This window comes from Pseudomonas sp. GL-R-26, from assembly GCF_019947365.1.
Classification (GTDB): domain Bacteria; phylum Pseudomonadota; class Gammaproteobacteria; order Pseudomonadales; family Pseudomonadaceae; genus Aquipseudomonas.
The window spans coordinates 1-56,443 of the sequence record NZ_JAGYGI010000024.1 but is presented as its reverse complement, the minus strand read 5'-3'; the positions used below and the strand labels follow the sequence as shown (position 1 = coordinate 56,443).

Below are 56,443 nucleotides of genomic sequence, written 5' to 3'. Positions count from 1 at the left end.
TGTTGTCGCTGAAGCAATCCTGTTCGTCTTCCGGGGAGTTGGCTTCCAGGGAAACCTTCATGCGCTCGCCCGCCAGTTCGCCCAGGGACAGACTACCCATGCCGAACAGCATTTTGCGCAGGCCGGATTCAGCCGGTTCTGCTTCCAGGGTAGCGCGGTAGTTGTCGGCCACGTTCGGCTTCCAGTTACCGACCATTTCTTCCAGGTCGCTGACCAGCAGCTGAGTCACGGACTTCAGGTAGGCACGACGACGATCGTTGTGACCGCCGGTAGCGCCTTTGCCTTCCAGGTAGTCCGAAGCCGGACGGTTGCCAGCACCTGGGCCGGTACCGTTCAGGTCCTGGCCCCAGAGCAGGAATTCGATGGCGTGGTAGCCGGTGGCGACGTTGGCCTCGGAACCGCCCAGCTCGTTCAGGCTGGCGAGTTTTTCCGGGGTGATGTCTTTGACATCGACCTTGTCTTCGCCGATCTGGACTTCGGTGTTGGCGATGATGTTGGCAGTGGCACCCGGGTTGCCCAGGGCGTGTTCGTAGGATTTGTCGACATAGTCGATCAGGCCTTCGTCCAGCGGCCAGGAGTTCAGCTGACCTTCCCAGTCGTCAACGATGGTGTTGCCGAAGCGGAACACTTCACTCTGCAGGTAAGGTACGCGAGCGGCAACCCAGGCAGCCTTGGCGGCTTTCAGGGTGTCGGCGTTCGGCTTGGCGAGGAAGGCGTCGACGGCGGTTTGCAGGGTCTTCGCGGTGGATTCGGCATCGCTGTAGACGGCGAACACGATGTCGGCGTAATGGGCGACAACGGCTTTGGCAGCGGCTTCGTCGACTTTACCGGCAGCGGCAGGCACAGCGGCTGGAGCAGCCGGGGCAGCCGCAGTGCTGGCAGCTGGCGCGGCAGCTTTTTCTTGGTCTTTACCTTCGCCGCAACCGGCGAGGGAAATAGCGATGGCCAACAGACTGGCGGTAGCCAGAGGCATACGAATCATGGCGAACATCCTGCTTCGATAGAGGTGGAGTCGTGCAATGCACACGCAAAACTGCGACATAATGCAAATCTTTCGCATTATGTGTAAAGGGTTGTACCTGTAAATATTTCTTATTCAGCGAATGGTTTGCTGCAAATCAAGGGATCGCTCGAGCGGCTGAACGCCGCCGTGCGGTTCTTGACGATTCAGAGGATGGCCGCATTACTGCGTTGGGCCTGCTTGAGGTAAACGCCCAGCTCCCGTGCCGGCAAAGGCTTGCTGTAGTGATAGCCCTGACCTTCGTGGCAGCCTTCGGAAATGATGTAGGCCTCTTGCTCGGCGGTTTCCACACCTTCGGCAATCACCTGCATGCCCAGGCTCTTGCCCAGTTGGATGATGGCGCGAACGATGGTCGCATCGTCGTCGTCATCGAGCAGGTCCTGTACGAAGCTCTTGTCGATCTTGATCTTGTCCAGCGGCAGGCTCTTGAGATAGCTCAAGGACGAATAGCCGGTTCCGAAGTCGTCGATGGCGATCAGCGCGCCGGAGCGGCGCAGGCTGAGCAAGTGCTGGGCCGCGGTGCTGATGTCTTCCATCAGGCCGGTTTCGGTGACTTCCAGCTCCAGGCTGCGCGGTGGCAGGCGGTACATCTGCAGCAGATTGTTGACCACCCGTGGCAGTTCGGCGTGGTGCAATTGAACCGTAGACAGGTTCACCGCCATGCGCAGGTCGGAGAAGCCCTGGTCGTGCCACTCGCGCAGTTGTTTGCAGGCCTGGTCCAGCACCCATTCGCCGATGGCAATGATGGTACCGTTCTGTTCGGCCAGCGGGATGAACAGGTCCGGCGGCACCAGACCGTGCTCGGGGTGTTGCCAGCGAATCAGGGCTTCGACGCCCACCACGCGGTTGTCGCGATAGCTGATCTGCGGTTGGTAGACGAGGTAGAACTGATTGCGGATCAACGCATCGCGCAGGTCTTTTTCCAGCTCGCGGCGGCGACGCATTTCGGTGTCGACGCTGGCGATATAGAACTGATAGCGGTTGCGCGAACGGGTCTTGGCCAGCGTCATGGTCTGCTCGGCCTTCTGCAGCAATTTCTCGGTGCTGTTGCCATCCTCGGGGAACAGGGTGATGCCGATGGTGGCGCGCAGGCGTATCTCCTGATGGTCGAGGGCAAACGCCGCTTCCAGGTCATCGAGAATGCTTTGCGCCAGCTCGGCGGCTTCGTAGGGCTGCTCGATATCGGCCTGGACCAGGGCGAACTGGTCGCCACCGAGGCGGGCGAGGGCGCCGAGGCGACCGCTATGACCGCGTAGGCGATCGGCCAGGGCCAGTAGCAACTGGTCGCCGGTCTGGTAGCTGAACTGCTCGTTGATGCCCTTGAAGTCATCGAGACCGACACACAGCACCGCGACCCGGCGCTGTAACTTGCCGGCGTCGATTAGGATCTTGTCCAGTTGCTGCTGCAATTGCTGCCGGTTCGGCAGCCCCGTCAGGAAATCGTACTGGGACATGCGCACCAGGCTGTTTTCCGCTTCGTGGCGCAGATGGGTATTGCGTTCGATGGATTCGAGCAACTGGTTGGCGGTGTTGATCCAGATGCCCAGTTCGTTGTTCTCGTGCCCCTTGAGCAGCGGGATCTTGTGCTCGCTGGGACGATCCGGATTGATTTCCGTGAGGTGCTCGATGATCCGCGACAGCGGCTTGGTCAGCAGCCAGTGGTAGACCAGATACAACACCAGCCCCATGGCGAGTGCGCGCAGGACGCCCGAGATGAAGATGATCACCGAGCTGACAATGAATCCTTGGCCGTAGTTGGCGGTATCGAGAGTGATGCTCAGGTCGCCGTAATACTCGCTGTAGGGCCCGCGGCCGACCAGCTGGGTGGTGAAGGTGCGTTCCTTGCCAAGAATCAGGTCGGTCAGCCAGCGACTGTTGGAGTGCTGCAATTCGCGGGTTTTTTGCGCGAGCATGGCTTCGTTGGGATGGCCGATGGAGGCCTGGCGTACGGCTTCGTCCTGAAACAGGCCTTCGATCACCTGCATGCCCATTTCCCGGTCCAGGCTATAGACGGCCTGGGTCGAAGGGTCGCGAAACATGTCGAGGATGCGTTCGGCATCGCTGGCGACGGCCTGGCGTGTTTTATAGGCATCGAACACAATCTGCGCGCAGCTCAAGACCACGCCGACGATCAATGCCGACAGGAGTACGACCCGGAGCAACTTCACCGACAAGCTGTTCTTGAGTTCCAGCTTCAAAGGGTTATTCCTTGTTCCGTGCGGGTAGCATCAAGTTGCCATGAGTATTGGCAATCCCGTGATGGCAGTCAAAGGGACAATCATCCTCGGGGGATTTTGCCTGCTGCTTGGCCGATTTGCAGTTGTCCTGGCGAGTTAGCCTATTAGTACTGTGTCGGTTGTCGAGTCCTTCAACTTGAGGGGCGGGGGTGGAGATATTTTCCTTTTGTTGATGTTAGTCGTCCGCGGCGGGGGAGCAAGGGCCGCAAGGCTTGTTTCATCGTCGGAAAATGCCTTGGATTCGGTAGGTTGTTTTGGAATTTCAACGGAGAGGGACATATCCATTTCTTCGGTAACGGCGGCTTATGGTTCCGCTCTTACAGCGGGTCACTTTTGGCAAACGCCCCAAAAGTAACCAAAAGGTCTCGCCCCTTACGTACGGCCCCTCGCTAAGGCTCGGGGTTCCTTCGCTGCGGTATTCATCCGGGGGCATTGCCCTCCGGTCGGCTTCGCTTCGACCTTTATGCAATGAGTTCGACTGCGTCGAACGGCGCTGCGCGCCAATCCCCGGATGAACACCTCCGCTCAGCCTGCCGAGGGGGCGGGTGGATCAAGATCAAGAGCTGCAGGCGAGCTAACGCTCGGCCTGATGAGTGGTGAGAAGCGTGGGTGTACGCTGGTCTGCCTTTGCTTTTCTGTGGGAGCGAGCTTGCTCGCGATGGCGGCCTGACAGCCGACCAATCTCCCACGCCTCTAAGCTGATCGTTCCCACGCTCCCGCGTGGGAATGCTGCCAGAGACGCTCCGCGTTACGTTTTTGCGAGTTAGAGCGGTGTAGGAAAGCGCCAGAAGTTTCCCACGCAGTTTTCAGGTTGCCCGTCGGAAGCGGACTCAATAGCCTTTGGCTGTCGCTGAAAACTCAGCGATCGGGTGTGAGAACCCGGCTACTTATGGTCATCCAGAACCTGTGCACGCATAATCGCCGCCAGCTAGTCCGCTGTCTGTAAATGCGTCATGGCGGCTGTGTGCGGGCAGACTTAGGTCTGGTCCGGGTGTCCATACCGGTTTCTCACCTCGCACATAGCTGCCACCTCTTCACCGCGTGAGAAACGGCTAGTGGTGGCCCCAGCGCTAGAGGAATGGTTTTATGGACAAATTAATCCCCGATCCCCCCTACAACACCACCAAACCCTACACCCCCAACACCATGTTCATGATCGTCCCGGATATGGATACCGAATCCCTGCTGGCCCACGCTTGTGAGTCATTGGCTTCGGCCAACGTCATGGCGAGTGATTTCGCCCGAAAACGAGAAAAGCCCTGCAAGCGTAAACCTGCAGGGCTTCTCGGTCAGGCTGACCATCTCATTAAACCCGGCTAAAAAGCCGGGTTCTTTTGACTGGCGTCGAGCTTAAGCGGTGAAGGTTTTGCCTTCGAACTGCTCAGCCACGAACTTCCAGTTGACCAGGTTCCAGAACGCTTCGACATACTTTGGACGCAGGTTGCGGTAGTCGATGTAGTAAGCGTGTTCCCAGACGTCGCAGGTCAGCAGCGGGGTGTCGCCGTTGGTCAGCGGGTTGCCGGCGCCGATGGTGCTGGCCAGGGCCAGGGAACCGTCAGCCTTCTTCACCAGCCAGCCCCAACCGGAACCGAAGGTGCCGATGGAAGTCTTGCTGAACTCTTCCTTGAACTTGTCGAACGAACCGAAAGCCGCGTTGATGGCTTCAGCCAGAGCGCCGGTTGGTTGACCGCCGGCGTTTGGCGCCAGGCAGTTCCAGTAGAAAGTGTGGTTCCAGACCTGAGCGGCGTTGTTGAAGATACCGCCCGAGGAAGTCTTGACGATTTCTTCCAGGGTCTTGCCTTCGAACTCGGTGCCTGGCACCAGGTTGTTCAGGTTCACGACGTAGGTGTTGTGGTGCTTGTCGTGGTGGAACTCCAGTGTTTCCTTGGAGATGTGCGGCTGCAGGGCATCGTGTGCGTACGGCAGTGGCGGCAATTCGAAAGCCATGATGATTCTCCTAATCAGGTCAGTTGCGGTGAGCGCAAGGCCGATCACGGGCGGCCAGACAAGCGCCGGGGAGTTTGTACTCTTTGCGGCGCAGGGAGTCGGATCATAGCACCGGGGGGGCGGCATAACCACGCAACAACTGTGTGGAATAGAGGTTCCGCGAATCAGCTGGTCGCGATCAACTGCAGCGCTACGGCAAACATCATCATAGCCACCAACAGATCGAGTATTCGCCAGGTGCTGGGCCGGGCGAGCCACGGTGCCAGCCATGCCGCACCGAGCGCCAGGGTGAAGAACCACAGCAGCGAGGCACTGGCCGCGCCGACGACATAAGCGCCGGGCTCGGTTTGTTGTGCGCCCAGGGAGCCGATCAGCAAAACGGTGTCCAGATAGACATGCGGATTGAGCAAGGTCACCGCCAGCGCGCTGAGCATGACCGCCCGCAGCGAGCGTACGGTTTGGCCTTCGCCTTGCTCAAGGCTCTGTTTCGAAAAGGCGCGGCGCAGTGCCTGGCTGCCGTACCACAACAGGAACGCTGCGCCGCCCCAACGGGCGATGGCCAACAGCGTCGGATTCTGCGCCAGCACCGTCGCCAGGCCGAATACCCCGGCGGCCACCAACAGGGCGTCGCAGGCCACGCAGAGCGCCGCCACCGGCAGGTGATGTTCACGCCGCAGGCTTTGCGCCAGGACAAACGCATTCTGGGTGCCGATCGCCATGATCAGGCCGAAGGCCACGAGCAGCCCGTTCACATAACTTTGCCACATGATTTTTTACTCCGCGTTGGCTGCCAGATCCCGCAGCACTAGCAGGGCTCGGTCGGCGTCGGCCTGGCCGACAAACAAATGGTCGTGGTAGTAGCCGGCAATCACGTTGCAGCTGATTCCTGCCTGGCCAAGCGCCGTGGCGAATGCAGCGGTCAGGCCGACCGCTTCGAGGGCCGAATGTACGTTCAAGGTGATCCAGGCGGCGATGTAGTCGAAGCTGAATCCGGCTTTTTCGGCGTGGGAACGCTCGAGAATCACGGTCAGGCCTTCCTGCTCGCGGAAGCTGCCGACAATCTCCAGATCCTTGGGCAACTTGCCGTCGCGCAAGGTGCAGAACACGTATTCGCCGGCGTTGAGTTGCGGGCTCATGCTGCGCAGCAGCGTTGCCAATGAAGTTTCGCCAGCCATGTGGATGATCCTTGTTCAAGAGTTCTTGCTGGTCATTGTCCTTGTGAAGGCTGTATAAGAAAAACCAATCTTGCTGATCGCTCATTAGGAAAACTGATGTTCGACTATAAATTGCTTTCTGCCCTGGCCGCCGTGGTCGAACAGGCTGGTTTTGAACGGGCGGCCCAAGTGCTGGGCTTGTCGCAATCGGCGATATCCCAGCGCATCAAGTTGCTGGAAGCGCGGGTTGGCCAGCCGGTGCTGGTGCGGGCCACGCCGCCAACGCCGACGGAAATCGGTCGACGGTTGCTCAACCACGTGCAGCAGGTGCGATTGCTTGAACGGGATTTGCAAAGCCTGGTGCCGGCGCTGGATGAAGAGGGCCTGCCGGAACGCCTGCGGATCGCCCTGAACGCCGACAGCCTGGCCACCTGGTGGGCGCAGGCGGTGGGCGAGTTTTGCGCCGAACAGCATCTGCTGATGGATCTGGTGGTCGAAGACCAGACCGTCGGCCTCAAGCGCATGCGCGCCGGTGAAGTGGCGGCCTGCGTTTGCGCCAGCGAGCGGCCGGTGGCAGGTGCGCGCAGCGTGTTGCTGGGGGCCATGCGTTACCGTGCGCTGGCCAGCCCTGCGTTCATTGCCCGGCATTTTCCGCAAGGCGTACGCGCCGATCAGTTGGCCCGAACCCCGGCGCTGGTGTTTGGCCCGGACGATTTCCTGCAGCATCGCTACCTCGCGTCCCTCGGCGTCGAGGGTGGATTCGAACACCATTTGTGCCCGTCCTCCGAAGGTTTCATTCGTCTGACGGAGGCCGGGCTGGGCTGGGGTCTGGTTCCGGAACTGCAGGTGCGCGAGCAACTGGAAAGGGGGGTATTGCAGGAGCTGCTGCCAGATAAGCCGATCGATGTGCCTCTGTACTGGCATCATTGGCGTAATGGCGGCCAGTTGCTGGGGCTGCTCACCGATCAATTAGTCAGCGCATCGAAGCAATGGCTGGTGCCTTGGAAGCAGCCTTAAGCGTCAAGCTGCAAGCTGCAAGTGAAGCGCTTGCGGACCGTTTTTAACTTGCAGCTTGCAGCTTGAAGCTCGTGGCTGCATTTGTTGGAGCAATTCATGAAGATTCTGGTTACCGGCGCAAGCGGCTTCATCGGCGGGCGCTTTGCGCGTTTTGCCCTGGAGCAGGGCCTGGACGTGCGGGTCAACGGTCGCCGGGCCGAGAGCGTGGAGCATCTGGTACGCCGGGGAGCCGAGTTCATCCAGGGTGACTTGAGCGACCCGGAACTGGCGCGCGAGCTGTGCTCGGACGTCGAGGCCGTGGTGCATTGCGCCGGTGCCGTCGGTTTGTGGGGCCGCTATCAGGACTTCCAGCAGGGCAACGTCCAGGTCACCGAGAACGTGGTCGAAGCCTGCCTGAAGCAACGGGTTCGGCGGCTGGTGCATTTGTCGTCGCCGTCGATCTACTTCGATGGTCGCGATCATCTGGGCCTGACTGAAGAACAGGTGCCCAAACACTTTAAGCACCCTTACGCCGCCACCAAGTACCTGGCCGAACAAAAAGTCTTCGGTGCCCAGGAGTTCGGTCTCGAAACCTTGGCCCTGCGCCCGCGTTTCGTCACTGGGGCCGGAGACATGAGCATCTTCCCGCGTCTGCTGAACATGCAGCGCAAGGGACGCCTGGCAATCATCGGCAACGGTCTGAACAAAGTTGATTTCACCAGCGTGCAAAATCTTAACGAGGCGTTGCTCAGCAGTTTGCTGGCCAGCGGTTCCGCGTTGGGCAAGGCCTACAACATCAGCAACGGCACGCCGATTCCCCTGTGGGACGTGGTTAATTACGTCATGCGCAACATGGAAGTCCCACAGGTCACCCGCTACCGTTCCTACGGCCTGGCCTACAGCATGGCGGCGCTCAACGAGGGCGTGTGCAAGTTGTGGCCGGGGCGCCCCGAGCCGACGCTGTCGCGTCTGGGCATGCAGGTCATGAACAAAAATTTCACCCTGGACATCAGCCGCGCCCGGCATTATCTGGATTACGATCCCAAGGTCAGTCTCTGGACGGCGCTCGATGAATTCTGTGGCTGGTGGAAGGCCCAGGCTGTTCGCTGACGCTCGAACAACGATCCCTGACTGAACCGGATTCGGGCTTGGGGGTCAATGGTTGCGGCTGTGGGGTTTATACTGCGCGGCATTAAGCCACTATGTGATTCACTAAGGTTGATTCAATGTCCATGCGAAACGATGCCAACGACGACTTCGATGATGTACCGAGCCTGCGTGCAGACGTTCTCGATGACGACTTTGCGCCCACCGCCCGCACGGTCGTGCATTCGCGCACGGCGCCGGTGGTGAAGGTCAAGGCGGCGAGTACCGGTGCCTTGTGGGCGTTGGTCGGGGCGTTGTTCTTTGCGTTCGCGGGCCTGGCCTGGTGGAGTTTTCAGCAGATCTCCCTGATGGAACAGCAACTGGTGGCGACCCAGGAAAGCTTCGCGCGAATCAGTGAGGAAGCGGCAGGGCGCCTGCAGGATATTTCCGGCAAGGTTGTTGCCAGCCAGACCAGTGTCAACACCGACAGCGAGGCCTTGAAGCTGCAAATCCGCCAGCTGGAAAGCAAGCTCCAGGACCAGAACGCCCAGCAGCAAGGTGTTGCCGGCCAGGCCTCGGACCTGGACAAGCGACTGGCACAAATGACCGCGCAAACCACCGAACTGGACAAGCGCCTGGTGCAATTGACTGCCCAGGACACCGAACATCAGACGGCCAATACGCAGTTGCAGGCCCAGGTCAAAGCCTTGAGTGCTGAACTGGCCGCCCTGAAAAGTGCCCCGTCGGACTCGGAAAAATTCGATGCACAGTTGAAAAACCTGGGCGCCGATGTTGCCGCACTGAAGAAGCAAGGCAATCCGAGCGCTGCCATCGAGCGTCTTGAACAAGACATGATCGTGCTCAAGAGCGTGCAGGACAACCGTCCGGCGGTCACACAGGGCTCGACCAACACGGCCGAGTTCGATGCCTTCCGCAGCCAGGTCACCCGCAACATCAATACCCTTCAGGCGCAGATCCAGAACCTTCAACAGCAACTGCGCGCCCGACAGTAATTGTCTGCTCCAGAAGCATTTGTGGCGAGGGAGCTTGCTGTGGCGAGGGGGCTTGCCCCCGTTCGGCTGCGTAGCAGTCGTAAATCCGGTAGCGCATTTAATCTGTTGAATCGCGGTGAATGGATTCCGGGTGGCTTCGCCACCCAACGGGGGCAAGCCCCCTCGCCACAAAAATCTATGACCACGTTCTGGCGAATATTCGTACATATCCCCATCCCGTCTACGCTCTTGAAACACCATCAGGAACGAGGGATGCGCAATGGGGTTTCTGCATAGGTTCACCTTGCTGTGCGGCATGTTTTTGTTGTGCCTGGGCCAGGCGCAAGCCGCCGGGACGGAAAAGGACGACAGCAAGGCGGCCATTGCCCTGCTGGAAAAAGCCCTGGCTTACTACCACCAGAATGGCGACAAGGCCCTGGCGGCGTTCAGTCGCCAGGGTGAGTTTGTCGACAAGGACCGTTATGTCTTCGTGCTCGACACCAAGGGCGTGATGCTCGCCAGTGGTGGGCCGTCGTCGGCGCTGATTGGCCGGGACGTTTCGGAAGTGCTTGGGCCGGATTTGCAGAAAACCTTCAAGGACGCCCTGAAAGTGCCGGAAGGCAATGGCATTCAGCAGGCTGAATATCGCTGGCAGAACTGGAATGACGGCAAGGTTGAGCGCAAGCACGTCTACTACCAGCGCATCGGCCAGCGGATTCTGGCGGTCGGTTATTACCTTCCACGGGCCTCCGCCGAACAGGCCATGGCCTTGCTGAACAAAGCGGCCACCGATCTGGCCAAGGACGAAAAGGGCACCCTGACGGCGATCAACGCCCTCAAGGGCGGCTACCTGCAGGATGATCTGTACGTATTTGTCGTCGACCTGGACACCCAGCGTTACGTGGCTCACGGCACCAACCTGCGGTTGATCAATACCGACTTCAGCAAGATCGTGGACCCGGAAGGCAAACCGGTGGGCGAGCCGATTCTGGCGTTGATGGCCAAGCAGGATGATGGCGAATACGAGTACCGCTGGAAAAACCCGGTGACTGGCAAGGTCGAGAACAAGCACGCCTACCTGAAGAAGGTCGGGCATTTTCTGGTGGCGGTCGGGTATTACAGCCCTTGATTATATGGTTTCAATGAGGACGCCATCGCGGGCAAGTCGGATCGCCGCACCGCCGCTCCCACAGGTTTGAGTGTTGACCACAGATTTTGTGAACGACATCAATACTTGTGGGAGCGGGCTTGCCCGCGATGCAGGCGCCTCGGTCTATCTATCGAACCTTGTCCTCACGCCCACGCAACAACATGTTCGGCATGGCAATCGCCGCCGCCAGCCCCAGCAATGAAACAGCCGCGCTGACCGTCAGCAAATGCCGGAACGTCAGCAACAATTCGGCACGCAAGGCGTTCTGCGCATCACCCGGCGCGGCATTCAAACCGTCCAGCAACACATTCCCCGAACTGCCTTCGGCAATCAGCGACGAGTCGGCCAGGTGCGCAAAACTCGAGTCCTGCAACAACGCCAACAGCAGCGCCGACATCAACGCCACACCCACGGCACCACCCAGCGAACGGAACAGATTGGTGGTGCTGGTGGCGACACCGATATCCCGCTGGTCCACCGAGTTCTGCGTGCCGACCAATGACGTGGGGAACTGCATGCCGGAGGCAATCCCGCAGAGCAGCATGAACAGACTGCTCACGACGAACGCCTGGGGCGGGCTGAACGCCATGCCGATAATCGAGGCAGGCATCAGCGCCGCACCGCTAAGGATCATCGGTTTGTAGCGCCCGGTCACCGAGGTGCGGCGGCCGGCGAAATACGCGCCGATCGGCAAGCCCATGGCCAGGGGCAGCAGATGCAGGGCGGCGCTGTCGGCACCGGCGCCGGTGACGCTCTGAAAGCGCAGCGGCATCAATACGATCAGCGAGATGGCCTGGAAACTGGTGAAGAAAATCGTGCACCAGCACAGGATCGCGTTGCGGTTGGCGAACAGATGCATGGGCAACAACGGCTCCCGTGCCCGCCGCTCGTGGGCGACGAACAGCCCCAGCACCAGCACCGCACTAGCCAGCAGCGCCAGTACTTCGGCGCTGCGCCACGAATGGCCCTGACCGACCTGGGTGATGCCCAGCAACAATGCCGTGAGCCCGATGATCATCAGCATGGTGCCCAGGTAATCGATGATCGGTTTGCGTTGCGGAATCGGCAGGCCCACTAGCGTGCGATGGGCCACCAGCCAGGCACCCAGGCCCAGCGGCAGGTTGATCAGGAACACCCAGCGCCAGGACAGGTATTCGGTCATGTAGCCGCCAAGCACCGGGCCGGCGACGCTGGCCACGGCATACATACTGCTGAAATAGCCCTGGTAACGACCGCGCTCCCGTGGCGGCACGATGTCCCCGATGATCGCCTGGCTCACCGAAATCATCCCGCCGGCCCCGATGCCCTGGAGGATCCGCGCCAACACCAGTTGCTCCATGCTCTGGGCCATGCCGCAGAACACCGACGCCAGGGTGAACAGGCCCATGCCGAACAGCATCAGCTTGCGCCGCCCGTACAGATCGCCCAGTTTTCCGTAGATCGGCACCGCCACGGTCATGGCCACCATGTAGCCGGAAATCACCCAGGCGAGCAGGCTGACGTCCTTGAATTGCGCGGAAATGGCTGGCATCGAAACAGCGACGATGGTCTGGTCCAGCGCGCCGAGAAAGATCGCCAGCATCAGGGCGATCAGCACGCTGCGGATGGCGGGTTTGGGCGTTTCAGGCTGGTGGAGATTGGTCACGGGAAAACCTGCGGGCGGTGATTGACCCGCACGAGGCAAGGCGAGCGGGAATGCTCGCCAGTGTAAGTCGGTAGGAGGCTATTCGATAGCCTCATAAGGAAGACCGACGTAGTTTTCTGCAATGGTTTTTCGACCCGCTTCGGAGCCGACAAAATACTCCAGCTCCGACTCGGCAATGCGCTGGCTAAAGGCATCGTGGTCATCGAAACGGTGCAGCATCGAGGTCATCCACCAGGAAAACCGCTCGGCCTTCCACACCCGGCGCAGGCAGATTTCCGAGTATTTCTCCAGCAGATCAAGGCGATCGTCGCGGTAAACCTTGAGCAGGATGTTGAACAGCGTGCTGACGTCACTGGCCGCCAAATTCAGGCCCTTGGCGCCGGTGGGCGGGACAATGTGCGCGGCGTCACCGACCAGGAACATGCGCCCGTACTGCATGGGTTCGACGACGAAGCTGCGTAGCGGCGCGATGCTTTTTTCGATGGACGGGCCGGTCACCAGTTTGTCTGCCAACTGTTGTGGCAGGCGCGACTTGAGTTCGTCCCAGAAGCGTTGATCCGACCAGTTATCCACATGATCGCTGGCGGGCACTTGCAGGTAATAACGGGTGCGCGTCGGCGAGCGCATGCTGCACAGGGCAAAACCGCGCTCGTGGCGGGCGTAGACCAGCTCTTCGTGGGCCGGCGGGGTGTCGGCCAGGATCCCGAGCCAGCCGAACGGATAGATCCGTTCGAAGACTTTCAGGCTGTCGGCTGGAATCGATTGCCGTGCCACTCCATGGAAGCCGTCGCAACCGGCGATGTAGTCACAATCGAGACGATACAGTTCGCCGTCTTTCTCAAAAGTGACAAACGCTTCGTCGGTTTTCATGCCATGGGGAACGACGTTGTCGGCTTGATAAATCGTCTGCGCGCCGGCCTCCCGACGAGCGGCCATCAGGTCGCGGGTGACTTCGGTCTGGCCGTAGATCATCACGGTCTTGCCACCCGTCAGGGCGTGCAGATCGATGTGTACCTGGCGTCCGTCGAGGGCCAGTTCGAAGCCGCCATGGACCAGTCCCTCGGCGTCCATGCGCTGACTCACACCGGCCTGACGCAACAGCTCTACCATGCCTTGTTCAAGCACGCCGGCGCGGATTCGGCCGAGCACATAGTCCGGGGCCTGACGTTCGAGAATAAGGGTGTCGATGCCGGCGTTGTGCAGCAATTGGCCGAGCAACAAGCCAGAAGGGCCTGCACCAATGATGGCGATTTGGGTTTTCAGCGTTTTCATTGTTCTTATGACTCGCAAGCTTCACGCGACCAGGGCCGGTGAATTATTTTTATGGATCGAGTGCTTGCATTTTTCCCTTGCGAGTCTGTCAATTGAAGGTGAAAACTGAGCCGATAGCTGTACATTCTGCCAATCGGTGCGATTATCGCCCGTCATCTACTCCGAGGCCTGGATTGAAGTGATGAACAAGCCTGACCTGCCTTCGATTCCGGTGTTCAAGCTCTACGGTGAAAGCCTGGATTGGCCGACCCCGGACTTGCTGCACTGTGAAACCATTTCCAAACGCAGTCGCGAACATCATTGGGAAATCAAACCTCACCGCCACGCTGATTTGTGCCAGTTGCTCTTCGTGTTCAAAGGTCAGGCCGAGCTTGAAATCGAAGGCAAGCGTACGCAACTGGTGGAACCGGCCATCCAGATCCTGCCACCGCTGTCGGTGCACGGCTTTCGCTTTTCCGAGGACGTGGAAGGGTTTGTCGTGACCCTGGCCGCGCCGCTGATCGCCCACCTGCAGATGCAGTTGGGGCAATCGGTCAATGCCCTGGCCCAGTCCGAAAGCTACCCGGCAGGCAAGGACGCCGAGTACCTCAACAGCCTGTTCAGCGCCTTGCAGAACGAATACACCAGCCATCAACCGGCGCGGGAAATGCTCATGCATTCGCTGGTCAGTGTGATCGTGGTGTGGGTCAGTCGCCAGGTGATCCAGCGCCGCACCGCCATGGCGCGACCGCAGCGGGCCCGGGAATACCTCAACGGGTTTATTCAGCTGGTGGAAGAGACCTATCGCCAGCACGTCAAGGTCGAGGACCTGGCGCACCGACTGGGGATTTCCGTGTCCCACCTCAACGGCACCTGCCGTGAGCTGGCGGGGCAACCGGCGTTGCAGATCATGCACGAACGGCAATTGCTGGAGGCCAAGCGTTTGCTGACCTACACCAGCATGACCATTTATGAAATGTCCGACGTGTTGGGGTTTTCCGATCCGACCAACTTCACGCGCCTGTTCCGGCGTCGTGTGGGGATTTCGCCCAAGGCGTTTCGCGACCGCTTGAAGGCCGATCAGGACAACGAAGCCTGACCCCCTTCGTTAGCGGAGGGCGTTGAGGGTGGCGTTGTGGGGGATACAGCGCTCGAAGTTGCAGCTCGCGTATTCACGGGGCAGGTTGCGCAGTTGCTCGACGCGCCAGGCCGCAGCTCCGTATAGCCCGAGCGTGACCGCACAGGTGATGAAAATCGCGAGGTATCTTCTTGTTTTGATGTTCATGGCGTTGACCTCTGAACGAATACCTTTCGGTATTACTTTGAGCATAGGTCAGCGCGGGTGAGTTACCAGCAAAGCACGTTATGGATGTACCGCGACATTCAGAACCCTGATACCTCCCACAGGGTTTCCATTCACAACCCGATATCCCACTCCGGTTCTTCGGGAAACCTCACCACCAGAAAATCCAGCAAGCTGCGCAACGCCGCCGGCATGTGTTTGCGCGAGGCATATACCGCATACACGTTCATTTGCCGGGGTTCGGCCGTCGGCAGCAGGCGAATCAATTCGCCGCTGTGGATGTACACGCCGGCCTGGTACGTGGGCAGCATCGCCACCCCGGCGCCGGCGATCGTTGCACGCAGCAGCGTGCTGGCCTCGTTGGCGCTGATGTTGCCCTGCACCGGTACTGAAACCTGCTCGCCGTCCTGCTCGAAATGCCACAGGCTTTTGCCGAAGTAGGAGTGGGTCAGGCAATTGTGCTGGCTCAGGTCCTCGACCCGTTGCGGCGCCGGATGCTCGCGCAAGTAAGCGGGGGACGCGCAGATCACCGAGCGGCAAACCGTCAGGCGGCGGGCAATCAGGTTCGGGTCCAGGTCGTTGCTGGTGCGGATCGCCAGGTCGATGCGCTCATCCACCAGGTTCACGGTGCGGTCGAGCATCTGCATGTCGATGCTGACGCCGGGGTAGCGTCGGACATACGCAGCCATGGCATCGGCCAGTTGCGCCTGGCCGAAGGAGGTGCTGACGCTTATCCGCAGCAGGCCGCGCGGTGCGTCATCCGGTTCGCTGACGGCGGCCTGCATGTCGGTGGACAAGTCGAGCATCTGCCGACAGCGGGGCAGGATCTCGGTGCCGGCGGCGGTCAGGCTCAACTTGCGCGTGGTGCGATGCATCAGGCGCGCGCCGACCCAGTCTTCCAGTTCCGCCAGATACCGCGATACCACCGGCCGCGACAGCTCCAGATGATCGGCGGCGGCCGACTGGCTGCCGAGGTCGACCACCGTGACGAACACGCGCATTGCTTGTAGACGATCCATGATTTGCCCGCTTTCAGAAACAAACTATGTTCAAGCATCGCATTTTTTGTACTGACTCAGGCAACTAAGCTCTGTTCCATCGCCAAGCAAGGCATTTGGACAACGGAGCAACAGATGATCGGTTTCACCACTTTAAAGCGCATTGTGCTGGCGGTCGCCGCCCTCGGTTTCTCCGCCCATGCAGCCGCCTCGACCCTGACGCTGGATGTCTACAATCCCGGCGAAAAAGCCATCTTCCCAGTGACCTCGGTACTGGTCAGCGGCGAGAAAGAAGCGATCCTGGTGGATGCGCAATTCGGCAAATCCCAGGCCGAACAGGTGGTGGAAAAAATCCGCGCCAGCGGCAAGCAACTGACCACCATCTACATCAGCCATGGCGATCCGGATTACTACTTCGGCCTCGACACCCTGACGGCTGCGTTCCCCAAGGCCAAAGTCCTCGCCTCACAGCCGACCGTCGACCACATCAAACGAACCGTCGACGGCAAACTGGCGTTCTGGGGCCCGAAAATGGGCACCGACGTGCCGGCCAAAACCATTGTGCCGGGTGTGCTCAAGGGCGACAGCCTGATCCTTGAAGGGCAGAAGTTGCAGGTAGTTGGTCTTGAGGGCCCGCAGCCGGATCGCAGCTTTGTGTGGATTCCGTCGATCAAGGCGGTAGTCGGTGGTGTCGTGGTGGCGCAAAACATTCACGTGTGGATGGCTGACACGCAAACGCAACAGTCCCATGCCGATTGGTTGGCTACGCTGCATTCCATTGAAACCCTGAAACCGCAGATGGTGGTGCCGGGTCATTACCTCGGCGAGAGCGATCGCTCCCTGGCCGCCGTGCAGTTCACCGCCGCTTACATCAAGGCCTTCGACGAGGAAACCGCCAAGGCCAAGGATTCTGCCGCGCTGATCGCGGCGATGAAGAAACGCTTTCCGACCCTGGGTGATGAAAGCTCCCTGGAACTGAGCGCCAAGGTCGCCAAGGGCGAGATGAAGTGGTAACCGGAAGTACATGAAGCCGAAGCAACTTTTGAGATGAAAGTGATTACCTGTGGCGAGGGGGCTTGCCCCCGTTGGAGTGCGAAGCGCTCCCCTGCATTCTTCAGCTACACCGCATGCAGTAGGTTTTACGACTGCTACGCAGCCGAACGGGGGCAAGCCCCCTCGCCACAAAGGTTACATCGATCGCACAAGTTACAAGTCAACCCACTGGAGAACGTCATGAGCAAAATCGCAATCATCGGTGCCACCGGTCGTGCCGGTAGCCAACTGCTGGAAGAAGCCCTGCGTCGCGGTCACAGCGTTACCGCCATTGCCCGCGATACATCGAAAATAGATCCGCGTGAAGGTGTGGTCAGCAAGGCCGTCGATGCCCTTGATGCCGCTGCGTTGCAAGCTGCAATTGCGGGCCATGACGTGGTTATCAGCGCGGCGCATTTCGCCACGCTGCCTGCCAGCGCAGTCGTAGGCCCGGTGAAAAAAGCCGGGGTCAAACGTCTGCTGGTGGTGGGCGGGGCGGGTTCGCTGCTATTGCCCGATGATACTCGAGTGATCGATAGCGAAGGTTTCCCTGAGGCTTACAAGGCAGAGGCCAGCGCCGGTGCAGAATTCCTCGCAAGCTTGCGTGAAGAGCGGGATCTGGACTGGACCTTCCTGTCGCCATCGGCCGAATTTGTCGAGGGCGAGCGCACGGGGAAATTCCGCCTCGGTCAGGATGATTTGCTGGTAAGCAGCGAAGGGCGCAGCTGGATTACTTTTGCCGACTACGCGATTGCAATGCTCGACGAAGTGGAAGCGCCGAAGCATTCGCGGCAGCGGTTTACCGTCGGATATTGAGTTCACTGGTCATTTGTAGGAGTGAGCCTGCTCGCGATAGCAGTGGAGCAGTCAACATTGATTTTGAATGTGAATCCGTCATCGCGAGCAGGCTCACTCCTACAGGGTGGAGCATCAGAGTTGTACGGTTTTACCGCGACTGCGCCTGCTCCACCAACCAGCCCATCAATTCCCTCAACTTCGGCGAAGGTCCTGGTTTTTCGGGGAACACCAGGTAATACGCAAGTCCGGTCGTCACTTTCAATTCGAATGGCATGACCAGCCGCCCGGCGTTCAGGTCATCGCCGATCAGCGACCAGTCGCCAATCGCCACCCCCGTTCCCTGGGACGCCATCGACATCGCCAGGTCCAGTGTTTCGAAATGCTGGCCCTTGCCGACATTGGTCAAATGCACATCCGCGGCTTTCAACCAGGCTTTCCAGTCCCGTTCGTCGCGGGTCGGGTGCAGCAGCAGGTGCTGTTGCAGATCGGCTGGGGCCTGCAGGGGCATAGGGCCTTCGAGTATCGGTCTGGAACACACCGGCGTGAGTTGTTCGTCGAAGAGTTTTTGCGACATCAATGAATCGTCCGGCGGTGCGCCGTACATCACCGCCGCATCGAATTGCTCGCGATGAAAATCCACGCCGTGCTTGACCGTGGTGGTCAGCTCCACCGGTACGTCCGGGCGTTCCCGTTGCCATTGCAACAGACGCGGCAGCAACCAGCGCATGACGCAGGTCGGTGCCTTGAGTTGCAGGGTTTCGCGCTTCTCGCCGATCTGTTCAACGGCCTCGTCGATCAGGCCGAAAATCTGCTGCACCCGTGGCAGCCATTCCCGTCCCTCGGCTGTCAGGTCCAGGCCTCGGGCCAGGCGGATGAACAGTTCATAACCCAGATGATCTTCCAGCCCGGCGATCTGTCGACTCACCGCGCCCTGGGTGATGTGCAGCTGTTCGGCGGCCCGGGTGAAATTGCAGCACTGCGCGGTAATCAGAAAAGTGTGCAGCGCCGGCAGGGGAGGCAGTCGTTTCATTGGGATCCAAGGTATGACGTGAGGACATGGCTAGTATGACTTTTTATCCATTGTTGCGGCTACCTGTCGCCCGTTCCAATGAGGCCATTCCCGGGCCTGCAAATCCAATCTAAACACAGCGCACGCCCGGCGTCTCAAACGAACAAAAAGGGCAACGACATGGCGACGTGCGGCGAAGTATTGGTCAAGTTACTCGAAAACTACGGGGTCGAGCAGGTGTTCGGCATTCCGGGGGTGCATACCGTGGAGCTGTATCGCGGGCTGGCCCGTTCGAGCATCAACCACGTCACGCCGCGCCACGAACAGGGCGCCGGTTTCATGGCCGACGGCTACGCCCGCACCAGCGGCAAACCGGGTGTGTGCTTCATCATCACCGGCCCTGGCATGACCAACATCACCACCGCCATGGGCCAGGCCTATGCCGATTCGATCCCGATGCTGGTGATCTCCAGCGTGCAATCGCGCAGCCAGTTGGGCGGCGGTCGCGGCAAGCTGCATGAGCTGCCGAACCAGGGCGCACTGTGCGCCGGTGTCGCGGCGTTCTCCCACACCCTGATGTCGGCTTCCGAGCTGCCGGGCGTGTTGGCCCGTGCCTTTGCGCTGTTCCAGGCGGGCCGTCCGCGTCCGGTGCACATTGAAATTCCGCTGGATGTCCTGGTTGAAGAAGCCGACGACTTGCTCAGCAGCCTGCCGGTCAACATCGACCGCGCCGGTGCTTCGCCGAGCGCCGTGTCGCGCATGACTGAATTGCTGGCCGGCGCCAAGCGTCCGCTGATTCTCGCCGGTGGCGGCGCCATCGACGCGGCCGTCGAACTGACTGAGCTGGCAGAACTGCTGGACGCGCCGGTCGCCCTGACCATCAATGCCAAGGGCATGCTCGCTTCCGGCCACCCACTGCTGATCGGCTCGACCCAAAGCCTGGTCGCCACCCGTGCATTGGTCGCCGAGGCCGACGTGGTACTGGCCATCGGCACCGAACTGGCCGAGACCGACTACGACGTGACCTTCGCCGGTGGCTTCGAAATTCCTGGCAAGTTGCTGCGCGTCGATATCGACCCGGACCAGACCGTGCGCAACTACCCGCCACACGTGGCACTGGTGGCCGACTCGCGTAACGCCGCCCAGGCTTTGCTCAGCGCCCTGTCGGACAAACCCCTGGCCGAGCGCCGCAACGATTGGGGGCAAGTACGTGCCGCTCGTCTGCGTGAAGACCTGGCCGCGAGCTGGGACGCACCGACCCTGGCCCAGACCCGCTTCCTCGAAACCGTGCTGCACGAACTGCCGGACGCGGTGTTCGTCGGCGATTCGACCCAACCGGTGTACACCGGCAACCTGACGTTCAACCCGGAGCGTCCGCGTCGCTGGTTCAACTCGTCTACTGGTTACGGCACCCTCGGCTACGCCTTGCCGGCGGCGATTGGCGCCTGGCTGGGTGGCCGCGTCGAAGGTGGCGCGCGTCCTCCGGTGGTGTGCCTGATCGGCGACGGCGGCCTGCAGTTCACCCTGCCGGAACTGGCCAGTGCCGTTGAAGCGCGCACCCCGGTGATCGTGCTGCTGTGGAATAACCAGGGCTACGAAGAGATCAAGAAATACATGGTCAACCGCGCCATCGAGCCGGTGGGCGTGGACATCTACACCCCGGACTTCATCGGTGTGGCCAAGGCATTGGGTTGCGCCGCCGAAGCGGTCAGCAGTGTCGAGCAACTGCGCGGCGCCTTGCGTGTGGCCACCGATCGCCAGGGTCCGACCCTGATTGAAATCGACCAGACCCAGTGGATGCAGGCGGTGTCGAAATGACTTTCCCTACGACCCTGGATGGCCTGTACATCAACGGCCAATGGTCGGCCGGCAACGAACACCTGCGTGTGATCAACCCGGCGACCGAAGCCCTGTTGACCACCGTCAATGGCGGCGATGAGCGCGCCGTTGATCAAGCCGTGAGCGCGGCGACCCAGGCGTTCGCCGGCTGGTCGAAAACCACAGGTGCCGAGCGCGGCGCGATCCTGCGCAAAATCGCCACGGGGGTGCAGGCCAATCGTGAAAAGTTGATGCACTTGCAGTCGAGCAACAACGGCAAGCCGCAATTCGAAGCCGCAATCGACGTCGATGACGTGATTGCCACGTTCGAGTATTACGCCGGTCTGGCCGAAGGGCTGGACGCGAAACAGGACAGCGCTATTGAGCTGCCGACCGACGACTTCAGCGCTCGCCTGCGCCGTGAGCCGTGTGGTGTTGTCGGCCTGATCGTGCCGTGGAATTTCCCGATGGTCACCACCGCGTGGAAACTCGCCCCGGCCCTGGCCGCCGGTTGCTGCGTGGTGCTCAAACCTTCGGAAGTGACGCCGCTGCCGGAGCTGGAACTGGCGGCGATCATTGCTGAAGCCGGGTTGCCAGCAGGCGTGTTCAACCTGGTGTGCGGCACTGGCCTCGCGGTTGGCGCGCCCCTGTCGGCAGACTCGCGCATCGCGAAAATTTCCTTCACCGGCAGCAATGCGGTCGGCGTGCAGGTCATGCAACGGGCGGCGGAAACCGTCAAGGGCGTTAGCCTGGAACTGGGCGGCAAATCGTCGTTGCTGGTGCTGGCCGATGCCGATCTCGACCTGGCGGTGGAAGTGGCCTGTGGCGGTGGTTTCTTCAACGCCGGGCAGATGTGTTCCGCCACCAGCCGCGTGCTGGTCGCCGATGAACTGGCCGATGAATTCCTGAGCCGAGTGAAGGCTCGTGCCGAAACGATTCGCGTGGCTGACCCGTTCGACCCGAACGTGGAAATGGGCGCGCTGGTCAATCAGGCGCAATACCAGCGCGTGCTCGGTCACATCGATCGCGGTTTGAGCGCCGGCGCCAAGCTGGTTTGCGGTGGCAATCGCCCGGCCGACCTGCCGCGCGGATATTTTTTGCAGCCGACGGTGTTCACCGAAGTGCCCCTCGACAGTGCGCTGTGGTGTGAAGAGATTTTCGGCCCGGTGATCTGCGTGCGCAGTTTTGCCTCTGAAGCCGAGGCGATTGCCCTGGCCAACGACAGCCAGTTTGGCCTGGTCGCCAGTGTGGTGACGCGCAATGCCGAAACCGCCGACCGCGTCGCCAACGCTTTACAGGCGGGGCTTGTGTGGATCAACGCGCCGCAGGTGATCTTCCCGCAGACCGCCTGGGGCGGCTACAAGCAGAGCAGCATCGGCCGCGAATTGGGGCCGTGGGGCTTGCAGGCTTTCCAGGAAATCAAACACGTAATCCGGGCGGTCTGAAGGCACGAAAAAGGTGAGCACATGCCTCCTGTTGAGGCATGCGCTGGCGTCATGGCTTCAATGAGTTTTTATCGATAGTCAGGTGTTTTACACGACCTCAGGATGAACTCGCTGGCTCAGCCAAACCCCCGAAAATACGAGGGATAACGCTGATCCAGTCGCGCGGATGCAACAGTTTCGACCTGCCTCATACCTACAAAAACAAAGGGAGTCCGTAATGGGCGAGCATGATCTGAACAGACGTCAATTTATCAAGACCGTGGGCGTAGCCTCGGTTGCAGCGGCAGCCATGAGCATGCCGTTCATCAAAGCCAATGCCAGCGACACACGTTTTGCCGGCAAGACCCTGCGTTTGCTGACCTGGTCCGATGACACCGGCCTGGCTGCTCTGCGCAACATCGCCGCGACCTTCGAAGACAAGTACGGCTGCAAGGTCATCGCCGACCGCACCGGCAGTACCTCGGAAATGGTCGCCAAGCTCAAGGCCGGCGGTGATCGTCCGCAGTACGACATCATCACCCTGGCAGGTGTCGGCGCCGAAGGTCTGGCCGCCGCCAACCTGCTGGAAAAACCCGACCTCAACCGCATTCCCAACCTCGTCGATGTACCGGAGAAATACCGCACCGGGGCCAATGGTCACGGTATCGGTTACCTGCTGTGGTGCAACAGCCTGGTCTATAGCACCCGCACCCAGAAACAAGCGCCGGACAGCTACGCGGCCCTGTGGGATCCAGAACTGGCCCCGAACATCTTCCTGCCGCCGCCGAACTGGACCGAGGCCATGGACCTGATCATCATCGCCGCCAAACTGGCCGGTGGTGACGAACACAACATCGAGCCTGGCTTCAAGAAACTCGCCGAGCTGAAAGATCGTGTGGTGACCCTGGGCGAAAACCCCAACCAGATCGCCGAACTGTTCCGCACCGGTTCCCTGGACATGGGGGGCCTGTACGCACCGGCCTTCTTCCCGAAACAGATCCGCGACCCGAACTACGGCCTGGGCGCCACGTTCGGCATGAAGGAAGGTTTCTACACCGACCTGATGCTCTCGGTAATGCCGAAGAACCGTCCGGGCGATACCGACATGGCCTACGCCTTCATCAACCACTCTCTGGACCCGCTGGTGCAGGGCAAGATGGCTGAAGACATCTATAACGGCCCGGTCAACGCCAAGGCGATCATCTCCGCCGAAGCACGCAAGAGCCCGTACATCCTCACGCCGGAGCAGATTGCCGAGAAGGCGATCATGCACGACAACGCCTTCCTGGCGACTGTGCATGACCAATGGATTCGTCGTTACACGGAAATCTTTTCTTCCTGATTTCTGAGGTTCAAAGATCTTTTGTGGCGAGGGAGCTTGCTCCCGCTCGGCTGCGCAGCAGCCGCAAAACCAGGCACTGCGATCCATCTGGATCAACGCGGTGAGTGATTGGGGCCGCTTCGCGACCCAGCGGGAGCAAGCTCCCTCGCCACAGGTTCTTGCTCAATCTCAGTCTTGCTGCTTTCCATTGACGAGACCCTTTGCTATGGAACACCAACCTCTGACTCATCCGGTGAGTGCCGCCCCCGTGCGCGCCGCTCGGGGTGTTTCGCCAACGACGCGCGCCTGGCTTTTCCTCTCGCCGTCGATGCTGTTTCTTGGCGTACTGATTGCCGCGAGCCTCCTGGTACTGCGCATGAGCGTGGGCACCAAAGGCGCGGAATGGTCCGGGTTCAGCCTGGCCAGTTACGCCCAGTTGCTGGAACCCTATTACCTCAAGTCGCTGATGCTGACCCTGCGCCTGGCGCTGATCAGCGCGGTGATCGCAGTGATCCTGGCGATCCCGGTGGCCTACACCATGTCGCGCCTGACCTCGCCGTTCGTGCGGCGGATCTTCCTGGCGGCGGTGTTGCTGCCATTGCTGGTCAACCTGCTGCTGCAAAGCTACGGCTGGCTGGTGATCCTCGGCCCCGGTGGCATGCTCAACCAGACCCTGATGGGCCTGGGCCTGATCAAGCGCCCGATCATGCTGTTGTACAACCAGAACGGTGTGTTGATGGGCCTGGTGCAAACCGCCTTCCCGCTGGCCGTGTTGCCGATTGCCAGCGCCATGCGCGGTGTCGCCCGCAGCTACGAAGAAGCTGCCGCCACCCTCGGCGCCAGTCGCTTCCAGGTGTTCCGCCAGGTGGTATTGCCGATGAGTCTGCCGGGGATCATTACCGGTGCGACCCTGGTGTTCGCCTACAACGCCAGCAGTTTCGTGGTGCCCTTGCTGCTCGGTGGCCGGCGCGTGCCGATGCTGGCGGTGATGGTGCATGACCAGATCGCCCCGCTGATGAACTGGCCCGCCGCATCCGCTGCCGGTGTGGTGCTGATCGTCACCACCCTCGCGATCATGACCTTGTCCGAATACATCACTGGCCGTCGTCGCCGCATGCTGGAGGCTTCGCAATGAGTACCCTGATCAAGAAGCGCCAGTCGCTGTTGCCGGGTGATACCGGCAAGTTTGCCGGCATCCTTTCGGGCTTCATCCTGCTGCTGGCGGTACTGCCGATCCTGACCATGATCGTCATGTCGTTCAGCGGCGCGTCGAACCTCGACTTCCCGCCGAGCAGCTACAGCCTGCAATGGTACAAGGCCGCCTGGCACACCTTCGTGTCGCCGGACGCCAGCGATGTGCTGAGCCTGGGCAAAGCCATGTCCACCAGCCTGATGGTGTCCTGCCTGACCATGGTCTTCGCGACCATCATCGCGGTGCCGGCGGCGTATGCCCTGACCCGTTGCGAGTTCCGTGGCAAGGCCGTGGCCCTGCAATTGATGTCGTTGCCACTGGTGTTCCCGATGGTGGTATTGGGGCTGGCGTTGCTGCTGGTGTTCGACAGCCTGCCGTTCCAGATGACCACCTCGCGCCTGGTGATTGCCCACGTGATCCTCGCGTTGCCGTTCGTGGTGAAGAACTGCACGGCGGCTATGCTCTCCATCGGCAGCGAAGTCGAAGAGGCCGCGCAAATGCTCGGTGCTTCACCGCTGCGGGCGATTGTCGATGTGGTAGTGCCGTTGATGAAGTCGGGGATCTTGGCGGGCATGCTGCTGGCGTTCATCGTCTCGTTCAACGAATTCACCGTGACCTATTTCCTCTACACCATCGACGTCATGACCGTGCCGATCTGGATGTACAGCCGCACCGTGTCTTCGCTCGACCCAACCGTATTTTCGTTTGCCGTGCTGATCGTGCTGATCGACTTCGTCCTGATCTGGGCGCTGGAGAAGCTAGTCGGTGAAGGTGGCGTTTCGTTCTAGCTTCTGCCTGGAGGTGCCTGCGCTCGATCATGCTGCGTTAAAAGTCAGCTCAGAATGCTCATTGACTAAAGTCAACTCCGCTTCTTCGCAGACTTTTGCCTTGCCTGATCTTCGCTCGGCAACCTCCAGCCAGAACCATTATTCTTGAGGTGATTCACATGTCTGGTCTGATTCTGGAAAACGTCGAGAAACATTACGGCTCGGCCTGCGCGGTAACGGATGTGAACCTGCATTTGCCCGAGGGCAAACTGGTGTGTTTCCTCGGCCCTTCGGGCTGCGGCAAAACCACTTTGCTGCGCATGATCGCCGGCCTTGAAACCCTGACCGGCGGCGAGATCCGCCTGGACGGCGAAGACATCGGCAACACCCCGGCGCACCTGCGCAACTTCGGCATGGTGTTCCAGTCCCTGGCGTTGTTTCCGCACATGACTGTGGGCGAGAACATCGCCTATCCGCTGAAACTGCGCGGGGTCAGCAAGGCTGACCAGCAGGCGCGGGTGGTGGAGTTGCTGGAACTGATCCAGCTGCAAGCGATGATCAATCGTCCGGTGGCCAAGCTGTCCGGCGGCCAACGCCAGCGCGTGGCGATTGCCCGGGCGATTGCCTCGCACCCGAAAATCCTTCTGCTCGATGAACCGTTGTCGGCGCTGGACGCCAAGCTGCGCGAGTCGATGCAGGTGGAAATCCGTCAACTGCAACAACGCCTGAACATCACCACCATCATGGTGACCCACGACCAGCGCGAGGCCATGACCATGGCCGATATCGTGGTCGTATTGGGTGAGCACAAGGTGCAGCAGGTGGGCACGCCGATCGAGATCTACCGGCACCCGGCCAACGAGTTCGTCGCGGATTTCATCGGCTCGGGCAACATCTTCCCGGCCACGGTGCTGGGTAACGGCAAGGTCAGCTTGCCGGGCGGCGATGCGCTGCAAGTACCGATCTGCAGCAGCATTGTGGCCGGTGAAAAGGTGAAGATGCTGATTCGCCCGGAAGACCTGCAACTGTCGGCTCCGCAGGCGACAGCGGGCAACCGTCTACTGGGCAAAGTGACCTTCGTGCGCGATATCGGCGCGACCATCGAGACCACGGTGGAGTGTTCCGGGGTGTCGTTTACCGCGCTGAGCACGCCTTGCCAGGGCTTTGGCCTGAGTGTTGGTCACCCGGTGTCGGTGACCTTGCCGGTGGAGGCCTGCCGGGTACTTGGGGCCTGATCCGGATTTGATGTTGGCCTCACTGGCCTCATCGCGAGCAGGCTCGCTCCTACAGTTGATCTGAAGTGTTCACAAGTATTGTGTTCGCAGGAGATCCAATGTGGGAGCGAGCCTGCTCGCGATGAGGCCGGTACTGGCTGCAAAAAAGCCGGATCAGACCGACAAGCGCAACCGCGCCAGATCCCGCAACGGCGGAGCCCCGAACAACCGGCTGTACTCCCGGCTGAACTGCGACGGACTTTCATACCCGACCCGATACCCCGCCGCCGAAGCTTCCAGCCCTTCGGCCAGCATCAACCGCCGTGCTTCCTGCAGGCGCAACTGCTTCTGATACTGCAACGGACTCATCGCCGTCATCGCCTTGAAGCGGTGATGCAGCGTCGACACGCTCAGGTTCACTTCCTTGGCCAAATCATCAATGCGCAACGGCTGTTCAAAATTGCTGTTGAGCCATTTGATCGCCTGGCTGATGCGATGGCTTTGACTGTTGGCGATGGCGATTTCGTACAGCCGATGCCCCTGTTTGCTGCGCAACAGGCGATAGAGGATCTCCCGGCGAATCAGCGGCGCGAGCATGGCGATGTCTTTTGGCGTGTCCAGCAACCGTGCCAGACGCAGCACCGCATCAAGCATGGCGGTGTCGAGTTTTTCGACATACAGCCCGCGCCCGGTCGGCCGGGAAGGCACGCCGAGAGGCCCGGCGTCGGCGATCAGTGCGGTGATTTCCGCCGGGTCGATGTCCAGGCGCAAGGCCAGGATCGGTTCCTCAGGCGAGACATCCACCACCCGTCCACTGAGCGGCATCGAGACCGAGACCACCAGGTAGTTCAACGGGTCGTAGTTGAAGTACTCGTTGGCCAACTGAACTTCCTTGCGCCCCTGGGCCATGATGCACAGCGCCGGTTGCGCGAGCACCGGGGCGAACTCGTGGGACTGGCTGTGGCGTGACATGAATAGCGAGCCGATGGCCGTGGCATAACTGCCATCTTCGGCGGTGTTGCGGCGAATGATCGCCGCCAGTTCCGCACGCTGCTTTTCCATGTCGGTGTCCAGCGGGGCTTGAAAGTGATCGAGCGACGACATGCGAGGCATCCTCGGCAAGGCATGGAAGGAATGGAGCAGAGCATAAGTTTGTGCAAGTGGCAGCGGTAGACACATCCTGTCAGATGCTTGCCTGATTCTGCTCGGGGTCGACCGGCGGTGTAGCCACTAGAGCCTTGTGCCGCAAGAACTTGCTTGAAACTCGTGTGGCAGAACCGTGACAGGGTTTTACAGCTTGTTACAGGCTGGCGATGCAGTTTCGCAGGATTGTGCAACGCGCCGGCAGGAATCGACTAACGAGACAGGCGTCGCGGCCCTTAACCTTTGATCCTGTCGCAGCCCGTCCCCCGGCTGCCACGCGACTCCCCGGGAGGGTTGAACATGTCCACGCAAATCCCCGTCAGTCATATGGCCTTCGTTCGAGCGCGCGCCGGGCGTTCGACGGAACTCGGTGTGCGCCTCAGCGCCCTGATCGAACCATCCCGCGCAGCGCCAGGCTGCCTGAGCTTTGCCTTGCAGCATTCGCAGTGCGACCCGGAACTGTGGCTGGTGTCCGGTTTCTGGAGCAATCAACAGGCCATGACCGCGTACTTCAGCACGCCGGCGATGGAGATTTTTGCCGAGCTGGTGCAGGAGCTGGTGGTCAACAGTCTGGATTTCCACACCTTCAAGGATGTCTCGGCGGCGCAGGCCCTGGGGCAGTCCGCAGTCGCGGTACACAAACTGGCCGGTTGAGGGTTTAATGACGGCATTCTCAACCAGCCAGGACTCGCGACATGGCACGTAAAGCCTTTGATCACTTCGAAGCTGTTTCTGCTGTAGTACCGGGCGAGGGTGGTTACCACGCCGCTATCGCCGTCAAAGCGCTGGGTGGTTCCGGCGCTCCGCGTTTTCACAAAGTGCTGGAAGGCCAGACCTTCAAGACCGCTCACGAGGCCGATGATGCGGCCGCCAAGGAGCTGGCCCGTCTCAAGGACGTCAAGGAAAACACCGACCTGCTCTGGTGATTCTCACCGCCCCGGGCGGTACATCTTGAATAACGCCTCAGGCCCCAGCTGGAAATAATCCGCTGGCCCGCCGCCGCGCAGAATCGGTTCTGCCGCGGCGGTGTCGTATACCCCATCCTTCAACAGCCATTTGGCGATATGCACGGCGACCACTTCGCCGAGGATCAGCCAGCTCGGCACCACATTGCCGTCCGCCCGTTGCAGCTGGATGATCTGCGTGACCTTGCATTCGAAGGACACCGGGCTCTCGGCCACCCGCGGCACCTGAATGATTTTCGAGGCAGCGGTCGTCAGCCCGGCCAGTTCGAACTCGTTGACCTCAGGCTTGACCATGGCGCTGCTCTGGTTCATCTCCTCGGCCAGCGGCCGCGTGGCCAGGTTCCAGGCGAACTCGCCGGTTTGTTCGATGTTGTTCAGGCTGTCTTTGCGTCCGACGCTGGAAAAACCAACGATCGGCGGGATGTAGTTGAAGGCGTTGAAGAAGCTGTAGGGCGCCAGGTTCAAGCGGCCCTCGGCATCCTGTGAAGAAATCCAGCCAATGGGGCGCGGGCCGACGATGGCGTTGAACGGATCGTGGGGCAGGCCGTGGCCGTTGGCGGGTTCGTAGAAGTGGATGTCGTCGGGCATGGGAAATGTTCCAGAGGGCAACATTTGAAGAGCGGACATAGTGCTAGGGCCAGACGCTGATTTCCAGTCTGATATAGAGCCCTGTGGGAGCGAGCTTGCTCGTGATTGCGGACTGACATTCAGCATAGATGTCGACTGAATGTCAGTCATCGCGAGCAAGCTCGCTCCCACAGGTTCTTCGGCCAACCCTGAAATTTGCTTTACCCCAGAAACGACTAAGCCCGGCCGAAGCCGGGCTGTGAGTTTCCCTCCACGATCAGCCGATAGCTTCAGCGCTACCGGTTTTGTCGAAACCGTCGGCAGCGACAGCGCCCGCGGTGCCGGTTTTATCGAAGCCGTCCGAGGCATAGGTTCCCGAGTGGCTGCGTTCGATGGCGGCGCTGGCACCGGATTCGAAGGAGGCCGAGCCGGTTTTGTCGTAGCCATCGGCGGCGAACGTGTTGGCGGCCAGTACGGAAAGGGCCAGGGCAAGGATCAGTTTGGTTTTCATGGTGGTGACTCCCGTCTCGTTGGCGTTTTGTGAAAAAAGCCAAGACGCCAGATATATCGATTAAATTTCGCAATTAAATCCTGCTACTTATCGATTAATTGGATGTTAAGGCCGTCAGGCTTTTTCGCTTTCAAGGACTGAGTGAGCGCATCGCAATGAATCGATCAGGCCGTTAAAGGTTGGGCGGCAAGCATTAACACGTGATTAATCGGCTCTTTTACCTGGGTGACAGATTTTTCATGAAACCCTTGCCCATTTTTACTACGGCAGCACCGCTCCGGGAGCGGGCCGAATCTGGATTTGGCTGTGGTGGTGATTGCGAGGGAGCTTTGATCGCGCAGAACAAGCATGGCAAACGAGAGGTTGCCGAACTGACTTGATGTCGAGTCGGCTCCATTCGCGAGCAAGCCCGCTCCCACATTTAACCGGGTTGTTCCAGAAGGAACGCGGTCGAATGTGGGAGCGGGCTTGCTCGCGAAGAGGCCGGTACAGCCAGCTTCGATCTATCTATCAGTCAGTGACAATCCGCGAATGCTTGCGGGTGTCTTTCATGGTGACGTACACCAGCAACGACACGGCAATACACGCGGTCACGTACCAGTAGTAACCCGTTTCCATGCCGATGCTCTTGAACCACAACGCGATGTATTCAGCGGTGCCGCCGAAGATCGAGACGGTCAGTGCATACGGCAGGCCCACGCCCAGGGCGCGGATTTCGGTCGGGAACAGTTCGGCTTTTACCACCGCATTGATCGAGGTGTAGCCGCTGACGATGATCAGCGCCGCCATGATCAGGAAGAACGCGCCCCACCAGGTCTGGATGGTGTGCAGGGTGGTGAGGATCGGCACGGTGAACAGTGTCCCGAGGATGCCGAAGGCAATCAGGATCGGCCGGCGACCGATCTTGTCCGACAGCCCGCCGATGATCGGTTGCAGGCACATGAACAGGAACAGCGTGGCAGCGGAAATGGTGGTGGAGTCGGAGATGCTCATGCCGACGGTGTTCACCAGGTATTTCTGCATGTAGGTGGTGTAGGTGTAGAACGCCAGGGTACCGCCCATGGTCAGGCCGACCACGGTCATCAGTTCCTTGGGGTGACGCATCAAGGTGCGCATCGCGCTTTCCTTGGCTTTTTCTTTCTTGGTGAAGGACTCGGTCTCTTCCATACCGCGACGCAGGTACAACGCAACCACGGCACACAGCGCGCCGATGGCGAACGGGATGCGCCAGCCCCAGGCGTAGAGCTCCTCGGTGGTCAGGAAGTTCTGCAGGACAATCAGCACCGCCAAAGCGATGAGCTGGCCGGAGATCAGGGTCACGTACTGGAAGCTGGAGTAGAAACCGCGACGCTCCTTGGTTGCCATCTCGCTGAGGTAAGTGGCGGAGGTGCCGTATTCGCCACCCACCGACAGGCCTTGCAGCAAGCGCGCGAACACCAGCAGGATCGGCGCGCCGATGCCGATGACTTCATAGCTTGGGCTCAGCGCGATCAGCAGCGAGCCGAAGCACATCAGGTACACCGAGGCCATAAGGGCTTTTTTGCGCCCGACTTTGTCGGCATACAGACCCATCAGCCAGCCACCGATCGGACGCATCAGGAAGCCCACGGCGAAGATCGCGGCGGTGTTGAGCAGTTGGGCGGTGGTGTCGCCTTTGGGGAAGAAGGTCTTGGCGAAGTACAGGGAGAAGGCGGCGTAGACGTACCAGTCGTACCACTCGACCATGTTGCCGACAGAACCGCTGAAAATCGATTTGATGCGACTGGCGGTGGTTCTTTCTTTAGCCGGCGTGGCAGCCGACCCAAGGGGCAGGGCGTTGGAGTTATCCATTGAAGGATCCTTCATTTAATTGTTTTTGTGGAGCGCGATTAAACGCAGCCTGCCAGGGCTATAGCAGGAGCTGTGCCAACGGGGAGAGGGCCGGTTTAGAGGGGGGAGGGTGTTTCAGTGCGCGGAAATCCGCTCATATGCGGCGGGTGGTGAGCGGAAAATTGCTTATCGGGAGTGGGTGCATTGCCTTTGCCGGCCCCATCGCGAGCAATCTCGCTCACACAATGTTCGGCGCACACAGATCCCCTGTGGGAGCGAGCTTGCTCGCGATGGGGCCAGAACGGGCACTGCGAAACTCAGTTTTCTTGCAGGAACATCTCTCGGCTCAACCCATGCCGCTGCATCTTTTCATTGAAGGTCCGGCGCGGCAGTTGCAGTTCTTCGAGCACCGCTTTCACATCGCCCTTGTGCCGGGTCAGTGCCGCACGCAGGCATTGCGCCTCGAACGCTTCCTGCTGAGCCGCCAGTGACTGGCCGGGCTCGATGCCCAAGGGCTCCGGCTCACCGAGCCCCAATACCTGACGCTCGGCGACGTTCGCCAGTTCGCGCACGTTGCCCGGCCAGTCGTGGCTCAACAGGTGACTCAACTGCGCGCCGCTCAACGGTGGAAATTTGCGTCCCAGGCGTTCGGCGGCGTTTTGGGCAAAGGATTCGAACAGCAAGGGTATGTCTTCGCGGCGTTCGCGCAAGGGTGGCAGGCGTAGTTCAGCGACGTTCAAACGATAAGCCAGGTCTTCACGAAAACGTCCGGCCCGCGCTTCGTCGAGCAGGTCCGGCTTGGTCGCGGCAATGATGCGCAAATCCACGCGGATGCTCTGGTTCGAGCCCAGCCGTTCAAGCTTTTGCTCCTGCAATACCCGCAGCAATTTCACTTGCTGGGCCAACGGCATGCTTTCGATTTCATCGAGAAACAGCGTGCCGCCGTCGGCGTACTCGAGTTTGCCGATGCGCTTGCCGGACGCCCCAGTGAACGCGCCGCTCTCGTGACCGAACAACTCGGCCTCGAACAATTGCTCGGGGATGGCGGCGCAGTTGAGTGCGACAAAGGGCTTGTCGGCCCGCGGCCCGAAGTCGTGCAGGCAACGCGCGACCAGTTCCTTGCCGCTACCGGTTTCGCCGCGAATCAGCACGTTGACCGGCAGTGCTGCCAGGTCCAAAACCTGTCGACGCAGGGTCTGCAAACCCCGGGACACGCCGAGCAGCGTGGCGTCCAGCTTGGCGCGGTTGTCCGCCTGCTCGTGCAACGCGCGGTTTTCCAGCACCAGCCGGCGTTTGTCGAGGGCGCGGCGCAGGCTGCCGAGCAGGGTTTCCGGGCTGAAGGGTTTTTCGAGGAAATCGTAGGCGCCGTCGCGCATGGCCTCGACGGCCATCGGCACATCGCCGTGACCGGTCAGCAGGATCACCGGCAAATCGGCATCCCGGCGTTGCACCTCGGCCAGCAGTTCCAGGCCGGTCATGCCGGGCATGCGCACGTCGCTGAGAATCACCCCGGCAAAATGCCTGGGCAACTGCGCCAGGCACTCGTCGGCGCGGCTGAACAACTGCACCTCGAAACCCGACAGGCTCAACCATTGCTCGACGGCACTGCGGATGCTGCTTTCGTCGTCGACCACGATCACTGAGTTCAGCATGGTTCATGCACCTCCAGGTCGATGGGCAAGGTCACGGTGAACACGGCGCCTTTGTCATGATTGTCGGCACTCAGGCGCCCGCCGGATTCGTGAACGATGGCAAAGGATACGGCCAAACCGATCCCCAGGCCGTCGCCCACCGGTTTGGTGGTGAAGAACGGATCGAAGACCTTGGACAGGTTCTCTTCGGCGATGCCGCCACCGTTGTCGATCACGCTCAGGCGCCACAATTGTTCGTCGGCTTCGAGGCGAATTTCCAGGCGTTTGCAGGGTTTATCCTGCATCGCATCGAGGGCATTGCGCAGCAGATTGATCAGTACCTGTTCCAGGCGGATCGCATCGCCACGCACCCAGGCCGGGCGGGTCAGGTGCAGCACGGTACTGACCTGTTCATCGCGCAGCCGGGTGTCGAGCAGTTGCAGCGACTGGTCCACCACCGCCGCAAGGTCCAGGCGTTCGCGCAAACCGCTGGGGCTTTTGCGGGCGAAGGTTTTCAGATGGCCGGTGAGGGCGGCCATACGCGTGAGCATTTCATCCACTGGTTTGAGCGCTTTGTAGGCGTCGTCGACCCGGCCGTGGTCGAGCAGCAGGCGCAAGGTCGCCAGCTGCATGCGCTGGGCGGTTAGCGGTTGATTGATCTCGTGAGCCAGCGCCGCCGACATTTGGCCAAGCGCGGCGAGTTTGGCCGATTGCACCAGGCCCTCCTGGGCGGTGCGCAGGTCGCGGGTACGCTCTTCTACAAGCTGCTCAAGTTCTTCGCGACTGCGCTGACGCAGTTTGGCCAGGCGCCAGCGCTGGTTGAGAAACAGCAGCAGGAACACCAGGGTCAGCCATAGCCCGGCTGCGGCGAGGGCGGCGTTTCGGCTGTCTTCGAAGGCGACTTGCGGGCGCCGCAGCAGGTGCAGGGTCCAGCCCTCGCTATTCAGTGGCAGGGATTCCCACAGGTAATCCGCCTTGCCGTCGGGGCCGTCGACCCGAGCCAGGTCACTGTTGTCGTCGAAGCGTCGCAACGATTGAAACTCAAGCGGCGTCAGCGGCTGCTTGTCGTACTGGCGGGTGGCCTTGAGTTCGGCATGATCACTGTCGCTCAGCGGCTTGAGCAGGCGATAGCGCCAGCCCGGCTGGTTGGCGATGAATATGATCCCGCGCGCGTCGCTGACCAACAGGGTGTCGCTGCCCTGGCGCCACTCGCGCTCCAGTTCGGGGAACTCCAGTTTCACCACCATGGCGCCGAGGAACTGGCTGTCGTCATCGCTGACCGCGCTGGAGAGGAAGTAGCCGGGAATTCCGCTGGTCACCCCCACGGCGTAAAAGCGCCCGGTGCCCTGGGTGCGGGTCTGGTTGAAATAGGGACGGAAACCGTAGTTGTGGCCGACATAACTGCTGGGCAAACGCCAGTTGCTCGCCGCTACGGCCAGACCGGTACGATCGAGCAGTTCAAGGGTCGAGGATTGAGCGGCGCCGTTGATCTTTTCCAGTTTGCGGTTCAGCGCATCCTGCTGCTCGGGACTCACCACCCCCTTGAGCGCCGAGCGCAGCTCCGGGTCCAGCGCCAGCACGGCGGGCAGGGCGCGGTAACGTTCGATCAGGGTATGCAGGGACGTGGCATACAGCGCCAGTTGTTGATTGGCGCGCGCCGCGTCTTCGACCATTGACTGGCGCACGGTGTGGCGCATGGCCAGGGTGGCGGCGATGGCGGCACCGGCAATGATCAATAAGGTGTAGAGCGCCAGGCGCAGGGGTCGGGAGGTCGTCAACATGCAGTGAACAACAGGCCAAAATGGGGGAAGGCACCATAGCATGCGAAGGGCGGTCTGCTCTCGCTGGAGTACAGTTATCCGGCCGAAAAAAAACCGGTCTGTCGTTGCCGACAAACCGGTTTTTTCAGCGGAGCTGAGTGCCGTTTATTGCACTTCTACCGCCAGGCTTTCACTGATCTTTTTCTGCCAGATGGCAGGACCTGTGATGTGTACCGACTCGCCCTTGCTGTCGACCGCAACGGTCACAGGCATGTCTTTTACGTCGAACTCGTAGATCGCTTCCATGCCCAGTTCGGCGAAAGCTACCACGCGGGATTTCTTGATCGCTTGCGCCACCAGGTAAGCCGCGCCGCCGACAGCCATCAGATAAACGGCTTTGTGGTCCTTGATCGCTTCGATCGCGGTAGGGCCGCGCTCGGATTTGCCGATCATGCCCAGCAGGCCAGTCTGCTCGAGGATCTGACGGGTGAACTTGTCCATCCGCGTCGCGGTGGTAGGGCCTGCGGGGCCAACCACTTCTTCGCGCACCGGATCAACCGGGCCGACGTAGTAGATGAAGCGACCCTTGAGGTCCACCGGCAGGGTTTCACCCTTGTTCAGCATCTCGACCATGCGCTTGTGCGCAGCGTCGCGACCGGTGAGCATCTTGCCGTTGAGCAGGACGGTTTCGCCCGGCTTCCAGCTCTGCACTTCTTCCGGGGTCAGGGTGTCGAGGTTGACGCGACGGGCCGACGGGCCGGCTTCCCAGACGATTTCCGGGTAGGCGTCCAAAGGTGGCGCTTCCTGGGCAACCGGGCCGGAACCGTCGAGCACAAAGTGCGTGTGACGGGTGGCAGCGCAGTTTGGGATCATGCACACCGGCAGCGAGGCTGCGTGGGTCGGGTAGTCCATGATCTTCACGTCGAGCACGGTGGTCAGGCCACCGAGACCCTGGGCGCCGATGCCCAGTTGGTTGACCTTCTCGAACAGTTCCAGGCGCATTTCTTCAATGCGATTCTGTGGGCCACGGGCTTTGAGCTCGTGAATGTCGATGGATTCCATCAACACTTCCTTGGCCATCACTGCGGCTTTCTCGGCGGTGCCGCCGATGCCAATGCCGAGCATGCCTGGTGGGCACCAGCCGGCGCCCATTTCCGGGACGGTCTTCAGCACCCAGTCGACGATTGAGTCGGACGGGTTGAGCATGGCCATCTTCGACTTGTTCTCGGATCCGCCGCCCTTGGCCGCCACGTCCACTTCCACGGTGTTACCCGGAACGATGGAGTAGTGGATGACTGCCGGGGTGTTGTCCTTGGTGTTCTTGCGAGCGCCCGCCGGGTCGGCGAGGATCGAAGCACGCAGGACGTTTTCCGGCAGGTTGTAGGCGCGACGTACGCCCTCGTTGATCATGTCGTCCACGCTGATGGTGGCGCCATCCCAACGCACGTCCATGCCCACGCGGACAAACACGGTCACGATGCCGGTGTCCTGGCAGATCGGACGATGGCCGGTGGCGCACATGCGCGAGTTGATCAGGATCTGTGCCATCGAGTCGCGGGCCGCTGGCGATTCTTCGCGCAGGTAGGCCTCGTGCATCGCCTGGATGAAATCCACGGGATGGTAGTAGGAAATGAACTGCAGGGCGTCGGCAACGCTCTGAATCAGGTCGTCTTGCTTGATCACGGTCATGAGTCGCGCTCCTCTAAAAGACGGGAACATTCTGTAGGGCAGCTTCAAGCCATAAGCGGCAAGCGACAAGCTGAAGCAGCACTCGGACTGCTCTGAACTTGTCGCTTGGAGCTTGAGGCTTGTAGCTGACCTCAAGGTCATAAGGCACGCCGGGCAAGCTGGCGCGACGCTAAAAAGGCGCGGCAGTATACCGCGCCTCGCGCACAGGCACACGCGCCGGCAGTCAATCGTTGGTCGCATAGAAGCAGCTACAAGCGGCAAGTTTGAAGCTGCAAGAGGAGTGCGTGGCTTTTGTGGCGAGGGGGCTTGCCCCCGTTCGGTTGCGAAGCAGCCGCAAAACCGGTGAAAACAATCCGCCTGACACAACGACCTGTCTGTTACCGGGACTGCTTCGCAGTCCAACGGGGCGATGCGGCGGTCCGACAAGCCCCCTCGCCACAGGGTCGTGCAAGGCTCAGCCCGTCGATCCCGAAAATTGAATGGTCATTTATCGGTCACGCCACTAAAGTGATATGCGGTCTGTAGAGTAGGACGCTCTGTCAGTCTCCTTTCATCTGGTGAGTCAACGATTGACCCATAACGCCATCCAGCGCCTGTTGCTCAAACGTTTCGCCCTCGCGGCCGGCACCTATGCCCTGGCATTGCTGTTGCTGTGGCTGGCGTTTTTTACCGGTCACTACGATGCACCGCTTTCCAGTGTCGCCATCGGCAGCGCACTGGTGGTGATCAGCCAGGCCATCCTGTTCGCGGTGTTCTACAGTGGCTGCAACCTGCGCTTCGCCGACCCCAGTCTGACCGAGGCACAAGTGTTGCTGGGGCTGGGCTGGCAAACCTGGCTGATCGCCCATCTGGACGAAGCTCGGGGCGTGTTCCTGGTGTTTTACGTGCTGATCCTGCTGTTCGGCCTGTTCCATCTGTCACGCCGGTCTTTAGTACGATGCGCGCTGCTGGTGTTTTTCAGTTTCAGTGCGATCACGCTGTGGGAGGGCTACCACTTCCAGCTGCCTGACCCGGCCATGGCGGTGTTGCAGGTCTGTGTGCTGTTCATCGTGCTGGTGTGGCTGGTGCTGTATGCCCGCTATGTGCAGGCTTCGCGACAGCGTATGCGCCAGCGGCGTTTTGCCTTGCAGGCGCACCAGGACACGTTGCGCGGGATGATGCGCCAGCTCGAAGACCTGGTGGCCACCGACGAGCTCACGGGCCTGTTCAATCGCCGGCATTTCCTGCGCCTGGCTTCCCGCGAATTGAACGCCATGGACGCCGGTGTCGTGCATGGCCTGGCGCTGATTGACCTCGACCATTTCAAGCGCATCAACGACCTGCACGGCCATGCCGCCGGCGATCAGGTGCTGCAAGCCTTTGCCGGCGTTGCCAACGCGTGCCTGCGCGATGGCGATGTTCTGGCCCGCTACGGCGGCGAAGAGTTCGTGGTGCTGCTGCCCGATTGTGATGCCGCCAGTCTGACTTCGTGCTGCGAACGGCTGCGGATCGCATTTACCGATGTCGAGCTGATTGGTCTGAATGTGCGTAACCTCAGCCTGTCCGCCGGTATGACCCTGCTGGAACTGGGCGACGACCTCGATGACGCCCTGCAACGGGCCGATCAGGCGCTCTATCGCGCCAAGCGTGACGGCCGCAACCGGTGCGCGGCAGCGTGGGAGAACGTCGATGCCTGAGCTGCGGGTCGGTGAGCGCCACTGGTCGGTGACGGCGGGCAGCAATCTGCTCGACGTGCTGAACCAGAACGGCGTGCCAGTGCCTTACAGTTGCCGCGCCGGCAGTTGCCATGCGTGCCTGGTGCAATGTGTGCGGGGGTTACCGAGCGACAGCCGCCCCGATGCCCTGAGTGCACAGCAGCGTGAACAGGGCTGGCGGCTGGCGTGCCAGTGCCAGGTGATCGAGGACTTGCAGGTGCACGCCTTCGACCCGCAAACCGATGGCCATCCGGCCGAAGTCGCAGCGATCGATTGGCTGAGTACCACGGTACTGCGCTTGCGGGTAATCCCCCAGCGACCGTTGCGCTACAGCGCCGGCCAGCATCTGGTGTTGTGGGCGGGCAGCGTGGCGCGCCCGTATTCTCTCGCCAGCCTGCCGCAGGAAGACCGTTTTCTGGAGTTTCATCTCGATTGCCGCAAGCCCGGGGAATTCAGCAATGCCGCCAGGCAATTGCGCATTGGCGATCCGATCCGTCTCGGCGAACTGCGCGGCGGTGCCTTGCATTACGACCCTGACTGGCACGCCCGGCCGTTGTGGTTGATGGCGGCCGGCACCGGGTTGGGGCCGTTGTTTGGTGTATTGCGCGAAGCGCTGCGTCAGGATCACCAGGGGGCCATCCGCGTCATCCACCTCGCCCATGATGCCGATGAGCACTACCTGGCCAAACCCCTGCAAGCCATGGCCGCCAGCCGTCCGAACCTGAGTGTCGAATTGTGGACCCCGGCCGAGTTGCCAGCGGCTTTGGCGCAACTGCGGCTTGTTTCCCGGCAAACCCTGGCCTTACTCTGCGGAGCCCCCGACAGTGTCGACGCCTTTGCCCGGCGCCTGTACCTGGCGGGATTGCCGCGCAATCAACTGCTGGCCGATGTGTTCCTGCCCCGTGGTTGAGCGCTGACTTTTCAGACGCGAGACCTGCCATGACCGATGCCATCGAAGTTGAACGCGAACGCGGCCTGTTGACCCTGCGCCTGAATCGCCCGGACAAGAAAAACGCCCTGACCCGCGCCATGTACAGCGACCTGGCCGAGGCGTTGAAACAGGCCGATAGCGACCCCGGGATCAACGCCGTGCTGATCACCGGTTCTGCCGAATGCTTCACCGCCGGCAACGACATCGCCGATTTCATCCAGCAACCGCCGAGCGGCCTCGACAGCCCGGTATTCCAGTTCATGCTCAACCTGCTCGAATGCCGCAAACCGGTGGTCGCCGCCGTGGCCGGAGCGGCGGTGGGCATTGGCACGACGATGTTGCTGCATTGCGACCTGGTCTACGTTAGCCGCGACGCACGCCTGCGCATGCCGTTCGTCAACCTTGGTCTATGCCCCGAGTTTGGTTCCAGCCTGATCCTGCCGCGCCTGCTCGGACAGGCCAAAGCGGCGGAGTTGTTGCTGCTCGGTGAAGGGTTCAATGGAGAACAGGCGGCCGCGTGGGGCATTGCGTCCGAAGCGCTGGGCAGTGGCGAAGAAGCTTTGGCCAAGGCGCGGGAGATGGCGCTGCGCTTCGAGTCGCTGCCGCCGGAAGCGGTGCGCATCAGCAAGCAATTGATGAAGGCGCCGGACCGGGAACTGTTGCGCAAGGTGATTGAGGAGGAGGGGGCGTTGTTTACCCAGCGGCTGCGTTCGCCGGAAGCGTTGGCGGCGTTGACGGGGTTTATCAAACGACACTGAGTCTTCGCTGACTGGGCCGGCCCATCGCGAGCCTGCTCGCGAAGGCGGCAGTTCAGCCAGTACAAATTCAAAATCAGAATGCAAAAAGCCCCGTCATTCACATGGCGGGGCTTTTGTTTTTCAGCGCTCTGTCACTCATTCATTGATGTAACTCGACGGTAGGAGCCCAGTTTACCGTTAGTCGGAACTGTCATTTCTATCAGCTAGTTCTCAGCAAGGGTAAAGACTTAAGTTTTGTACTCGCTAATTTTTACGTGCCAAGGAGTGTTATCAAATGAGCGAGTTAGAAATTCCAACAATTTTGAAACCTCGAGATGGAGCTACAACTACTGTAGATCCGGACATCGAAATCAAATGCACGCCGGGTGCCAAAGTGATGATTTACGGATTGTCGAGTTTGACTGAGTGCACAATCGGTAGTGATGGTTTGTGGAAAGGGCGGCCAGCTCGAAGTCTGGTGCCGAAAAAGCATACCTTCCATGCAGTGCATGTGACTGACGATGACAAATCGAAACCATCCCCCGATGTTACTTTCACGGCATCAAATCATTGAAGCAAAAAGCCCCGCCATTCACATGGCGGGGCTTTTGTTTTTCAGCAACCGGTCACTCAGACCATCGGGTCGCCAACGTGCAGGATCTTCATGCCGTTGGTGCCGCCGGTGGTGTGGTAGCTGTCGCCTTTGGTCAGGATGACCCAGTCGCCTTTCTGTACTACGCCGCGCTTGACCAGCTCGTCGATTGCCTTCTGGCTGACTTCGTTCGGCGCCAGCGAAGCCGGGTCGAACGGGATGGTGTACACGCCACGGAACATTGCCGCGCGAGCCTGGGCTTCGCGGTGTGGGGTGAACGCGTAGATCGGCACCGAGGAGCGAATGCGCGACATGATCAGCGGGGTGTAGCCACTTTCGGTCAGGGCAATGATCGCCTTCACGCCCGGGAAGTGGTTGGCGGTGTACATGGTCGCCAAGGCAATGCTCTCGTCGCAGCGGGCGAATTCCTTGCCGATGCGGTGGCTGGAGGTCTTGCTGGTCGGGTGCTTTTCGGCGCCGACGCAGATACGCGCCATGGCCTGAACGGCTTCCAGTGGGTACAGGCCAGCAGCACTTTCAGCCGAGAGCATTACGGCGTCGGTGTAGTCGAGCACGGCGTTGGCTACGTCGGACACTTCGGCGCGGGTCGGCATCGGGTTCTGGATCATCGACTCCATCATCTGGGTCGCGACGATCACTGCCTTGTTGTGGCGGCGTGCGTGCAGAATGATTTTCTTCTGGATACCCACCAGCTCGGCGTCGCCGATTTCCACGCCCAGGTCACCACGGGCAACCATCACCGCGTCGGACGCCTTGATCAGGCCGTCGAGGGTTTCGTCGTCGGCCACGGCTTCGGCTCGTTCGATCTTCGCCACCAACCAGGCAGTACCGCCGGCTTCGTCGCGCAGCTGACGGGCGTATTCCATGTCGGCGGCGTCACGCGGGAAGGAGACCGCGAGGTAGTCGACTTCCATTTCCGCGGCGAGCTTGATGTCGGCCTTGTCTTTTTCAGTCAGGGCCGGAGCTGTCAGGCCGCCACCGCGACGGTTGATGCCTTTATGGTCGGACAGCGGGCCGCCGATGGTCACGGTGCAGTTCAGTTCGGTGGCCGTGGCGGTATCGACGCGCATCACCACGCGACCGTCGTCGAGCAGCAGCTCGTCGCCCACGCCGCAGTCCTTGACCAGGTCCGGGTAGTCGATGCCGACCACTTGCTGGTTGCCTTCGGTCAGAGGATGACTGGTGGAGAAGGTGAATTGATCACCGATCTTCAGCTCGATCTTCTTGTTGGCGAACTTGGCGATACGGATTTTCGGGCCTTGCAGGTCGCCCAGCAGGGCGACGAAGCGACCGTGCTTGGCGGCGAGCTCACGCACCAGCTTCGCGCGAGCCTTGTGCTCGTCGGGAGTGCCGTGGGAGAAGTTCAGGCGGGCGACGTCCAGGCCAGCCAGAATCAGCTGTTCGAGAACTTCCGGCGAGTTACTGGCCGGGCCAAGGGTGGCGACGATTTTGGTACGACGGACGGACATGCAAAGACTCCTGAGTTCAAGCGCTGAGTGAGGCTACTATGCTCCGAAGTTGTAGTCATTGTTCGTTTGCACTACTTATTTCTTTCTTTATTGAACCCTGCAACTTTGCGTCCCGGCAGCCTGAAGATTTCCGACCATGGGTCGATACAGCGTTCAAGACAGGAGATTTCCCCATGCGTTTCGTTCTCATTGCCGCCCTTGCCGTCAGCGCCCTCAGCGTCACCGGTTGTACCCGTTGGGCGATGAACCACCATTTGAATAACGCCTACAGTGCCTATGACCGGGGCAATTGCGAGCAGGTGATGCTCGAGCTGTCCAAGGTCGAACGCGACAGCCGCGCGCGGCCATATGTGTGGCCGGAAGTGTCGATGATGCGCGGCCTGTGCCTGGAGCGGCAGAAGATGTACATCGATGCGGTTCAAACCTATCAGTTCATCATGGCGTCCTACCCACAGAGCGAATATGCCTATCGCTCCCGTGCCCGCATCGAAACCCTGCAGAGCCTGGGCCACTACCCGACGCGCAGTGCCGCAGCGGCAAAACCGACGCAGTTCTGACGGCCGTAACCCTCTGATCGCTGACTCCCCTACGGTGGTGAGCTATAGTCCAGTGAACCGGTTTTAGAGCGTTGCCTCTGATGAACCGGGGCAACACCTGTGACCGGCACAAGCAGGACTCTGCGCTACAAGGACTGGCGCACCGGAAGCGGGGAGAGCGGGCAAGACTTATGCATACCCGTTCCGAAGCAGTAGTGCGGCTCTGCTTAAGGGCCTTGCATAGCGAAATTGCACATGTTCACCGACCGCCGAATCGAGCGGCATCAACTGCCGTACTTCCTGAAAGTGTTCAACGGCATCACCGGCAAACCCATCGGCTACCTGGGCAATGTCTCCGAAGACGGGCTGATGCTAATCAGCCAGTTGCCGATGATGATCGGCGCGGACTTCAACCTGCGCCTGAAAATTCCCGCCAGCGAGGGTGGCCTGCGGATCATCGACCTGCAGGCCTATTGCCTGTGGTGCCACGAAGACGCGACCCCCCGACATTACGACGCCGGATTCAGCCTGCAACGGGCGCCACCGGAATATGGGCAACTGGTGGAGGCATTGAAGCAGTACTTCAGCTTTCTGCCGTTGCCGGCTTCAGCCTGAAGAACAAAAGAGCGCTATCTGCAGCAATTCCGGGAATTCAGGTTTCCTCTAAGAGTTGCTGCAGCTTGCGACTTTTTGATCCCTTGATTTTTACAATCGTAGCTAGCACTCGCTAGCGATTGCCCACCTGCAAGAACTCCCGATGCAAGATCAGCATTGCCTGACGTCGTGACCTTTCGTCCAGTTACATTCGATAGATTCGAAATCTGGGTATTACAACGTTCTGTTTTATGCCGTTTTAATATTAATTACTGTCATTTTTGACAGTGGTTTTTCATTGTCTCAGTGAGCTATGTTTCGTGCGCAGTCTTTCATTTGATATTTTTTAGGAGATAGTGAAATGAGTGGCGAAAAAGAAGTTGTGGCGAAAAAACCAGGAACCTCGGAAACGGAAAAGCTTCCTGGGGTTTTTTGGGATGGCGTTGAGGTTTTAACTTATCACCATCAGCATGTGCGTGTTTCTGAGTTGAAGGGTGAAATTCGCTATCAATTTAAATTGAGTGGTTCTCGAGTGTTGTTGAGGACTGTGGATTATATGTTGACTACTAGGCCGACTGGGACGAACTGGAAAAGGGCAAATATAAATTTTGAGCTCAGAAGCCTTGATTCTCAACGTGTGAACTCCCCCGATACAATGCAGCAGGACACGCAGCGGCATCCATATAATGCAGAGGCTAGCGTCAACTTTTCAGCGGCGAACGGCGCGAGTTTCAGAGTTGGGGTTCAGTATGATGGAACTAACAATGATACCAGTGAGACAGACCACTGGGGGCCGTGGAGGGAAATAATTCCGCGGGGGTGAAGTGAGTCGGTACCATTTTTCCGATTAGTGCTTTTTGAGGTTTTAGAGGGTTTCAGTTGTTCAGAAATATAAGAGACAACTGATCATAACTCTGTAGTGGATGGCGGCATATACAAATTGTATCCTTAATCGTGTAGGCTGTGCGTATGCCTATGTGAAATGTGCTGCCATCAGTTTTTTTAATGTCTGGTCCATGTGGTCGTTAGATGGAAAGGAGTATTGCGTGGATGATCAGATGCATAATGTGATTAACTAATATTGTCGATTGTGATCGAATGACCGTGGGTGTTATTTTTAACGGATTTAGTGTCGTAGGTTAAAGCTTGAAAACGCTCATAGCGTTCCGTTTTTTTTCCAGCTTAGATAGCGCGTCAACATATCCATGCCCAATTCACGGGGCAGGGCGTCCAGTACCGATACCCCATGAGCGCTTAACCGCTCATGAAGTTCGGCCCGAGCATTCAAATAACTCACTGTGCCGCAATAGTCCAGTGCCTCGGGCAAGGTTTGCACCGGTGTTTCCCGCAAATTGTCGAGCACGTGTTCGCGCAGGCTGGCGACCAGCACCCGATGCTGTTGGTTCAGGCGTTGGACAGCCGTGAGCAGTTCATCATCATCCTCATCGCGCAGGTTGGTCATCAGAACCACCAGCGCCCGGCGTTTCTGCCGGGCGAGCAATTGAGTGATGGCGGCTTGATAGTCGGCGCGGTATTGGCTGCTGTTCAGGTCATAGACCGTGTTGAGTAGGACATTGAGCTGCCCGGTGCCTTTGACAGGGGCGAGGTAGCGCGGTCGTTCACTGGCGAACGTGCATAGGCCGACCGCGTCGCCCTCGCGTAACGCGACGTAACTTAGTAACAGGCAAGCATTGAGCGCGTGTTCGAAATGCGCCAACTCACCGTCGTGGCTGCGCATGCGGCGGCCGCAGTCGAGCATGAAAATGATTTGTTGGTCGCGTTCGTCCTGATACTCCCGGGCAATCGGTGTGCGTTGTCGAGCGGTGGCTTTCCAGTCGATCTGGCGCAGGCTGTCGCCCTCGCGAAATTCGCGCAATTGATGGAATTCCAGGCCCAGCCCCCGGCGTTGTTGCTGGCGCACGCCGAGTTGACTCAGCCAGTTATCCACAGCCAATAGTTGACCGCCGTAGAGGCGGGCGAAGTCGGGGTAGACGCGGGTGTGATCGGTCAGATTCAGCAAGCGTTTGTCGGACCACAGGCCCAATGGGCCGGGGAAGTTGACTTCGCAGTGCTCGAAGCTGAAATGACCGCGTTTGAGCGGACGCAGGCGATAAGCAATAAAGTTTTGCTGGCCGGGTTGCAGTGCCATCGTCAATGGCAGGTTTTCGAAGCACAGGCCCGACGGCACGTGGTCGAACACTTGTATGTCAAGCGGTTGTGGGAAGTCGAGTTCGACCGTCAATCGCACTTCGCTCCAGCGACCCAGCGCCAAGCTGCCGGGTATCTGTCGTGTAACGCGTGGGGAGGGCCGTTGTTTGAGGCGGATGGCGTCGAGCAGGGCCAGGGCCAGCAGCGCCAGCAGCAAGCCCCAGTTGATCCGCGACACATACGCCGGCAACGCGACATCCAGAGCCTGCAACGCGCCCAGCACGATGCTAATGGCCAGCAGTACACCCAACCAGAGCATCAGCAGGCGGGTTGGTTTCACAAGCGCGGCGCCGGCACTTGGTCGAGCATCTGCTGGAGCACCTGATCGACATCCAGGCCCTCGATGTCCAGCTCCGGCGCAATGCGCACGCGATGGCGCAGCACAGCCAGGGCGCAACCCTTGATGTCATCCGGAATCACGAACTCACTGCCGCGCAGCAGCGCACGGGCCCGGGCACATCGCACCAATGCGATGGATGCGCGTGGGCCGGCACCGAGGATCAAACCGGGCCAGTTGCGGGTGGAGCGGGCCAGGCGCACGGCGTAATCGAGCACCTGATCGTCCAGTGTCAGGTCGCTGGCGATGCGTTGCAGGGCCAGTACATCCCTGGCCTGCAACAACGTGCGCATCGGCTGGACATCAAGCATGTCGGCGCGAGTCGAGCGGCTGACCTGACGCACCATGTCCAGCTCTTGCCCGGCGTCGGGGTAATCCATGCGCACCTTGAGCATGAAACGGTCCAGTTCAGCCTCCGGCAAGGGGTACGTGCCTTCCTGTTCGATCGGGTTTTGCGTGGCGAGCACCATGAACGGTTGCGCAATCGGCAATGGCTGGCCTTCGAGGGTGACTTGCCGTTCCTGCATGGCTTCGAGCAGCGCGGCCTGGGTTTTCGCCGGAGCACGATTGATCTCGTCCGCCAGCAGCAGGTTGGTGAACAATGGCCCCTTGCGCAGTTTGAATTTCTCGGTCTGCAAGTCATACACGGCATGCCCGGTGACGTCGCTGGGCATCAGGTCAGGGGTGAACTGGATGCGCGCGAACTCACCGCCGAAGCAGCGGGCGAGGGCGCGTACCAACAGGGTCTTGCCCAAACCCGGCACGCCTTCGAGCAACACGTGGCCGCCGGCGATCAGTGCCGTCAGGACGTCGTCGATCACGCTGTCCTGGCCAATCACTGCTTTTTGCAGTTCCTTGCGTACGGCCTGGGCCAGATGGCCGGCACGCTGACGCTGTTGAGCTGCGTGGCTCGGTGCGTCGGGCTCGATCGGTTGACTCATAGGGCGTTCCTCAAGGATTGCAGGTGGGCGACCTGACGGCTGAATTCAACGCTGGAAAGCCGTTGTTTCGGTCGCGGGCTCATGGCCTGGCTGATGGCGCGTGTGGGTTGGCCGGTCAGGCGCGCGAGCACCAGCCATTGTTCGGCAACGCCGAGTTGTTCAAAACCGGGATGGCGGCGCCGCACGCGCCGCAGGATGTCTTGCTGCAAGGCTTGCAGCAGGCCGGCCTGACCGTTGCGGCGCAACAGGAAGTCGGCACTGGCACGCAGGTGCTCCTGCAATTGCCGGCGCGCTTTCGGCGCCGGTTCCAGCAGTGGCCCCTGACGCACGCCAAAGTGCCAGAAACCCAGGCCGATCAAGGCGAATAGCGCGACCAGCGCTTGGGGGAAGTAACGCAGCAACAAGGTCAGCAGGCTGTCGTGACCGATGTTGAATATCAGGGTCACGCGGGTGTCGGCGGTCAGGTACCAGAGTAGCCAGGCGTTGTCGTATCGGTCGATGGCCGGGGTTTTCCACAGGTCGGCATCGGTGACCACGATGATCGAACCGAGCCCGTGGTCGAGTTGCATCATGTGGGTGGCCCTGGCGCTGTTGGCCCAGGCCAGGGCGAGGTTTTTCGGGTCTTCGAGATGGAACGCGGTATCGAAACCGGCATAGGCCGGGGCGTCCTCGTCCTCCAGATAGAGCTTGGTCAGTAGCGGGTACGGATCTTCACCGACACCCGGCGGTGGGTCCTTGAGGTCTTTGCTCAGGGACTGGTGCAGTTCCACCCGGTCGAGCAGAAGGTCATTGCTATGGCCGAGTTTTTCATCCCACAGCGACTCGGCGACGAACAGAAGCCGCCCGCCGGCCCGAGTCCAGTTCATCAGCTGGTCGATCTGCCGTGGGGTCATGTTGCCGCGTTCCCCGAGCAACAGCAGGCTGTGTTGACGCGGGTCGAGGCTGGGCAGGATATCGAGGCCGTTGGCGTGGCCGACGTTCAGGCCCTGCTTGTGCAGGAACAACTCCGCCGCCAGATAAGGGTTGGCATTGGCTTCGGGGGAGGGACCGTGGTCGATTTCGGTCTGGTAGGGGGTCGCCTTGAGGTACAGAGAAACGCACAGAGCAGCCAGCAACACGGCAACCAACGCACCGGCTATCGAGCCCCAGCGCCGACTCAACGGACAGCCTCCGGGCCGAACAGAACACGCCAACCGTTACACAGTTCCTGCTGCACCTGAGCGGGCGGCAGGCGATGCCCGTAGGCCATGTTTTGCCAGTGCCCGGTCAGGTTTTGGCTATAGGCCAGCAAGGCCGGCTGCTGCAGTAGCTCGACACGCTGAAGCACCTGGCCCTCGGTGTCGGCGGACTTGAGCGCGATGTTGAAGTCGTGCAACAGACGGCTGAGCAGGGCGCGATAAAGCAAGCCGAGCGCTTCGCGCGGGTGGGCCTGCCAGAGGCTTTCGGCGTGGGCGGCGATGTCGGCGGGCAGGGACTCGGGCTTGAGATCCAGGCCGAACGCCTGCTGCGGTAACGGTCCCGTGGCTTTGTTGACGGGGATCGGTCGGCGGCTGACGAACGCCTGCAACCAGTCGCGATAGCGCCAGATCAACAGGCCGATGGCGCCAATGACGATGCCCCACAGCACGATTTCAATCAGGGTCGCCAATGCCCCGAAGCCTTGCCCCTCAAACAGTTTCAGCAGGGCCTTCAACCATTGCGGCGTCTTGCCATCGTCCACGGCTTCAGCACTCGGTTGCTCTTCGCCAAAGCGGTAGCGTGTCACCGTTTCCCGGTTCTTGAAGGGCGGCTGGTCAAGGATCGACTTGATGCTGTCCCTGGAGGCCTGGCTGGTCAGGGGTTGGCTCAGTAGGCGCGGGCTGTCGGGTGAAATGGCCGGTTCGGCGGCCCACGCGCTGTGGGTGGTCGGCACTAGCATAATCGCGGCCATCAACAAAACTGCGCCTGCACTGACGAGGCGTTGGCGCATTCGGCGGAACACCAGTTCGATATCCCAGGCCTCCAGTACGGTGCGCCGGTTCAGGTAAAGACTGAAACCGCAGGCGACATAGATCGGTTCCCAGACCACCAGCACCAGTGCATAAAAGGCGTTGGTCAGGTGTTCCAGCCAACGCCAGTCCTGGGTGGCCGCCGAGATCAGCGACTGCCAGCTCCAGTCGAGCGCGACCTGTTGTGGCAGCAGCAGATAGAACAACACCATCAAGCCGATCCACAACGTGCCTTCCAGGTGTGCGCCGATGATCGTCAGCCAGCGTGCGGCGCCGGCTTCTCGCTGCAACAGCACCTGTAGGCGCTGTTGCCGTTGCTGCCCGTTGAGTCCTTCGAGTTGCACCACTGGCATCAGGAAACTGCGGGGCAAACTCAGGCGTCGCCAGGTCAGGCTGGCCAGTAATTGTGGTTTGAGCCGGCGTGGCCATTGGTGCAGCGCCTGCTTGAGCGTGGGCGTTTCACCGAACATGGCCTGGGACAGGATGTATAAGGGCAGGCGTTCGAACGCCGGCTTCAGCCACCAGAAAATGAACACGGCGAGTGAAGGCGAATCCCAGAGGATCCAACTGAGCAGCGCGAAAACCGGCAAGGTGACCAAGGCCCAACTGGTCATCAACAAACGTCGATGGCGTTGGCTCAGGAGCACCCCGAGGTCCATGGCTTCCCAGGTCGAACGCGGGCGAATCACCACCGTGGCGTCACTCAGGCGCATGGCGGCGACGTCCGGCGAACACGAGATAAACCACCACCAGCAGCCAGAGCGCAGCGCCGACCAGATATTTGGTCTGGTGCGAAGGGCCGGTCATTGACGACCAATAGGCTTCGATAAACGCCGCAATCAACAGAAACAGCATGACCCCGCAAATCAGCAGTACGCTCTTGCGCGCCGCCAATCGCAAGGCCTCGGCCCGTGGCAGGCGCCCCGGGGCGACCAAGGCCCAGCCCAGCTTCAGACCGGCGGCTCCGGCCAGGGCGATGGCGCTGAGTTCGAAAGCGCCATGGCCGATCACGAATGACCAAAAGGTTTGCCCGTAGCCGACGTAGGTCAGGTGCCCGGCCACCGCCCCGATCATCAGGCCGTTGAAAATCAGGAAAAACACAGTGCCCAACCCAAACAGCAAACCGCTGGCGAAGGTCTGAAAGGCAATGCCGATGTTGTGCATGATGTAGTAGCCGAACATCGCCCAGTCCTCACTGGCGGCCCGTTCCGTCGTGCGCCCGAGGTGACCGGCAACGGGGTCGTACATGCTTTGCATCTCGCTGACCTGCTCGGCGGGGATCAGGTTGTAGATCAGCTCCGGGTACAGGTAAACCAGCAGCGCGAAACCGGCCAGGCTGCCAAAGAACATCAGGCTGGCGGCGAGGACAAAACGCCACTGTTCGCGCACCAGTCGTGGAAAGTCAGCCAGGATGAACGCCAGCACATTGGCCCCCAAACGGCTGCGATGACGGTAAAGCTGTTGGTGTCCGCGCAGCACTTGTTGCTGCAAGGTGTCGATCAGAAAACTGCTGTAGCCACGCTCCTGTGCCAGTGCCAGATGTTGGCAAAGGCGTCGGTAGTCCTTCGGGAAACTGCCGGCGTCGGTGGCCTTGGCGTCCCGCTCCAACTGTTCGAGCAGGTGGGCGAAATGGTCCCATTCGGCCTTGTGCCGGCTTTCAAAAAGGCTTTGCTTCATGTCGGCCCCAACAAGCCGCGGGCGATGCCGTTGATCTCGGTCACCGCCTGCGGGGGCTGGACTTGCAAGGGTTGGGCGAGAATGGAAGCCAGTTCATTGACCCGCGCTTCGGAGAGTTCACCTTGGCGCTCGGCAAACCCGAGGATGGCCCGTTGCTCGGTGAGTGTCAGGACAAAGGCCGGGCGGCGGGGCCGGGCTTCAGGGAGCTGGGGGCGGGTGTGCGGTCGTTCGCGGTAGATCACCAGGGTCCCGGCGGCGATATCGCCGAGGCGCTTGAAGTGTGGATGTTGCAGGCAACTGATGGCCCCTAGGAAGTAACCGAAAGGCAGCAGGTCGACAACGCGCAGCAGGTTGCGCAGCAGTGACGCGGACCAGCCGACCGGAGTGCCATCGTCGTGCACCACCCGCAAGCCCATCCATTGCTTGCCCGGCGAGCGGCCGTGGTTCAGCACCTCGAACAGCACCATGTACCACCAGCTCACCACGAAAAGCAGGATCGAGCCGAGCCCGGCTCCCAGTTTGCCGAGCATCGCCAGCACAATGAACAGCACGCCCAGGACCAGGCCGCGTAAACCAAGATCGATGGAGAATGCCAGCGCACGGACCATCAACCCGGCCGGGCGCAGTGGCAGATCGACGCCCTCCGGCGTTTCGACCTGGTACCGCGTATCCAGCGGCGGTGACAGCGGTGCATTCCCTGGCAGTGCTGTGGTCTCGAGCATGGGCAACCTGACGATGTGGCCTGGATCGGGATTGTGTATCCATTCGATGCTAGCAGCCTATGCGGGGGGAAACGACATAACTATGTATTGCATGGTGAGTCGCGCAAGGTGCTTGAATGACAAGACTACTGGCCGGGGCGGGAGGTGAACGCCTAGACTTTGCCGATCTTCAGTTCAGGAATCGCCCGTGACCTCCATCTTCTGGTACGACTACGAAACCACTGGCATCAACCCCCGTTGCGATCGTCCGTTGCAAATGGCCGGCCTGCGCACTGACTTCGATCTCAATGAAATCGACGAGCCGGTCAATCTTTACTGCCAGCCCAGTGATGACATCCTGCCGCATCCGGCTGCCTGCACGATCACAGGGATCACCCCCGGGCAACTGCAGGCGCTAGGCTTGAGCGAAGCCGATTTCATGACCCGGGTGCATGCCCAACTCGCGGCGCCCGGTACCTGTGGCGCGGGGTATAACACCTTGCGTTTCGATGACGAGATGACCCGCTACAGCCTGTACCGAAACTTTTTCGACCCCTATGCGCGGGAGTGGCAGGGCGGCAACAGCCGCTGGGACCTGATCGATGTGGTGCGCGCCGCCTATGCCTTGCGCCCCGATGGCCTGGTCTGGCCGACCGATGACGAGGGGCGGGTCACGCTCAAGCTCGAATGCCTGACCGCTGCCAATGGCATCGATCATGGCAATGCCCACGAAGCGCTGTCGGACGTTCGCGCAACGATCGCCCTGGCGCGCCTGATACGGGAAAAACAACCGAAGTTGTACGACTGGCTGTTTCAACTGCGCAGCAAACAGAAAGTCATGGACCAGATTCGCCTGCTGCAACCGTTGGTACATGTTTCCGGGCGTTTCTCGGCCGCGCGCAACTATGTGGGGGTGGTGTTGCCGCTGGCCTGGCATCCACGCAACAAGAACGCCCTGATTGTCTGTGACCTGCACCTCGATCCCCAGGGCCTGCTCGACCTGGATGCCGAAAGTTTGCGCCAGCGCTTGTATACCCGCCGCGACGAACTGGCCGAAGGCGAGTTGCCGGTACCGTTGAAGCTGATTCACATCAACAAGTGCCCGGTAGTGGCACCGTTGTCGGTACTTCGCCAGGAAGATCAGCAGCGTCTGGGGCTGGATATGGCGCTGTATCAGCAGAGGGTGTCGCAGCTCAAAGACGCTCGGAAAGTTTGGCAGGATAAAATCCTGGCGATTTATGCCCGCGAAGACTTTTCCCGGAGCGAGGATCCTGAGCAGCAGTTATACGATGGCTTTATCGGTGATCGGGATCGGCGATTGTGTGAACAAGTCAGGACCGTTGACCCGATGCAATTGGCACAAGAACAGTGGCCTTTCGATGACGAACGTTTGCCTGAATTGCTGTTTCGATATCGCGCACGCAACTTTCCCGACACGTTGAGTTCCGAAGAGCAAGAACGCTGGCGAATATTCTGTCAGAAACGTTTGTCAGACCCTGAATGGGGTGCACCCAATACCCTTGAAAGTTTTGTAGAAGCCGCGGCCCAATTGAGCGTTAGTGCTACTGCGTTTCAGCAGGGGGTGCTCAGTGAGTGGCAGGATTATGTCCAGGGACTGCGCCAGCGTTTGCGTCTTTGAAATCGAACATGCCAGGGCTTAAATGCCGCGCATAAAAAAAACGCCAGCATTTGCTGGCGTTATTTTTTGTCACGGATCCATCTGCGACAAGCTCTGAGGCTTAGCCCAGCAGGGTAGCCCAGCCTTCCACCACGTCACCGCCCCACTTGGCTTTCCACTCTTTCAGAGTCTTGTGGTTGCCACCTTTGGTTTCGATGACTTCACCGTTGTGCGGGTTTTTGTATTGTTTAACTTTGCGAGCACGCTTGGTGCCGGTAGTTTTCACTGCACCGCCGCGTGGTGCCTTGGTTTTGGATTCTGGATCCAGCAGCGCGATGATGTCACGCAGGGACTTGGAGTATTCGCCCATCAGGGTGCGCAGTTTGCCTTCGAATTCCAGCTCGGTTTGCAGTTTGTCGTCTTGGGACAGGTTCTTCAAACGGGCTTGCAGCTCTTTGATAGCTTCTTCGGTGGCGCGATATTCGTTGATCAAGGACATGGTGACTACCTTATGTTGTACGCTGGATGGCAGGTGACAGTGCGGCAATAATAGTCACGGTGTTTCATCAAGTAAACATTTAAGGCAAGTTTATTTAATTTAATGGCCGGGGTTTTGGCGCGCATTGGTAGTGCAGTTATTAGTGTGGTCCCGGTCTGTCAGATATACATAAATTAACAATTGGCCGGTAGCGCAAGAGCATCTGTGCAAGCAGGCACTGCTGGTGTCCGCCCTGCCGCCCTGACCTTCCGGCAGGGTGAAGCGTCAACAATACTGCAGTTTTGCTGCGCAATCGCTAGAATGACGGCCTTTGCGAAGTTCTGGAGTTTCCCCCTCATGCGCACTTTTCGTCTGGTGATTTCTTGCCCGGACCGTGTTGGCATCGTTGCCAAAGTCAGTAACTTTCTGGCATCACACAACGGCTGGATCACTGAAGCGAGCCATCACTCGGATAATCTCAGTGGCTGGTTCTTCATGCGTCACGAAATCCGTGCCGACTCCCTACCATTTGGTATCGAAGCGTTTCGTGAAGCCTTTGCCCCGATCGCTGAAGAGTTCTCGATGGACTGGCGCATCACCGATACCGAGCAAAAGAAGCGCGTGGTCCTGATGGCCAGCCGCGAGTCGCACTGCCTGGCCGACTTGCTGCACCGCTGGCACAGCGATGAACTGGACTGCGAAATTTCCTGTGTGATTTCCAACCATGATGACTTGCGCAGCATGGTGGAGTGGCACGGTATTCCGTACTACCACGTCCCGGTCAATCCGCAGGACAAGCAGCCAGCCTTCTCCGAGGTTTCGCGCCTGGTCAAACAGCACGACGCCGAAGTGGTGGTGCTTGCCCGCTACATGCAGATCCTGCCGCCCGAGTTGTGCAGCGAATACGCGCACAAGGTCATCAACATTCACCACAGCTTCCTGCCGTCGTTCGTCGGCGCCAAGCCGTACCACCAGGCCTCCCTGCGTGGCGTGAAGCTGATTGGCGCGACTTGCCACTATGTGACCGAAGAGCTGGATGCCGGCCCGATCATCGAGCAGGACGTGGTGCGCGTCAGCCACAGCGACAGCATCGAAGACATGGTGCGTTTCGGCCGTGATGTCGAGAAAATGGTGCTGGCCCGTGGCTTGCGTTATCACCTGGAAGACCGCGTGCTGGTGCACGGCAACAAGACCGTCGTCTTCTGACAGACCTGCGGCACAGTTGAAATTCGAAGGGCCTGGGCGTTCAATCGCTTCAGGCCCTTCGCCGTTTCTGCACCGAGGACATGACCATGGCCGATCCACTGGACAAAGCCACCGCCAAGGCTCCCGCCACGCTGGGCGAGGGTTGCCTGAGCCGCTACGACCCGGATGACATGGGGCCTGAAACCGGTACTGAGTTTCCTGACGCCGCGCAATTGTGGGAACAGTTGCAGCAAGAGCCCGAGGACAAACCTGAGCCTGCCTGAGTTTCATCAACCTCATCAGCAGCGACCGACGAGCAACAGCAGTCCGCGAGTCATGCGGCACGGCTCATACGGTCGTTTTGCAGCGCCAGCCAGTGGGCCTTGGTCATTGGCACTCGTCCGTTGTCGAGCAGGCGCTCAAGGGTTTGCAGCCAGTATCGGCGTGAGAACTCATGGCGCATGTCCACCGGGTGCAGGCCCAGGCGAATCACCGGGGCGTGCTGCCAGCGCTGTTCCCGCCAGTCGCTGACGAGCTTCGATACGCCCCGGCGCAAGGCACTGCGCGCGCTCCAGACCAGCCCCGGCGCCTCGATCGCGATGAAATCCGGTAGCCGGTACAAATGTCGCGAGTCGCTGGTGTAACTCAACGGCAATTGGCGCAGTGCCTGGCGAGTGCCTTGGCTCATCAGCCAGGCCGGGGCGACGAACCCCTCCAGCGGCCAGTCATGGCGGTGGAACATCTCGATGCCCGAACGCAGGCGGGCGAGGGCGGCTTCCTGCGACAAACAGTAAAACTCGCCTTCGTGGGTGTAGACCCGACGCATGAACCAGTCGCGGGGATTGCGGGTCATCGGCCCGTCATCGCAATGGAAATAGCCATGCAGTGCCAGTTCGTCGCCCAAGGCGACCCTGGCACTGAGCTGGCGGCAAAATTGCGGATGGGCGTCCAGATTGTTGTGTTTGTGCAAATCCGGGATCACCAGCCAGGTGATCGGCACGCTACCCAAGGCGTCGACGGCTTTGACGAACGGCTGGTAATCGGCCCAGGTGGGTGGTGCCACGTCGTGCAGTACCAGAAGTAAAGCGGGACTGTTCATGGTCTCAACCATTGGCTGTCAGCGGCCATTGGCTGCCGAGCACGGCGTGATAGTGCTGCAGCAGGCTGTTGACCACCGTATCCCAGGCGTAATGCCTTTCGACATGTAATCGCGCTTGTCGGCCCAGCGCTACGCTGCCCGAACCGAACAGCTCTCGAACGGCAGTGGCCATTGCGGCGGGGTTGTTTGGTGCGCAGAGCACGCCACAGTCATTGGTGACGATTTCCTCGAAGGCCCCGGCCGCCACGGCCACCACCGGTATACCGCTGGCCATGGCTTCGAGTAACACCAGGCCGAAGGTTTCCTGATCGCCAGCGTGGAGCAATGCGTCGGCGCTGGCCATCAGGCGGGCAACTTGTACGGCCGGGCAGAATTCGTCGATCACTGTCACGTTGGACGGCACGGCCGTGGGCATCGACGAGCCAACCAGCAGCAGGTGATAGCGTCGGCCCAGGCGTTTCATGCAGTCGAGCAACACCGGCAGGTTTTTTTCCTTGGAACCGCGCCCGGCGAAGATCAAGAGGCGGGCGTTTTCGTCCAGGCCCAGTTCGGCCCGCAGCCCGGGGTCTCTGGCATCGGGATTGAAAGTTTGCAGGTCGACGCCCAACGGCTGCACGAAGACATTCCTGACCCCAAGTCCGGTAAGTTTGTCGGCCATGATCCGACTGGGCGCCAGGACCCGGTCGAAGTTGCCATAGAGCTTGCTGACATAGGCCTCGACATTGTTGGTCACCCAATGGCCCATGCGGTTGCTGACCAGTAGCGGCAGGTCCGAGTGATAAAAGCCGATGACCGGTACATCGAGTTGCCGCCGTGCATCCAGCGCCGCCCAGGCGGTGAGATAGGGGTCGCCGACTTCGATCAGATCGGGTTGCAAGTCTTTCAGGACATTGCGCCAGGGCGCCAGACGCAGAGGAAAGCGATAGCCCTTGCCGAAGGGCAGGGCAGGGGCGGGAACAGTGAAGATGCCATCCTGCTCGCTCAAGGACGATCCGGGGATCAGCAAACTATGGCGAATGCCCGGCTTGATGCCCAGGCGACGGTGCTTCGCATCCAGATAAGTGCGCACGCCACCGCTGGCAGGGGCGTAGAACATGGTGATGTCCGCGATATGCACGATGAACGATCCTCCGGTCCCGGTACTCCTTTGGTTGACCTATATGAAGGATAGATGTTCGGTTGGGGGTTGTGCGGGTGGGGGCGTCAG

General features: G+C 60.3%; 53 protein-coding genes (1 of these 53 cut by a window edge). 26 read left to right on the top strand and 27 right to left on the bottom strand.

The genetic code is table 11. The features are described from left to right. Together KGA96_RS22320 and KGA96_RS22315 are read right to left on the bottom strand one after the other, a co-directional pair. Positions 1-982: the 5' portion of an imelysin family protein gene (locus KGA96_RS22320; RefSeq protein ID WP_046042368.1), read on the bottom strand. Its footprint begins 368 nt before the window's first position; 982 of the gene's 1,350 nt are visible here — the first part of the coding sequence; its start codon is at positions 980-982; the stop codon falls past the left edge of the window. Positions 983-1,167: 185 nt separating this feature from the next. Then, a complete protein-coding gene (locus tag KGA96_RS22315) occupies positions 1,168-3,219 on the bottom strand; it encodes a putative bifunctional diguanylate cyclase/phosphodiesterase (protein WP_046042141.1) in 2,052 nt (683 codons plus the stop codon). A 1,125-nt stretch (positions 3,220-4,344) separates the two neighbouring features. Between KGA96_RS22315 and KGA96_RS22310 the strand changes: the two genes are divergently transcribed. Then, positions 4,345-4,578 carry a DUF6124 family protein gene (locus KGA96_RS22310; RefSeq protein ID WP_046042142.1) on the top strand — a complete coding sequence of 78 codons (234 nt, stop codon included), beginning with the start codon at positions 4,345-4,347 and terminating at the stop codon, positions 4,576-4,578. Positions 4,579-4,608: 30 nt separating this feature from the next. On the opposite strand, the gene KGA96_RS22305 is transcribed toward KGA96_RS22310, so the two are convergent. The 3 genes from KGA96_RS22305 to KGA96_RS22295 form a co-directional block, all read right to left on the bottom strand. Beyond that, entirely contained in the window at positions 4,609-5,205 is a 597-nt protein-coding gene (locus KGA96_RS22305; protein ID WP_008022038.1) for a superoxide dismutase, read from the bottom strand. 164 nt (positions 5,206-5,369) lie between these two features. Next, positions 5,370-5,972 (bottom strand): LysE/ArgO family amino acid transporter, encoded by a 603-nt coding sequence (locus tag KGA96_RS22300; RefSeq protein WP_046042143.1) that lies wholly within the window; start codon positions 5,970-5,972, stop codon positions 5,370-5,372. A gap of 6 nt (positions 5,973-5,978) precedes the next feature. Further along, positions 5,979-6,380, bottom strand: coding sequence for an ACT domain-containing protein (locus tag KGA96_RS22295; protein ID WP_046042144.1), 402 nt, complete (start codon positions 6,378-6,380; stop codon positions 5,979-5,981). 96 nt (positions 6,381-6,476) lie between these two features. Between KGA96_RS22295 and KGA96_RS22290 the strand changes: the two genes are divergently transcribed. From KGA96_RS22290 to KGA96_RS22275, 4 genes are all read left to right on the top strand, one after another. Beyond that, on the top strand, positions 6,477-7,376 hold the full coding sequence (locus tag KGA96_RS22290) for a LysR family transcriptional regulator ArgP (protein WP_046042145.1): 900 nt from the start codon (positions 6,477-6,479) through the stop codon (positions 7,374-7,376). Between the two features lie 96 nt (positions 7,377-7,472). Further along, complete coding sequence (locus KGA96_RS22285) at positions 7,473-8,465, top strand: NAD-dependent epimerase/dehydratase family protein (RefSeq protein ID WP_046042146.1); 993 nt, start codon at positions 7,473-7,475, stop codon at positions 8,463-8,465. Between the two features lie 116 nt (positions 8,466-8,581). Beyond that, on the top strand, positions 8,582-9,454 hold the full coding sequence (locus KGA96_RS22280; RefSeq protein WP_223464892.1) for an ATPase: 873 nt from the start codon (positions 8,582-8,584) through the stop codon (positions 9,452-9,454). Positions 9,455-9,713: 259 nt separating this feature from the next. Beyond that, positions 9,714-10,562, top strand: coding sequence for a cache domain-containing protein (locus KGA96_RS22275; RefSeq protein ID WP_046042148.1), 849 nt, complete (start codon positions 9,714-9,716; stop codon positions 10,560-10,562). Between the two features lie 148 nt (positions 10,563-10,710). On the opposite strand, the gene KGA96_RS22270 is transcribed toward KGA96_RS22275, so the two are convergent. Beyond that, positions 10,711-12,228: an MDR family MFS transporter gene (locus tag KGA96_RS22270; protein ID WP_046042149.1), complete on the bottom strand. Its 1,518-nt coding sequence runs from the start codon at positions 12,226-12,228 to the stop codon at positions 10,711-10,713. Positions 12,229-12,306: 78 nt separating this feature from the next. Continuing rightward, the gene (gene pobA / locus KGA96_RS22265) at positions 12,307-13,500 is read right to left on the bottom strand and encodes a 4-hydroxybenzoate 3-monooxygenase (RefSeq protein ID WP_223514983.1); all 1,194 of its coding nucleotides are present in this window, start codon (positions 13,498-13,500) and stop codon (positions 12,307-12,309) included. 181 nt (positions 13,501-13,681) lie between these two features. Between pobA and KGA96_RS22260 the strand changes: the two genes are divergently transcribed. Beyond that, positions 13,682-14,578, top strand: a complete 897-nt coding sequence (locus KGA96_RS22260) for a helix-turn-helix domain-containing protein (RefSeq protein WP_090457497.1) — start codon at positions 13,682-13,684, stop codon at positions 14,576-14,578. A gap of 9 nt (positions 14,579-14,587) precedes the next feature. Here KGA96_RS22260 and KGA96_RS22255 read toward each other — a convergent pair whose 3' ends face one another. Next, positions 14,588-14,764, bottom strand: a complete 177-nt coding sequence (locus KGA96_RS22255) for a hypothetical protein (RefSeq protein WP_162837843.1) — start codon at positions 14,762-14,764, stop codon at positions 14,588-14,590. Between the two features lie 131 nt (positions 14,765-14,895). Beyond that, the gene (locus KGA96_RS22250; RefSeq protein WP_221174493.1) at positions 14,896-15,801 is read right to left on the bottom strand and encodes a LysR family transcriptional regulator; all 906 of its coding nucleotides are present in this window, start codon (positions 15,799-15,801) and stop codon (positions 14,896-14,898) included. A 114-nt stretch (positions 15,802-15,915) separates the two neighbouring features. Between KGA96_RS22250 and KGA96_RS22245 the strand changes: the two genes are divergently transcribed. Together KGA96_RS22245 and KGA96_RS22240 are read left to right on the top strand one after the other, a co-directional pair. Further along, positions 15,916-16,794: an MBL fold metallo-hydrolase gene (locus KGA96_RS22245; RefSeq protein ID WP_046042154.1), complete on the top strand. Its 879-nt coding sequence runs from the start codon at positions 15,916-15,918 to the stop codon at positions 16,792-16,794. A gap of 219 nt (positions 16,795-17,013) precedes the next feature. Further along, on the top strand, positions 17,014-17,628 hold the full coding sequence (locus KGA96_RS22240) for an NAD(P)-dependent oxidoreductase (protein ID WP_046042155.1): 615 nt from the start codon (positions 17,014-17,016) through the stop codon (positions 17,626-17,628). Positions 17,629-17,758: 130 nt separating this feature from the next. Here the strand turns inward: KGA96_RS22240 and KGA96_RS22235 are convergent, their stop codons facing one another. Next, positions 17,759-18,640 carry a LysR substrate-binding domain-containing protein gene (locus KGA96_RS22235; RefSeq protein WP_046042156.1) on the bottom strand — a complete coding sequence of 294 codons (882 nt, stop codon included), beginning with the start codon at positions 18,638-18,640 and terminating at the stop codon, positions 17,759-17,761. A 159-nt stretch (positions 18,641-18,799) separates the two neighbouring features. On the opposite strand from KGA96_RS22235, the gene KGA96_RS22230 reads away from it, so the two are divergent. The 6 genes from KGA96_RS22230 to KGA96_RS22205 all read left to right on the top strand — a co-directional run bounded on the left by KGA96_RS22230 (position 18,800) and on the right by KGA96_RS22205 (position 26,376). Then, on the top strand, positions 18,800-20,437 hold the full coding sequence (locus KGA96_RS22230; protein ID WP_223514981.1) for a 5-guanidino-2-oxopentanoate decarboxylase: 1,638 nt from the start codon (positions 18,800-18,802) through the stop codon (positions 20,435-20,437). Then, positions 20,434-21,882: an aldehyde dehydrogenase family protein gene (locus tag KGA96_RS22225; protein ID WP_223514979.1), complete on the top strand. Its 1,449-nt coding sequence runs from the start codon at positions 20,434-20,436 to the stop codon at positions 21,880-21,882. Before KGA96_RS22230 ends, KGA96_RS22225 begins: the two co-directional genes overlap by 4 nt. A gap of 217 nt (positions 21,883-22,099) precedes the next feature. Further along, the gene (locus KGA96_RS22220) at positions 22,100-23,203 is read left to right on the top strand and encodes an ABC transporter substrate-binding protein (RefSeq protein WP_007986100.1); all 1,104 of its coding nucleotides are present in this window, start codon (positions 22,100-22,102) and stop codon (positions 23,201-23,203) included. Between the two features lie 205 nt (positions 23,204-23,408). After that, positions 23,409-24,317 carry an ABC transporter permease gene (locus tag KGA96_RS22215; protein WP_046042160.1) on the top strand — a complete coding sequence of 303 codons (909 nt, stop codon included), beginning with the start codon at positions 23,409-23,411 and terminating at the stop codon, positions 24,315-24,317. After that, positions 24,314-25,162: an ABC transporter permease gene (locus tag KGA96_RS22210; RefSeq protein ID WP_223464884.1), complete on the top strand. Its 849-nt coding sequence runs from the start codon at positions 24,314-24,316 to the stop codon at positions 25,160-25,162. The genes KGA96_RS22215 and KGA96_RS22210 overlap by 4 nt, the downstream gene beginning before the upstream one ends. A gap of 158 nt (positions 25,163-25,320) precedes the next feature. Then, on the top strand, positions 25,321-26,376 hold the full coding sequence (locus tag KGA96_RS22205) for an ABC transporter ATP-binding protein (RefSeq protein ID WP_150757246.1): 1,056 nt from the start codon (positions 25,321-25,323) through the stop codon (positions 26,374-26,376). 153 nt (positions 26,377-26,529) lie between these two features. Here KGA96_RS22205 and KGA96_RS22200 read toward each other — a convergent pair whose 3' ends face one another. Continuing rightward, the gene (locus KGA96_RS22200) at positions 26,530-27,459 is read right to left on the bottom strand and encodes an AraC family transcriptional regulator (RefSeq protein WP_046042163.1); all 930 of its coding nucleotides are present in this window, start codon (positions 27,457-27,459) and stop codon (positions 26,530-26,532) included. 339 nt (positions 27,460-27,798) lie between these two features. On the opposite strand from KGA96_RS22200, the gene KGA96_RS22195 reads away from it, so the two are divergent. Beyond that, complete coding sequence (locus tag KGA96_RS22195) at positions 27,799-28,152, top strand: antibiotic biosynthesis monooxygenase family protein (RefSeq protein ID WP_046042164.1); 354 nt, start codon at positions 27,799-27,801, stop codon at positions 28,150-28,152. Between the two features lie 41 nt (positions 28,153-28,193). Continuing rightward, positions 28,194-28,424, top strand: coding sequence for a hypothetical protein (locus KGA96_RS22190; RefSeq protein WP_046042165.1), 231 nt, complete (start codon positions 28,194-28,196; stop codon positions 28,422-28,424). 3 nt (positions 28,425-28,427) lie between these two features. Here KGA96_RS22190 and KGA96_RS22185 read toward each other — a convergent pair whose 3' ends face one another. From KGA96_RS22185 to KGA96_RS22160, 6 genes are all read right to left on the bottom strand, one after another. Further along, entirely contained in the window at positions 28,428-29,051 is a 624-nt protein-coding gene (locus KGA96_RS22185) for a flavin reductase family protein (RefSeq protein ID WP_046042166.1), read from the bottom strand. 256 nt (positions 29,052-29,307) lie between these two features. Next, entirely contained in the window at positions 29,308-29,541 is a 234-nt protein-coding gene (locus tag KGA96_RS22180; protein WP_046042167.1) for a hypothetical protein, read from the bottom strand. A gap of 510 nt (positions 29,542-30,051) precedes the next feature. Further along, the gene (locus KGA96_RS22175; protein ID WP_046042168.1) at positions 30,052-31,371 is read right to left on the bottom strand and encodes an MFS transporter; all 1,320 of its coding nucleotides are present in this window, start codon (positions 31,369-31,371) and stop codon (positions 30,052-30,054) included. Between the two features lie 296 nt (positions 31,372-31,667). Beyond that, entirely contained in the window at positions 31,668-33,002 is a 1,335-nt protein-coding gene (locus tag KGA96_RS22170; RefSeq protein WP_046042169.1) for a sigma-54-dependent transcriptional regulator, read from the bottom strand. Further along, positions 32,996-34,762, bottom strand: coding sequence for an ATP-binding protein (locus KGA96_RS22165; protein WP_046042170.1), 1,767 nt, complete (start codon positions 34,760-34,762; stop codon positions 32,996-32,998). Before KGA96_RS22165 ends, KGA96_RS22170 begins: the two co-directional genes overlap by 7 nt. 144 nt (positions 34,763-34,906) lie before the next feature. Beyond that, a complete protein-coding gene (locus KGA96_RS22160) occupies positions 34,907-36,430 on the bottom strand; it encodes a fumarate hydratase (protein ID WP_223514976.1) in 1,524 nt (507 codons plus the stop codon). A gap of 569 nt (positions 36,431-36,999) precedes the next feature. On the opposite strand from KGA96_RS22160, the gene KGA96_RS22155 reads away from it, so the two are divergent. The 4 genes from KGA96_RS22155 (at position 37,000) to KGA96_RS22140 (ending at position 40,366) form a co-directional block, all read left to right on the top strand. After that, positions 37,000-38,106 carry a GGDEF domain-containing protein gene (locus KGA96_RS22155; RefSeq protein WP_046042172.1) on the top strand — a complete coding sequence of 369 codons (1,107 nt, stop codon included), beginning with the start codon at positions 37,000-37,002 and terminating at the stop codon, positions 38,104-38,106. Then, positions 38,099-39,034, top strand: coding sequence for an iron-sulfur-binding ferredoxin reductase (locus tag KGA96_RS22150; RefSeq protein ID WP_046042173.1), 936 nt, complete (start codon positions 38,099-38,101; stop codon positions 39,032-39,034). Before KGA96_RS22155 ends, KGA96_RS22150 begins: the two co-directional genes overlap by 8 nt. 29 nt (positions 39,035-39,063) lie before the next feature. Continuing rightward, positions 39,064-39,813 (top strand): enoyl-CoA hydratase-related protein, encoded by a 750-nt coding sequence (locus tag KGA96_RS22145; protein ID WP_046042174.1) that lies wholly within the window; start codon positions 39,064-39,066, stop codon positions 39,811-39,813. A gap of 274 nt (positions 39,814-40,087) precedes the next feature. Beyond that, a complete protein-coding gene (locus KGA96_RS22140) occupies positions 40,088-40,366 on the top strand; it encodes a hypothetical protein (RefSeq protein WP_155292762.1) in 279 nt (92 codons plus the stop codon). A gap of 56 nt (positions 40,367-40,422) precedes the next feature. Here the strand turns inward: KGA96_RS22140 and pyk are convergent, their stop codons facing one another. Continuing rightward, positions 40,423-41,874 carry a pyruvate kinase gene (pyk, locus tag KGA96_RS22135; protein WP_046042175.1) on the bottom strand — a complete coding sequence of 484 codons (1,452 nt, stop codon included), beginning with the start codon at positions 41,872-41,874 and terminating at the stop codon, positions 40,423-40,425. A gap of 173 nt (positions 41,875-42,047) precedes the next feature. Here pyk and KGA96_RS22130 point away from each other — a divergent pair, with 173 nt between their 5' ends. The 3 genes from KGA96_RS22130 (at position 42,048) to KGA96_RS22120 (ending at position 43,827) form a co-directional block, all read left to right on the top strand. Continuing rightward, positions 42,048-42,431: a tetratricopeptide repeat protein gene (locus KGA96_RS22130; protein ID WP_046042176.1), complete on the top strand. Its 384-nt coding sequence runs from the start codon at positions 42,048-42,050 to the stop codon at positions 42,429-42,431. A gap of 234 nt (positions 42,432-42,665) precedes the next feature. Further along, positions 42,666-43,025, top strand: coding sequence for a PilZ domain-containing protein (locus KGA96_RS22125; RefSeq protein WP_223464880.1), 360 nt, complete (start codon positions 42,666-42,668; stop codon positions 43,023-43,025). A 340-nt stretch (positions 43,026-43,365) separates the two neighbouring features. After that, positions 43,366-43,827, top strand: coding sequence for a hypothetical protein (locus tag KGA96_RS22120; RefSeq protein WP_223464879.1), 462 nt, complete (start codon positions 43,366-43,368; stop codon positions 43,825-43,827). Positions 43,828-44,160: 333 nt separating this feature from the next. Here KGA96_RS22120 and KGA96_RS22115 read toward each other — a convergent pair whose 3' ends face one another. Genes KGA96_RS22115 through KGA96_RS22090 form a run of 6 tightly spaced genes read right to left on the bottom strand, consistent with a single transcriptional unit; the run spans position 44,161 to position 50,877 of the window. Further along, on the bottom strand, positions 44,161-45,492 hold the full coding sequence (locus KGA96_RS22115) for a DUF58 domain-containing protein (protein ID WP_223514973.1): 1,332 nt from the start codon (positions 45,490-45,492) through the stop codon (positions 44,161-44,163). After that, positions 45,489-46,490: an AAA family ATPase gene (locus tag KGA96_RS22110; protein WP_223464877.1), complete on the bottom strand. Its 1,002-nt coding sequence runs from the start codon at positions 46,488-46,490 to the stop codon at positions 45,489-45,491. Before KGA96_RS22110 ends, KGA96_RS22115 begins: the two co-directional genes overlap by 4 nt. Next, positions 46,487-47,650: a DUF4350 domain-containing protein gene (locus KGA96_RS22105; RefSeq protein ID WP_223464876.1), complete on the bottom strand. Its 1,164-nt coding sequence runs from the start codon at positions 47,648-47,650 to the stop codon at positions 46,487-46,489. The genes KGA96_RS22110 and KGA96_RS22105 overlap by 4 nt, the downstream gene beginning before the upstream one ends. Continuing rightward, positions 47,647-49,191 carry a DUF4129 domain-containing protein gene (locus tag KGA96_RS22100; RefSeq protein ID WP_223464875.1) on the bottom strand — a complete coding sequence of 515 codons (1,545 nt, stop codon included), beginning with the start codon at positions 49,189-49,191 and terminating at the stop codon, positions 47,647-47,649. Before KGA96_RS22100 ends, KGA96_RS22105 begins: the two co-directional genes overlap by 4 nt. Then, the gene (locus KGA96_RS22095; protein ID WP_223514969.1) at positions 49,178-50,155 is read right to left on the bottom strand and encodes a stage II sporulation protein M; all 978 of its coding nucleotides are present in this window, start codon (positions 50,153-50,155) and stop codon (positions 49,178-49,180) included. The genes KGA96_RS22100 and KGA96_RS22095 overlap by 14 nt, the downstream gene beginning before the upstream one ends. Further along, positions 50,152-50,877 (bottom strand): RDD family protein, encoded by a 726-nt coding sequence (locus KGA96_RS22090; protein WP_046042185.1) that lies wholly within the window; start codon positions 50,875-50,877, stop codon positions 50,152-50,154. Before KGA96_RS22090 ends, KGA96_RS22095 begins: the two co-directional genes overlap by 4 nt. A gap of 187 nt (positions 50,878-51,064) precedes the next feature. On the opposite strand from KGA96_RS22090, the gene sbcB reads away from it, so the two are divergent. Beyond that, complete coding sequence (gene sbcB / locus KGA96_RS22085; protein WP_223464872.1) at positions 51,065-52,495, top strand: exodeoxyribonuclease I; 1,431 nt, start codon at positions 51,065-51,067, stop codon at positions 52,493-52,495. Positions 52,496-52,595: 100 nt separating this feature from the next. Here the strand turns inward: sbcB and mvaT are convergent, their stop codons facing one another. Continuing rightward, positions 52,596-52,973, bottom strand: a complete 378-nt coding sequence (gene mvaT / locus KGA96_RS22080; RefSeq protein WP_007933316.1) for a histone-like nucleoid-structuring protein MvaT — start codon at positions 52,971-52,973, stop codon at positions 52,596-52,598. Between the two features lie 336 nt (positions 52,974-53,309). On the opposite strand from mvaT, the gene purU reads away from it, so the two are divergent. Both purU and KGA96_RS22070 read left to right on the top strand, forming a co-directional pair. Continuing rightward, positions 53,310-54,158: a formyltetrahydrofolate deformylase gene (gene purU, locus KGA96_RS22075; protein WP_046042188.1), complete on the top strand. Its 849-nt coding sequence runs from the start codon at positions 53,310-53,312 to the stop codon at positions 54,156-54,158. Positions 54,159-54,244: 86 nt separating this feature from the next. Then, positions 54,245-54,421, top strand: a complete 177-nt coding sequence (locus KGA96_RS22070; RefSeq protein ID WP_185754818.1) for a hypothetical protein — start codon at positions 54,245-54,247, stop codon at positions 54,419-54,421. A gap of 50 nt (positions 54,422-54,471) precedes the next feature. Here the strand turns inward: KGA96_RS22070 and KGA96_RS22065 are convergent, their stop codons facing one another. Both KGA96_RS22065 and KGA96_RS22060 read right to left on the bottom strand, forming a co-directional pair. Next, complete coding sequence (locus KGA96_RS22065) at positions 54,472-55,248, bottom strand: DUF2334 domain-containing protein (protein ID WP_223514966.1); 777 nt, start codon at positions 55,246-55,248, stop codon at positions 54,472-54,474. Further along, positions 55,241-56,353 carry a glycosyltransferase family 4 protein gene (locus tag KGA96_RS22060; RefSeq protein ID WP_046042190.1) on the bottom strand — a complete coding sequence of 371 codons (1,113 nt, stop codon included), beginning with the start codon at positions 56,351-56,353 and terminating at the stop codon, positions 55,241-55,243. Before KGA96_RS22060 ends, KGA96_RS22065 begins: the two co-directional genes overlap by 8 nt. Between the last annotated feature and the right edge of the window lie 90 nt (positions 56,354-56,443).

Excerpts from the sequence above, each read along its gene's own strand:
- KGA96_RS22310 (WP_046042142.1), top strand. The coding sequence starts at position 4,345 with ATGGACAAATTAATCCCCGATCCCCCCTACAACACCACCAAACCCTAC.
- KGA96_RS22305 (WP_008022038.1), bottom strand. The coding sequence starts at position 5,205 with ATGGCTTTCGAATTGCCGCCACTGCCGTACGCACACGATGCCCTGCAG.
- KGA96_RS22300 (WP_046042143.1), bottom strand. The coding sequence starts at position 5,972 with ATGTGGCAAAGTTATGTGAACGGGCTGCTCGTGGCCTTCGGCCTGATC.
- KGA96_RS22295 (WP_046042144.1), bottom strand. The coding sequence starts at position 6,380 with ATGGCTGGCGAAACTTCATTGGCAACGCTGCTGCGCAGCATGAGCCCG.
- KGA96_RS22290 (WP_046042145.1), top strand. The coding sequence starts at position 6,477 with ATGTTCGACTATAAATTGCTTTCTGCCCTGGCCGCCGTGGTCGAACAG.
- KGA96_RS22285 (WP_046042146.1), top strand. The coding sequence starts at position 7,473 with ATGAAGATTCTGGTTACCGGCGCAAGCGGCTTCATCGGCGGGCGCTTT.
- KGA96_RS22280 (WP_223464892.1), top strand. The coding sequence starts at position 8,582 with ATGTCCATGCGAAACGATGCCAACGACGACTTCGATGATGTACCGAGC.
- KGA96_RS22275 (WP_046042148.1), top strand. The coding sequence starts at position 9,714 with ATGGGGTTTCTGCATAGGTTCACCTTGCTGTGCGGCATGTTTTTGTTG.
- pobA (WP_223514983.1), bottom strand. The coding sequence starts at position 13,500 with ATGAAAACGCTGAAAACCCAAATCGCCATCATTGGTGCAGGCCCTTCT.
- KGA96_RS22260 (WP_090457497.1), top strand. The coding sequence starts at position 13,682 with ATGAACAAGCCTGACCTGCCTTCGATTCCGGTGTTCAAGCTCTACGGT.
- KGA96_RS22255 (WP_162837843.1), bottom strand. The coding sequence starts at position 14,764 with ATGAACATCAAAACAAGAAGATACCTCGCGATTTTCATCACCTGTGCG.
- KGA96_RS22250 (WP_221174493.1), bottom strand. The coding sequence starts at position 15,801 with ATGGATCGTCTACAAGCAATGCGCGTGTTCGTCACGGTGGTCGACCTC.
- KGA96_RS22245 (WP_046042154.1), top strand. The coding sequence starts at position 15,916 with ATGATCGGTTTCACCACTTTAAAGCGCATTGTGCTGGCGGTCGCCGCC.
- KGA96_RS22240 (WP_046042155.1), top strand. The coding sequence starts at position 17,014 with ATGAGCAAAATCGCAATCATCGGTGCCACCGGTCGTGCCGGTAGCCAA.
- KGA96_RS22235 (WP_046042156.1), bottom strand. The coding sequence starts at position 18,640 with ATGAAACGACTGCCTCCCCTGCCGGCGCTGCACACTTTTCTGATTACC.
- KGA96_RS22230 (WP_223514981.1), top strand. The coding sequence starts at position 18,800 with ATGGCGACGTGCGGCGAAGTATTGGTCAAGTTACTCGAAAACTACGGG.
- KGA96_RS22225 (WP_223514979.1), top strand. The coding sequence starts at position 20,434 with ATGACTTTCCCTACGACCCTGGATGGCCTGTACATCAACGGCCAATGG.
- KGA96_RS22220 (WP_007986100.1), top strand. The coding sequence starts at position 22,100 with ATGGGCGAGCATGATCTGAACAGACGTCAATTTATCAAGACCGTGGGC.
- KGA96_RS22215 (WP_046042160.1), top strand. The coding sequence starts at position 23,409 with ATGGAACACCAACCTCTGACTCATCCGGTGAGTGCCGCCCCCGTGCGC.
- KGA96_RS22210 (WP_223464884.1), top strand. The coding sequence starts at position 24,314 with ATGAGTACCCTGATCAAGAAGCGCCAGTCGCTGTTGCCGGGTGATACC.
- KGA96_RS22205 (WP_150757246.1), top strand. The coding sequence starts at position 25,321 with ATGTCTGGTCTGATTCTGGAAAACGTCGAGAAACATTACGGCTCGGCC.
- KGA96_RS22200 (WP_046042163.1), bottom strand. The coding sequence starts at position 27,459 with ATGTCGTCGCTCGATCACTTTCAAGCCCCGCTGGACACCGACATGGAA.
- KGA96_RS22195 (WP_046042164.1), top strand. The coding sequence starts at position 27,799 with ATGTCCACGCAAATCCCCGTCAGTCATATGGCCTTCGTTCGAGCGCGC.
- KGA96_RS22190 (WP_046042165.1), top strand. The coding sequence starts at position 28,194 with ATGGCACGTAAAGCCTTTGATCACTTCGAAGCTGTTTCTGCTGTAGTA.
- KGA96_RS22185 (WP_046042166.1), bottom strand. The coding sequence starts at position 29,051 with ATGCCCGACGACATCCACTTCTACGAACCCGCCAACGGCCACGGCCTG.
- KGA96_RS22180 (WP_046042167.1), bottom strand. The coding sequence starts at position 29,541 with ATGAAAACCAAACTGATCCTTGCCCTGGCCCTTTCCGTACTGGCCGCC.
- KGA96_RS22175 (WP_046042168.1), bottom strand. The coding sequence starts at position 31,371 with ATGGATAACTCCAACGCCCTGCCCCTTGGGTCGGCTGCCACGCCGGCT.
- KGA96_RS22170 (WP_046042169.1), bottom strand. The coding sequence starts at position 33,002 with ATGCTGAACTCAGTGATCGTGGTCGACGACGAAAGCAGCATCCGCAGT.
- KGA96_RS22165 (WP_046042170.1), bottom strand. The coding sequence starts at position 34,762 with ATGTTGACGACCTCCCGACCCCTGCGCCTGGCGCTCTACACCTTATTG.
- KGA96_RS22160 (WP_223514976.1), bottom strand. The coding sequence starts at position 36,430 with ATGACCGTGATCAAGCAAGACGACCTGATTCAGAGCGTTGCCGACGCC.
- KGA96_RS22150 (WP_046042173.1), top strand. The coding sequence starts at position 38,099 with ATGCCTGAGCTGCGGGTCGGTGAGCGCCACTGGTCGGTGACGGCGGGC.
- KGA96_RS22145 (WP_046042174.1), top strand. The coding sequence starts at position 39,064 with ATGACCGATGCCATCGAAGTTGAACGCGAACGCGGCCTGTTGACCCTG.
- KGA96_RS22140 (WP_155292762.1), top strand. The coding sequence starts at position 40,088 with ATGAGCGAGTTAGAAATTCCAACAATTTTGAAACCTCGAGATGGAGCT.
- pyk (WP_046042175.1), bottom strand. The coding sequence starts at position 41,874 with ATGTCCGTCCGTCGTACCAAAATCGTCGCCACCCTTGGCCCGGCCAGT.
- KGA96_RS22130 (WP_046042176.1), top strand. The coding sequence starts at position 42,048 with ATGCGTTTCGTTCTCATTGCCGCCCTTGCCGTCAGCGCCCTCAGCGTC.
- KGA96_RS22125 (WP_223464880.1), top strand. The coding sequence starts at position 42,666 with ATGTTCACCGACCGCCGAATCGAGCGGCATCAACTGCCGTACTTCCTG.
- KGA96_RS22120 (WP_223464879.1), top strand. The coding sequence starts at position 43,366 with ATGAGTGGCGAAAAAGAAGTTGTGGCGAAAAAACCAGGAACCTCGGAA.
- KGA96_RS22110 (WP_223464877.1), bottom strand. The coding sequence starts at position 46,490 with ATGAGTCAACCGATCGAGCCCGACGCACCGAGCCACGCAGCTCAACAG.
- KGA96_RS22100 (WP_223464875.1), bottom strand. The coding sequence starts at position 49,191 with ATGCGCCTGAGTGACGCCACGGTGGTGATTCGCCCGCGTTCGACCTGG.
- KGA96_RS22095 (WP_223514969.1), bottom strand. The coding sequence starts at position 50,155 with ATGAAGCAAAGCCTTTTTGAAAGCCGGCACAAGGCCGAATGGGACCAT.
- KGA96_RS22090 (WP_046042185.1), bottom strand. The coding sequence starts at position 50,877 with ATGCTCGAGACCACAGCACTGCCAGGGAATGCACCGCTGTCACCGCCG.
- mvaT (WP_007933316.1), bottom strand. The coding sequence starts at position 52,973 with ATGTCCTTGATCAACGAATATCGCGCCACCGAAGAAGCTATCAAAGAG.
- purU (WP_046042188.1), top strand. The coding sequence starts at position 53,310 with ATGCGCACTTTTCGTCTGGTGATTTCTTGCCCGGACCGTGTTGGCATC.
- KGA96_RS22070 (WP_185754818.1), top strand. The coding sequence starts at position 54,245 with ATGGCCGATCCACTGGACAAAGCCACCGCCAAGGCTCCCGCCACGCTG.
- KGA96_RS22065 (WP_223514966.1), bottom strand. The coding sequence starts at position 55,248 with ATGGTTGAGACCATGAACAGTCCCGCTTTACTTCTGGTACTGCACGAC.